This is a genomic window from Paracoccaceae bacterium, assembly GCA_019454225.1.
In the GTDB taxonomy this organism is placed as follows: Bacteria; Pseudomonadota; Alphaproteobacteria; order Rhodobacterales; family Rhodobacteraceae.
In genome coordinates this window covers 564,060-605,000 of the sequence record CP075370.1, presented here as the reverse complement: position 1 = coordinate 605,000, position 40,941 = coordinate 564,060, and the positions used below count along the sequence as shown (strand labels likewise).

The 40,941-nt window shown below is 67.4% G+C and carries 38 protein-coding genes and 1 tRNA gene (1 of these 39 cut by a window edge); 24 read left to right on the top strand and 15 right to left on the bottom strand.

The annotated features are described in order from the left end of the window. Positions 1 to 167: 167 nt before the first annotated feature. From KF887_02915 to KF887_02905, 3 genes are all read left to right on the top strand, one after another. Positions 168 to 647 (top strand): fasciclin domain-containing protein, encoded by a 480-nt coding sequence (locus KF887_02915; GenBank protein ID QYK42104.1) that lies wholly within the window; start codon positions 168 to 170, stop codon positions 645 to 647. Between the two features lie 165 nt (positions 648 to 812). After that, the gene (locus tag KF887_02910; GenBank protein QYK42103.1) at positions 813 to 1,562 is read left to right on the top strand and encodes an SDR family oxidoreductase; all 750 of its coding nucleotides are present in this window, start codon (positions 813 to 815) and stop codon (positions 1,560 to 1,562) included. A 77-nt stretch (positions 1,563 to 1,639) separates the two neighbouring features. Beyond that, entirely contained in the window at positions 1,640 to 2,491 is an 852-nt protein-coding gene (locus tag KF887_02905; GenBank protein QYK42102.1) for a ParB N-terminal domain-containing protein, read from the top strand. A 231-nt stretch (positions 2,492 to 2,722) separates the two neighbouring features. On the opposite strand, the gene clpB is transcribed toward KF887_02905, so the two are convergent. Then, positions 2,723 to 5,335 carry an ATP-dependent chaperone ClpB gene (gene clpB, locus KF887_02900; protein QYK42101.1) on the bottom strand — a complete coding sequence of 871 codons (2,613 nt, stop codon included), beginning with the start codon at positions 5,333 to 5,335 and terminating at the stop codon, positions 2,723 to 2,725. Between the two features lie 147 nt (positions 5,336 to 5,482). Next, positions 5,483 to 6,250: a hypothetical protein gene (locus KF887_02895; protein QYK43409.1), complete on the bottom strand. Its 768-nt coding sequence runs from the start codon at positions 6,248 to 6,250 to the stop codon at positions 5,483 to 5,485. A gap of 107 nt (positions 6,251 to 6,357) precedes the next feature. Here KF887_02895 and pyrF point away from each other — a divergent pair, with 107 nt between their 5' ends. Further along, positions 6,358 to 7,047, top strand: coding sequence for an orotidine-5'-phosphate decarboxylase (gene pyrF, locus KF887_02890; protein ID QYK42100.1), 690 nt, complete (start codon positions 6,358 to 6,360; stop codon positions 7,045 to 7,047). A 31-nt stretch (positions 7,048 to 7,078) separates the two neighbouring features. On the opposite strand, the gene KF887_02885 is transcribed toward pyrF, so the two are convergent. From KF887_02885 to KF887_02875, 3 genes are all read right to left on the bottom strand, one after another. Beyond that, entirely contained in the window at positions 7,079 to 7,354 is a 276-nt protein-coding gene (locus KF887_02885) for a hypothetical protein (protein QYK42099.1), read from the bottom strand. Next, complete coding sequence (locus KF887_02880; GenBank protein QYK42098.1) at positions 7,354 to 8,235, bottom strand: SPFH/Band 7/PHB domain protein; 882 nt, start codon at positions 8,233 to 8,235, stop codon at positions 7,354 to 7,356. The genes KF887_02885 and KF887_02880 overlap by 1 nt, the downstream gene beginning before the upstream one ends. 64 nt (positions 8,236 to 8,299) lie before the next feature. Beyond that, positions 8,300 to 8,965 carry a TetR/AcrR family transcriptional regulator gene (locus KF887_02875; GenBank protein ID QYK42097.1) on the bottom strand — a complete coding sequence of 222 codons (666 nt, stop codon included), beginning with the start codon at positions 8,963 to 8,965 and terminating at the stop codon, positions 8,300 to 8,302. Positions 8,966 to 9,092: 127 nt separating this feature from the next. Between KF887_02875 and KF887_02870 the strand changes: the two genes are divergently transcribed. The 12 genes from KF887_02870 (at position 9,093) to KF887_02815 (ending at position 23,301) form a co-directional block, all read left to right on the top strand. Beyond that, complete coding sequence (locus tag KF887_02870; GenBank protein QYK42096.1) at positions 9,093 to 10,436, top strand: aminotransferase class III-fold pyridoxal phosphate-dependent enzyme; 1,344 nt, start codon at positions 9,093 to 9,095, stop codon at positions 10,434 to 10,436. Next, complete coding sequence (locus tag KF887_02865) at positions 10,433 to 12,049, top strand: NAD(P)/FAD-dependent oxidoreductase (protein QYK42095.1); 1,617 nt, start codon at positions 10,433 to 10,435, stop codon at positions 12,047 to 12,049. Before KF887_02870 ends, KF887_02865 begins: the two co-directional genes overlap by 4 nt. Continuing rightward, positions 12,030 to 13,589: an NAD(P)/FAD-dependent oxidoreductase gene (locus KF887_02860; protein ID QYK42094.1), complete on the top strand. Its 1,560-nt coding sequence runs from the start codon at positions 12,030 to 12,032 to the stop codon at positions 13,587 to 13,589. Before KF887_02865 ends, KF887_02860 begins: the two co-directional genes overlap by 20 nt. Beyond that, positions 13,586 to 14,773, top strand: a complete 1,188-nt coding sequence (locus KF887_02855; GenBank protein QYK42093.1) for an aminomethyltransferase family protein — start codon at positions 13,586 to 13,588, stop codon at positions 14,771 to 14,773. Before KF887_02860 ends, KF887_02855 begins: the two co-directional genes overlap by 4 nt. After that, positions 14,773 to 15,912 carry an aromatic ring-hydroxylating dioxygenase subunit alpha gene (locus KF887_02850; GenBank protein ID QYK42092.1) on the top strand — a complete coding sequence of 380 codons (1,140 nt, stop codon included), beginning with the start codon at positions 14,773 to 14,775 and terminating at the stop codon, positions 15,910 to 15,912. The genes KF887_02855 and KF887_02850 overlap by 1 nt, the downstream gene beginning before the upstream one ends. After that, positions 15,909 to 17,126 (top strand): aromatic ring-hydroxylating dioxygenase subunit alpha, encoded by a 1,218-nt coding sequence (locus KF887_02845; GenBank protein QYK42091.1) that lies wholly within the window; start codon positions 15,909 to 15,911, stop codon positions 17,124 to 17,126. The genes KF887_02850 and KF887_02845 overlap by 4 nt, the downstream gene beginning before the upstream one ends. A gap of 49 nt (positions 17,127 to 17,175) precedes the next feature. Beyond that, positions 17,176 to 18,279 (top strand): polyamine ABC transporter substrate-binding protein, encoded by a 1,104-nt coding sequence (locus KF887_02840; GenBank protein QYK42090.1) that lies wholly within the window; start codon positions 17,176 to 17,178, stop codon positions 18,277 to 18,279. Positions 18,280 to 18,281: 2 nt separating this feature from the next. Beyond that, positions 18,282 to 19,379 (top strand): ABC transporter ATP-binding protein, encoded by a 1,098-nt coding sequence (locus tag KF887_02835; protein ID QYK42089.1) that lies wholly within the window; start codon positions 18,282 to 18,284, stop codon positions 19,377 to 19,379. Positions 19,380 to 19,443: 64 nt separating this feature from the next. After that, the gene (locus tag KF887_02830; protein QYK43408.1) at positions 19,444 to 20,316 is read left to right on the top strand and encodes an ABC transporter permease; all 873 of its coding nucleotides are present in this window, start codon (positions 19,444 to 19,446) and stop codon (positions 20,314 to 20,316) included. Beyond that, a complete protein-coding gene (locus KF887_02825; protein ID QYK42088.1) occupies positions 20,313 to 21,152 on the top strand; it encodes an ABC transporter permease subunit in 840 nt (279 codons plus the stop codon). Before KF887_02830 ends, KF887_02825 begins: the two co-directional genes overlap by 4 nt. Beyond that, a complete protein-coding gene (locus tag KF887_02820) occupies positions 21,145 to 21,999 on the top strand; it encodes a hypothetical protein (protein ID QYK42087.1) in 855 nt (284 codons plus the stop codon). Before KF887_02825 ends, KF887_02820 begins: the two co-directional genes overlap by 8 nt. Positions 22,000 to 22,047: 48 nt before the next feature. After that, complete coding sequence (locus tag KF887_02815; GenBank protein ID QYK42086.1) at positions 22,048 to 23,301, top strand: DNA polymerase IV; 1,254 nt, start codon at positions 22,048 to 22,050, stop codon at positions 23,299 to 23,301. 10 nt (positions 23,302 to 23,311) lie between these two features. Here the strand turns inward: KF887_02815 and dnaJ are convergent, their stop codons facing one another. Both dnaJ and dnaK read right to left on the bottom strand, forming a co-directional pair. Continuing rightward, positions 23,312 to 24,466: a molecular chaperone DnaJ gene (gene dnaJ, locus KF887_02810; GenBank protein ID QYK42085.1), complete on the bottom strand. Its 1,155-nt coding sequence runs from the start codon at positions 24,464 to 24,466 to the stop codon at positions 23,312 to 23,314. A 75-nt stretch (positions 24,467 to 24,541) separates the two neighbouring features. Then, entirely contained in the window at positions 24,542 to 26,443 is a 1,902-nt protein-coding gene (gene dnaK, locus KF887_02805) for a molecular chaperone DnaK (protein ID QYK42084.1), read from the bottom strand. A gap of 261 nt (positions 26,444 to 26,704) precedes the next feature. On the opposite strand from dnaK, the gene KF887_02800 reads away from it, so the two are divergent. Continuing rightward, positions 26,705 to 27,826 carry a hypothetical protein gene (locus tag KF887_02800; protein QYK42083.1) on the top strand — a complete coding sequence of 374 codons (1,122 nt, stop codon included), beginning with the start codon at positions 26,705 to 26,707 and terminating at the stop codon, positions 27,824 to 27,826. A 22-nt stretch (positions 27,827 to 27,848) separates the two neighbouring features. On the opposite strand, the gene KF887_02795 is transcribed toward KF887_02800, so the two are convergent. Next, positions 27,849 to 28,670, bottom strand: coding sequence for an ABC transporter permease (locus KF887_02795; GenBank protein QYK42082.1), 822 nt, complete (start codon positions 28,668 to 28,670; stop codon positions 27,849 to 27,851). A 141-nt stretch (positions 28,671 to 28,811) separates the two neighbouring features. Here KF887_02795 and cysQ point away from each other — a divergent pair, with 141 nt between their 5' ends. The 6 genes from cysQ (at position 28,812) to KF887_02765 (ending at position 36,051) form a co-directional block, all read left to right on the top strand. Continuing rightward, the gene (cysQ, locus tag KF887_02790; GenBank protein ID QYK42081.1) at positions 28,812 to 29,606 is read left to right on the top strand and encodes a 3'(2'),5'-bisphosphate nucleotidase CysQ; all 795 of its coding nucleotides are present in this window, start codon (positions 28,812 to 28,814) and stop codon (positions 29,604 to 29,606) included. 181 nt (positions 29,607 to 29,787) lie between these two features. Next, positions 29,788 to 30,687 carry a UTP--glucose-1-phosphate uridylyltransferase GalU gene (galU, locus tag KF887_02785; GenBank protein ID QYK42080.1) on the top strand — a complete coding sequence of 300 codons (900 nt, stop codon included), beginning with the start codon at positions 29,788 to 29,790 and terminating at the stop codon, positions 30,685 to 30,687. A 78-nt stretch (positions 30,688 to 30,765) separates the two neighbouring features. Further along, the gene (locus tag KF887_02780; protein QYK43407.1) at positions 30,766 to 31,782 is read left to right on the top strand and encodes a glycosyltransferase family 2 protein; all 1,017 of its coding nucleotides are present in this window, start codon (positions 30,766 to 30,768) and stop codon (positions 31,780 to 31,782) included. 168 nt (positions 31,783 to 31,950) lie between these two features. Then, the gene (locus KF887_02775) at positions 31,951 to 32,961 is read left to right on the top strand and encodes a glycosyltransferase family 2 protein (protein ID QYK42079.1); all 1,011 of its coding nucleotides are present in this window, start codon (positions 31,951 to 31,953) and stop codon (positions 32,959 to 32,961) included. Further along, positions 32,958 to 34,655, top strand: a complete 1,698-nt coding sequence (locus tag KF887_02770; protein ID QYK42078.1) for a glycosyl transferase — start codon at positions 32,958 to 32,960, stop codon at positions 34,653 to 34,655. The genes KF887_02775 and KF887_02770 overlap by 4 nt, the downstream gene beginning before the upstream one ends. Before the next feature lie 4 nt (positions 34,656 to 34,659). Next, positions 34,660 to 36,051, top strand: a complete 1,392-nt coding sequence (locus KF887_02765; GenBank protein ID QYK42077.1) for a nodulation protein NodH — start codon at positions 34,660 to 34,662, stop codon at positions 36,049 to 36,051. A gap of 125 nt (positions 36,052 to 36,176) precedes the next feature. On the opposite strand, the gene KF887_02760 is transcribed toward KF887_02765, so the two are convergent. The 7 genes from KF887_02760 to KF887_02730 all read right to left on the bottom strand — a co-directional run bounded on the left by KF887_02760 (position 36,177) and on the right by KF887_02730 (position 40,198). Further along, a complete protein-coding gene (locus tag KF887_02760; protein QYK42076.1) occupies positions 36,177 to 36,641 on the bottom strand; it encodes a PTS sugar transporter subunit IIA in 465 nt (154 codons plus the stop codon). A 31-nt stretch (positions 36,642 to 36,672) separates the two neighbouring features. Beyond that, positions 36,673 to 37,248: a ribosome-associated translation inhibitor RaiA gene (gene raiA, locus KF887_02755; GenBank protein QYK42075.1), complete on the bottom strand. Its 576-nt coding sequence runs from the start codon at positions 37,246 to 37,248 to the stop codon at positions 36,673 to 36,675. Between the two features lie 256 nt (positions 37,249 to 37,504). Then, positions 37,505 to 38,263, bottom strand: coding sequence for an LPS export ABC transporter ATP-binding protein (lptB, locus tag KF887_02750; GenBank protein ID QYK42074.1), 759 nt, complete (start codon positions 38,261 to 38,263; stop codon positions 37,505 to 37,507). Next, entirely contained in the window at positions 38,263 to 38,772 is a 510-nt protein-coding gene (gene lptA, locus KF887_02745) for a lipopolysaccharide transport periplasmic protein LptA (protein QYK42073.1), read from the bottom strand. Before lptA ends, lptB begins: the two co-directional genes overlap by 1 nt. Before the next feature lie 20 nt (positions 38,773 to 38,792). After that, on the bottom strand, positions 38,793 to 39,392 hold the full coding sequence (gene lptC / locus KF887_02740) for an LPS export ABC transporter periplasmic protein LptC (protein ID QYK42072.1): 600 nt from the start codon (positions 39,390 to 39,392) through the stop codon (positions 38,793 to 38,795). Positions 39,393 to 39,443: 51 nt separating this feature from the next. After that, positions 39,444 to 40,061, bottom strand: a complete 618-nt coding sequence (locus KF887_02735) for a ribonuclease D (GenBank protein ID QYK42071.1) — start codon at positions 40,059 to 40,061, stop codon at positions 39,444 to 39,446. Positions 40,062 to 40,113: 52 nt separating this feature from the next. Further along, a tRNA-Leu gene (locus tag KF887_02730) sits at positions 40,114 to 40,198 on the bottom strand. 151 nt (positions 40,199 to 40,349) lie between these two features. Between KF887_02730 and KF887_02725 the strand changes: the two genes are divergently transcribed. Further along, positions 40,350 to 40,941 carry the 5' portion of a complex I NDUFA9 subunit family protein gene (locus KF887_02725; GenBank protein QYK42070.1) on the top strand. Its footprint extends 389 nt past the window's final position, so 592 of the gene's 981 nt are visible here — the first part of the coding sequence; the start codon lies at positions 40,350 to 40,352; its stop codon lies off the right edge, out of view.

Here is a 40,941-nt window from a genome sequence, read left to right as displayed (position 1 = left end):
GCGGCGTCACAGCTAGTTGCATTGAAAGGCCGGACGGGGGCGGCTTAGGCGGCGGCCCGTTCCCGGCAAGGCCGCCCATCGCAGATTTGAGGGTCATCCATCCGGCCTCCCCCTGCGTTCTCCCCCTGCCAAAACAGAACTTGGCAGATCAAACGGGAGTGACACCAATGATCCGCAGAACCTTCCTCGCCCTTGCCGCCTCGACCGCGCTGATCTCCTCGCCGGCGCTCGCCGCCGACAAGGACATCGTCGACACCGCCGTCGGCGCCGGCAGCTTCACCACCCTCGTGGCCGCCGTGCAGGCCGCCGGCCTTGTGGACACGCTGAAGGGCCCGGGCCCCTTCACCGTCTTCGCGCCCACCGACGCGGCCTTTGCCGCGCTGCCCGCAGGCACCGTCGAAGACCTGCTGAAGCCCGAGAACAAGGACAAGCTGGTCGCCGTGCTGACCTATCACGTCATCCCGGCCAAGGTGATGTCGACCGACCTGTCGGAGGGGCTGAAGGCCGCGACGGTGCAGGGCCAGGAGGTGACGATCACCCTCGACGGCGGCCCCAAGGTCGACGGCGCCGCGATCTCGGCCGCCGACATCGAGGCGACGAACGGCGTGATCCACGTGATCGACAGCGTGATCCTGCCGCAGATGTGATCCCCGCGGCTTCGGCCGCTACGGACGGCGGGCGGGGCGCAGGCCCCGCCCGTTTCATTCTATCGGGCAGGATCGCGCCGCCACCGCCCGGCACAATGGCTTTGCGCACCGCCGCCCGGCACGTCAGACTGGCGTCCGACCGCCATCCACAGGGGATCCCGGCACATGACCGAACGGACTGCACTCGTCACCGGCGCCGCGCGCGGCATCGGGCTTGCCACCGCGCGGGGATTCCTGCGTGACGGCTGGACGGTCGCGATGGTCGACATCGACGCCGAAGAACTGGCCATCGCCGCCGCCGACGCGGGCGGCGTCCCGGTGCCGGCCGACATCGCCGATCCCGACTCGGTCGCCCGGGCGGTCCAGACCATCCTCGCGGCCACGGGCCGGATCGACGCAGTGGTGAACAACGCGGGCATTGCCGATTTCGGCCCGATTGCCGACCACGATTTCACCCGCTGGCGCCGGGTGATGGCGGTGAACCTCGACGGCACCTTCCTTGTCTCGCAGGCCTGCCTGCCCGCGCTCAAGGCCACGCGCGGCGCCATCGTCAACATCGGCTCGATCTCGGGCCTGCGCGCCTCGACCCTGCGCACCGCCTATGGCACCTCCAAGGCCGCCGTGATCCACCTGACCAGGCAGCAGGCGGCCGAGCTTGGCGAATTCGGCATCCGCGCCAACTGCGTCTGCCCGGGGCCGGTCCGCACCAAGCTGGCGATGGCCGTCCATTCCCCCGCCATCGTGGCCGCCTATCACGACGCGATCCCCCTCAACCGCTACGGCACCGAGGACGAGATCGCCCAGGTCATCCGCTTCCTCTGCTCCGATGCCGCCAGCTATGTCACCGGCCAGGTCATCGCCGCCGACGGCGGTTTCGAATCAACCGGCATCGGCCTGCCCGCGCTCAGGGGTTGACCGACCACGCGCCGCAACGGCCGTTTGCGCAACACCCGCCTCCGATCCCGCATAATCGCCCGGGAAAGGAGACCACCATGAAATTCTTCGAAATCCCCGTCGACCAGATCGCTGCCGACATCCTGCCGCGCGACCGTTCCATTCCCGATGCCGAGGCCCAGGCCGATCTGGTCCGCTCGATCGAGACGATCGGCCTGCGCCACCCGGTCGAGGTATTCGGGATCGAGCCCGACGAACACCACACCCTGCCCTGGGGCCTCGTGTCGGGATACCGCCGCCTGATGGCCTTCCGCGCGCTCGGTCGCGAGACCATCCCCGCCGTAACCTGCAACCCCGAGGACCTGCCCGCCGCAATGGCTGCCATGCTGGCCGAGAACGAGGTGCGCGCGCCGGTCACACCCTGGGAAAAGGGCCGCTTCCTCGAACATCTCGTGCATTTCGGGCACTACCCCGATGCGTCCGCCGCGATTGCCGTGCTCTACCCTTCGGCCACGCGACAGCAACGTGCCCGCCTCCGCGGGTTCCACGCGGTCGTCGATGCGCTCTATTATGACTTCCGCACGCCCGAACGGCTCAGCGTGTCACAGATGGACCGCCTCGCAACCGCGCTGCGCATCGACGGGCGGGAAGCCATCGCCACCACGCTGGCCGCCGTCAACGGCCCGTCCGCCTCGCTCGCGATGCAATGGGAAGCGTTGCGCCCGGTCCTGAACGCCATCCTGACCGAAGGCTCCGAACCCTCGTCCTCCAGCCTCCCCGGCCAGCGCCGCCCGCGCCACTCCCTGACCCTTCGCCAGGGCATGACCCTGACACGCGAACGCACCGCCAACGGCTGGATCATCCGCATGACCGGCCCGATGGCCAAGTCGCCGGGGCTGGTGGACGACGTGTTCCGCCTGGTCGAGAAGTGGCTTCAGCCAGAGGGCTGAGGGGCGTGCCATCGCATCGAGGGGGGCGCGCCGGTCGATGGACAGCCCGCAGTTCGTCCGCTGGCCCTGTGACGGCAGCCGCGCACAGCGCCCCCCAGTTCCTAACAAACCCTTAACACGGCCCACCTAACCCATTGAAATACCTCATCCTTAAAAGCGTCCCATCGTGGGACGCCCCTGCGGATGCGGACGGGCGGGGGTTTCCCCCCGCCCGGCAGGCCCGGGCAGCGTTCAGTGAACCACGGCCTGCGCCGGACGTTCCCGGCGGCTGGCCGAGACCCGGTCGCCGATGATCAGGCCCTCGGGTCCCGCGGTCACATGCAGCACCGCCCCGTCCGTCACGTCCCCGGCCAGGATCATCTCGGCCAGCGGGTCCTGGAGGTGGCGCTGGATCACCCGCTTCAGCGGCCGCGCCCCGAACACCGGGTCATACCCCTCGTCGGCCAGCCAGGCCTTCGCCCCCGCGTCAAGATCCAGCACGATCTGCCGCCCCGCCAGCCGCTTCTCCAGCCGCCGCAACTGGATCTCCACGATCCCCGCCATGTCGGCGCGGCCCAGCCGGTCAAAGATCACGGTCTCGTCCAGACGGTTCAGGAACTCGGGCCGGAAATGCCCGCGCACCGCCTCCATCACCGCCGCCCGCGCCGGGGCCGGGTCCGCCCCGTCGGCCAGCTGGCTCAGCGCATAGGCCCCGAGATTGCTGGTCAGCACGATCAGCGTCTGCTTGAAGTCGACCGTCCGCCCGTGCCCGTCGGTCAGCACCCCGTCGTCCAGCACCTGCAGCAGGATGTTGAACACGTCGGGATGCGCCTTCTCGACCTCGTCGAACAGCACCACCTGATAGGGGCGGCGGCGCACCGCCTCGGTCAGCACACCGCCTTCCTCATAGCCGACATAGCCCGGAGGTGCCCCGATCAGCCGCGCGACCGCGTGCTTCTCCATGAACTCGGACATGTCGATACGGACCATGGCCTGATCGTCGTCGAACAGGTACTCGGCCACCGCCTTGGTCAACTCGGTCTTGCCCACGCCGGTGGGGCCGAGGAACAGGAACGACCCCAGCGGGCGGTTCTCGTCGTTCAGGCCCGCCCGGGCGCGGCGCACGGCATTGGCCACGGCCGTCACCGCCTGGTGCTGGCCGATCACCCGCTTGCCAAGCTCCTCTTCCATCCGCAGCAGCTTGTCGCGCTCGCCCTCCAGCATCTTGGTGGTCGGGATGCCGGTCCAGCGCTCCACGACCTCGGCGATCTGCTCGGGGCGCACCGCCTCGGACACCAGTGCATCGCCCTCGCGCGCCTCGGCCTCGGCAAGCGCCTTCTCCAGTCCCGGGATGATGCCATAGGAAAGCTCGCCCGCCCGGCCCAGGTTGCCCTCGCGCTTGACCTGGTCAAGCTCGGCGCGCGCGCGGTCCAGCTGTTCCTTGATCTCGCGCGATTTCTCGAGCGCGTCGCGCTCGGCCTGCCACTTGGCGGTCATCTCGGCCGATCGTTGCGACAGGTCGCCCAGTTCCCGCTGCAGCCTTTCCAGCCGGTCCTTCGATGCGGCGTCGTCTTCCTTCTTCAGCGCCTCGGCCTCGATCTGCAACTGCAAGATCTGGCGGTCCAGCTGGTCCAGTTCCTCGGGCTTCGAGTCCACTTCCATCCGCAGCCGGCTTGCCGCCTCGTCCACAAGGTCGATGGCCTTGTCGGGCAGGAAACGGTCGGTGATGTAGCGGTGGCTGAGCGTCGCGGCGGCAACCAGGGCCGAGTCACTGATCCGCACGCCGTGGTGCAGTTCATACTTTTCCTTGATCCCCCGCAGGATCGAGACGGTGTCCTCGACCGTCGGTTCGCTCACGAAGACCGGCTGGAAGCGGCGCGCAAGGGCGGCATCCTTTTCCACATACTTGCGGTATTCATCCAGCGTGGTGGCGCCGACGCAGTGCAGCTCGCCCCGCGCCAGGGCCGGCTTGATCAGGTTCGCGGCGTCCATCGCGCCTTCCGACTTTCCCGCACCGACCAGGGTATGCATCTCGTCGATGAACAGGATCACCTCGCCTGCGGCCGACTCGATTTCCTTCAGGATGGCCTTCAGCCGCTCCTCGAATTCGCCGCGATACTTCGCACCCGCGATCAGCGCCCCCATGTCGAGCGCCATCAGCCGCTTGTTGCGCAGCGATTCCGGAACGTCGCCATCGACGATACGCAGCGCCAGCCCTTCGGCGATCGCGGTTTTCCCGACGCCGGGTTCGCCGATCAGCACCGGGTTGTTCTTGGTGCGGCGGCTGAGCACCTGCATCGCGCGGCGGATTTCCTCGTCGCGGCCGATGATCGGGTCGATCTTGCCCGCACGCGCGGCCTCGGTCAGGTCGCGCGCATATTTCTTCAGCGCGTCATAGCCCTCTTCGGCACTGGCACTGTCGGCGGTGCGGCCCTTGCGGATGTCGTTGATGGCGGCGTTCAGCTTCTGCGCGGTCACCGCGCCGGCATCGAGCGCCTCTTTCGCCTTGGAGGCCACCATGGCCAGCGCCATCAGGATGCGCTCCACGGGGACAAAGGAATCTCCGGCCTTCTTCGCAACCTTCTCGGCCTCGTCCAGCACGCGCACAAGGCCCGGGTCCATGAAGGGCTGGGCGTCACCGCTGACCTTCGGCAAACGGGCCATGGCGGCGTTGACGGCCTCGGCCACGCGGGCAGGCTCACCACCGGCGCGGCGGATCAGGTTGGCGGCAAGCCCCTGATCGTCGTCCATCAGGGCTTTCAGAAGGTGCTCGGGTGCAAGCCGCTGGTGGCTCTCGCGCATCGCGATGGTTTGGGCAGCCTGAAGAAAGCCACGCGACCGTTCCGTGAACTTTTCAAGGTTCATCGGTTTCTCCTCTTTCACAAGCGCCGCGGCGATGCGCCCGTCATGGCACGCCCTGCCCGGCCTTGACCCGGATGTGGGGCGGCGGCGGCGTTGATGCAAGAATGCAACGCAGGGTGCGGCGAAAGATTCCGGAGAGACCGGACCGCGCTATTCCTTGGGCTGCAGAAGCCTTGGCGGCCGCACCGCCTCGGCCGCCTTGAACAGGCCGAAGGTCTGGTTCACATAGTTCACGACGCCCGAAAGCTTTTCCACATATTCAAGCAGGGCGGGGGTTCGCTCGGCCTCGACCATCTGGATCGCGCGATCAGGTCCCTCGGCCTCGAACTGTGCATAGAACAGCGGCTCGCCGCGCTTCAGCACGATGTCCTTGTTCGGTTCGTGCCATTCGAAGGCCCACATCAGCGGCCGCGGCCAGACGTGCACGGGAAAGCGCCCGCCAAAGATCGTGCCCGGCAGGGGATCGCGGCGGTAGTGCGCGAAGGTGCCAAGCTGCGTCATGTAGATCGGCTCGTCGGCGATGAAGCAGTAGGGCAGCGAAAGCTGGACCGTGGGTCGGTCGGGATAGCGCCACTCGGTCTCGCTGACGAGGGTCAGGATCTGGCCGAGCTTCGATCCGCGCACCGGGCTTGCCACGCCTGCCCGGTTGATCAGGACCGGCTTGCCCTTTTCATCGCGGTTGAAGCCGATATGCAGGTCGTAGGGGCACTTGACGACGAAATAGCGGCTTTCCATCTGGATCACCGCCGGGCAGCGCGCGGCGGATTTCGCGTGGGACCGGTTCGTCTGGCGGAAGGAAAGACGTTCGGGCGCATCGAACAGGATGCTGCCCTTCGGGTCGGTCAGGAACCAGCCGACGGTCGCGGGGCCTGATCGCGGCCCTTCGTCGGGGCGGTCCAGCGTGATGGTGATCTGCATTGTTCCTCCGGCCTGCTGGCGCGCAGCGTCGCGCCCGCCCTGCGGGCTGTCAACCTTGACAAGCGCCGCTGCCCTGCCCATCAGCGCGTAAATTGCAGGAGCGCGCCATGCCCGACGACCGCCTCATCGTGGCCCTTGACGTGCCGAACGTCCTGGCCGGGCTTGCCCTTGCAGACCGGCTTGGCGATGCGGTGACCTTCTACAAGGTCGGGCTGGGAATGCTGACGGGCGGCGGGCTGGCCCTGGCCAACGAGTTGAAGCACGAACGCGGCAAGCGCGTGTTCCTTGACCTGAAGCTGTTCGACATCGGCGCCACGATCGAGGCGGCGGTGCGCGGCATCGCGGCGCACGGGCCGGACTTCCTGACCGTGCAGGGCGACCCTCAGGTGGTGCGGGCGGCGGCACAGGCCAAGGGCGACATGCGCATCCTGGCGGTGACGGTGCTGACCTCGCTGGACCGGGCCGATCTGGACGCAAACATGATCCGTGCGGGAGACATGGCCGAGATCGTGCTGGAACGTGCCGCGCGGGCATTCGAGGCCGGGGCAGATGGCGTGATCGCCAGCCCGCACGAGGCTGCGGCGATCCGCGCCCTGCCCCAGGCCGCAGGCCGGCTGATCGTTACCCCGGGCGTGCGCCCCGCCGGCAGCGACGCGGGAGACCAGAAGCGCATCGCAACACCGGGCGCGGCGATCCGGGCGGGGGCCGATCATGTCGTGGTGGGCCGTCCGGTCTGGGCGGCAGATGACCCGGCGGCGGTGGCGCGGGCGATCACGGCCGAGCTCGCAGGTCTCTGACGGGCCCTGCGGGCCGGGCTGCGGCCGGACATCACGGATTGTCGTTGATGTCCCGCGTCCAGATCTTCACCTGCCCGTCGCGTCGGCCCATCGCCTGACGCAGGCCCAGCCAGGCCAGGACGGACAGCAAGGCGAACACGGCCAGCAGCACGGCAAAGCTGCCGCCCAGCAGACCGATGCCGATCAGGATTCCCGTTGCGACCGCCCCGATGGCGAAGCCGAGGAAGATGTATCCGGGGATCAGGATCTCGATCGCGCCGATCACCAGGCCGCCCGCGACCCAGACCCACCAGACCTGCCAGAGCATCACGGTTTTCCCTTCAGCATTCCGAACGCGTTTGCAAAGGCATCGAGCGCCGCCGCCGGTACGATCACCATCTGCTTGCCCGCGCCCTGCCCCACGGCCGTCAGCGCCTCGACCTGCTTGAGCGCGACCTGATACTGCGCGGCCTCAAGCCCGTTCTCCTTGATCGCCACGGCGATCACGCCGGTCGCATAGGCCTCGGCATCGGCAAGGACGCGGCGTGCCTTGGCCTCCTGCTCGGCGGCGTAGAGGTCGGCGTCAGCCGCCAGTTCGACCGACCGCTTCTTGCCCTCGGCCTCCATCACCTGCGCGCGGCGGGCGCGTTCCGCATTCAGCTGCTGCAGCATCGCGGCGCGCGTCGCCTCATCCAGATTGACATCAAGGATCTCGGCGCGGGTCACCTCGACCCCCCAGTCATCGACCATCATGCGCACCTGCTCGCGCACCCGCTCGATCAGCTGGGCCCGGTTCGACTGGACCTGGTCAAGCTCCAGCTTGCCGATCTCGGACCGCACGATCCCGGCGACGGTGGTAGCGATCGCGGCATCGACATCGCGGATCCGGTAGACCGTCTTTTCCGGCTCGGTGATGCGGTAGAACACGCTGGTCTCCACCTTTACCAGCACGTTGTCGGCGGTGATCGCGTCCTGGCTGGCGTTGGGAAGCTGGCGCTCGAGGATGGTGATCTTGTGTGCGACGCTGTCGAGGAACGGGATCACGAAATTGATCCCCGGCCCCAGCACGGCGCGCAACCGCCCGAAGCGTTCGACAACGTGCTTCTCGCTTTGCGGCACGATCCTGACACCCAGAAAGATCGCGACGATCAGGAAGGCCGCAATCGCAAGATACACTGCGTTGCCGCCCAGAAAATCATCCACCTGCATCAAATTCCCCCTGCGCAAATCGCGCATCCAGCCTGCCCGTTTCCAGCCACCCGCGCAAGCGCGCTCAGCGCGTGCCGATCAGGCCGGATGCATCGAAGTGGCGGGGAAAGAACGCCCCTGCCGCGCACATCAGGGTCGCGGTGGCCTCGGCCATGTCATAGGGCGTGCTCATGGTCATCATGTCCAGCCACATGCCTTCCGAGGTGATGCGCAGGATGCGCGCCGTGCGCGCGGGATCGGCGCGATATCCATGCTCGCTGTTCATGCGGCCGCACAGGCCTTCGAGCACCGCATTGTATTCCGCATCGTTCGATCCGCATTGCTCCTGATAGAAGGGGCGCGCCTGCGCCTCACCCCAGAACGAACACCAGGCGGACAGGCGAGAGGGCGTGCAGAGGCGCGGGTTGAAATCGGCCATCAGCACGGCGTACAGGCGTTCCGGCGCCGTTGGTCCGGCTGCGGCCAGGGCATCGGACCAGTTCTGGCGATACTCCTCTGACAGGTAGAGGAGGGTTTCGAGCAAGAGCTTGTCCTTGCTCTGGAAATGGAAGTTCACGAGGCCATGCGAAAGGCCCGCCGACCGTGCCACCTCTGTCAGCGTGGTGCGGGCGTATCCCAGCCTCGCCATGGTCTCGATCGTCGCCTCGATCAGCTGAACGCGCCGCGCGTCGCGCGGCAGCTTCCGGGGGGGCGGAGGATCGGTCTTTGGCGGGTCGTGGGGTGCTTGCATGATGACCTCGAACCTGACTTCGACTGCATAGCGCAATCGTTGCGAAGGGAAAGGGGTTCGTTCTGATTGACAGGACAGTCAGAATAATGCAATCCAGAGCGGGACGCAGCCACCCAAGAGCCAGTCCATGATCCCGCTTCCCCGTCGTGACCTGAGCCGGTCGAACGCCCAGTTCCGCAGTGCGCTGAAGCGCCTGCCGCTGGGCGTGGCCTCGACCTTCCGCTACTGGGGCGATGACCGAACGGTCTATGTGCACCACGGCAAGGGCGGGCGAACCTGGGACATCGACGGGAACTGCTATGTCGACTACCGGCTGGGTTATGGACCCGCGATCCTGGGCTATGCGGACGACCGCGTGGATGCGGCCGCGCGGCGCGGGATGGAGGTGGGCGGGGTCTTCGCGCTGTCCACCGAGCGCGAGCTGATCGTCGCTGACCGCATCGCCAGGATGGTTCCGGCCGCCGAACTGGTGCGCTTCTCCAACTCGGGCACCGAAGCGGTGATGGCGGCCCTGCGGCTGGCGCGCGCCTACACGGGGCGGGAAAGCTATCTGCTGGTCGAGGGTGGCTATCATGGCCTGTTCGATGCGGCGATGTGGCAGGCCGATGTCGAGGGCTGGCAGGAGGGATCGAACGCCGATCCCGACGTCGTGCCCTACGGCAAGGGCATTCCGCCCACCGTAAGGAAGCTGGCCCATCTGGTGCCGATGAACGATCTCCAGCGACTGGAAGACACATTCCGCCGGCACGGCGACGCGCTTGCGGCGATGCTGATCGAACCGATCCAGGGCAACTGCTGCGGGATCACGGCGCGCGACGAGTATGTTCACCTGGCCCGCAAGCTCTGCGACGAATACGGCGTCCTTCTGATCATCGACGAGGTGAAGACCGGGTTCCGCGTGGGCCGGGGCGGCGTGCAGGGCCTCATGGGGGTGCGCCCCGACATCACCACATTCGCCAAGGCCGTCGCCAACGGATACCCGATCGCGGTGATCGCCGGGCGCGAGGATGTGATGCGCACCTTCCGCTATGGCGGCGCGTCGCACGGCGGCACCTACACGGCGCATTCCGTTTCGCTGGCCGCTGCCGAGGAATGCCTGCGCATCCTTGACGAGACCCCGGCACTGGACACCCTTGCCGCCTATGGCGAGCGTCTGAAGGCCGGGATCTCGAACATCCTGAACGCGCGGGGGATCGTGCATTCCTACACCGGCCACGCGTCGATGTTCGGCCTGTTCTTTGCCGAGACCCCGCCGGACAACTACCGCGCGTGGAAGATGTCGGACTATTCGTTCTATGACCGGATGGCCTATTTCCTGCACGATCTGGGCATCATCGTGGAACCCGACTCGCGTGAGCCGTGGTTCATGTGCGAGGCGCACGGGCTGGACGAAACCTGCCTGACCGACACGCTGCGGGCGGTCGAAGCGGCGGTTGACCTGACGCTGGAGTATCCCGAGGCAGCCGAGTGACCTTTGACGCGGTCATCGTTGGGGCGGGACACAACGGGCTTGTGGCGGCCTGCTATCTGGCACGCGCGGGGCTGAAGGTCTGCGTGGTGGAAAAGAACGACTGGATCGGCGGCGCGGCCGTCAGCCGCGAGCTTTTCCCCGGCTTCACCTACTCCAACTGCTCCTACGTCAACAGCCTGTTCCGCCCCGAGATCATGCGCGATCTGGACCTGCCACGCCATGGCCTGCAGGTTCTTCCCTATGAGGGCGGGGCGATGTTCACCCGTGGCGGCGGCTATCTGGGGATGTTCCGCGACCACGACGCCAACCGGCGCGAGATGGCGCGGCATTCGCGGCGCGATGCCGAAGCCTATGACCGCTATGCCCGCGACATCCTGCGGTACTGCCGATTCATCCGGCCGCTTCTGATGCGCCGCCCGCCCGATCCGGCACGCTTCCGCCCCCGCGACATCGCCGAGTTCGTCTGGCTGGGCCGCCACATGTCAGGCATGTCCGAGGCCGCGATCTACGACATGATCCGGTTCTGGAGCATGTCGATCTCCGACTTCCTGGACGAGTACTTCGAGAACCCGGTAGTCAAGGCCTATCAGGCCGTAGGCTCGATCATCGGCACCGCATTGGGGCCGATGTCGCCGGGCACCGCCTATGTGCTGCTGCATCATGCCATGGGGGATGTCGACGGCAATGTCGGCGCCTGGGGCTATGCCCGGGGCGGCATGGGGGCGATCACGCAGGCGCTTGCCGCCTCGCTTCGGGCGGCAGGCGGCGAGATCCGCGCGGGCACGGGCGTCGACAGGGTGCGGGTGTCGGGCGGGCGGGCGACGGGTGTGGTGCTTGCCAATGGCGACGAGATCGCCGCGCGGCGGGTGATCTCGAACATGGACGTGCGGCGCACCTTCCTGCACCACGTCGACGCAGCCGAACTGCCCGCACCGTTCCTGAAGCGCGTGCGGGGTTTCAAGACGCGCGGATCCTCGGGCAAGCTGAACATCGCGCTCGATTCCGCGCCGCAGTTCCCGGCGCTGCCCGAAGGTGCGCCGAACCTCAAGGGCGACCTGCATTTCACCGACAGCATCGAGGGGATGGAACGGGCCTATGACGACTGGAAGGCGGGCCGGTTCTCGCGCGATCCGTTCCAGGACGTGATGATCCCGACGATGATCGACCCCACGATGACCCCGCCGGGCAAGCATTTCATGTCGTGCTTCGTGCAATACGCCCCGCCGAAGATCGAGGGGCACGACTGGACGGATGCCGACCGTGACGCATTCGGAAAGACCTGCATCGACCAGATCGAGGCGTATTCGCCCGGGTTCCGCAACCGAATCCTGCACGTCGAGGTGCGCACGCCCCGCGAACTGGAAGCCGAGGTCGGGCTGACCGAGGGCAACATCTTCCAGGGCGAACTGACGTTCGACCAGCTGTTCTTCAACCGCCCCGTGCCGGGCTATGCCGACTACCGCACGCCCGTCCGCGACCTGTGGCTCTGCGGTTCGTCCACCCATCCGGGCGGCGGTGTGATGGGTGCGCCGGGGCGGAATGCGGCCGCGGAGATCCTGCGCGACATGAAGGTTCCGGCAAAGGACATGCGGGATGCCTATGCCGTCCTTTGATGCCATCGTCGTCGGTGCGGGCCCCAACGGGCTGGCCTGCGCATATCGCCTGTCGCGGGCAGGGCGGCGCGTTCTGGTGCTTGAGGCATCGTCGGCACCTGGCGGCGGCGCTGCTGCGGCGGCGGTTGCCGACGGGTGGCCCGCGATGCCCCTGGCGCATCTGTCGTACAATCTCGATCCCCGCATCACGGGCACGATGGACCTTGGGGCGCAGGGGCTTCGCTGGGCTGATCCCTGCATCGCCACCACGGCCCTGTCCGCAACGGGCGCGCATCTGCGGCTGGAGGGCGCCGCCGCCGCGACGCTGGTGGGCGAGGTTGCGGCCGAGGATCGCGCAGCCTGGGCGGCATTGCGCGGCCGCATGATGGAGTTCGCGAAGGTGCTTGCGCCGCTACGCGAGATCGCCCCGCCCCGGATCGCGCGCGGCGTCGGAAATCCGATCGCGAAACTTGCGATGGTCGGACTGCGCGCGCGAATGATGGGGGCGGATGCGTTCCGCGAACTCGGGCGCATCTTCCTGACGAATGTCCACGATCTGCTGAACGACGAACTGTCCGACCCGCTGCTGAAGGGTGCGCTGGCCTTCGACGCCACGCTGGGAACCTGGCTGGGGCCAAGGTCGCCGAATTCGGTGCTGCCATGGCTGGATCGTCTGGCGGGCGGGGTCGCCGGCATGCAGGGCGCCATCGGGATGCCCGCCGGGGGCATGGGAGCGATTACCGCCGCGATGGCGAGGGCCGCGACGGCGGCAGGTGTGACCATCCGCTGCGATGCCCCCGTTGGGCGGGTGCTGGTCGAGGGTGATGCCGCAGCGGGTGCGGTGCTGACCACGGGCGAGGAGATTCGTGCCGGCCTGATCGTATCGGCAATCGCACCGAGGACCACGCTGCTTTCGCTGGTCGGGCCGCAACATCTGGATGCGGGTCTCTGCACCCGGCTGGGTCACATCAGGTCACGGGGCGGCGCGGCCAAGCTGCATCTGGCATTGACCGGCCTGCCGGACTTCCGGGGTGCCGATCTGCGCAGCCGCCTGATCATCGCGCCGAGCGAGCACCATGTCGAACGCGCGTTCAACCCCGGGAAATACGGAGAGATCCCCGAAACCCCGGTGATGGAGGTCGTGATCCCCGGCGCCATAGACCCCGGCCTTGCCCCCGAAGATCGACATGTCCTGTCGGCGGTGGTGCAGTTCGCGCCCCATGCCCCGGCCGACCGCGACGCGGCGCGGGCAGAGATGCTGGCCGCCTGCCTGCGCGTGCTCGAGGACCATGCGCCCGGCATCGGCGCCATGGTCGCCCATGCCCGGCTGCTCATGCCCTGGGACATCGAGGCGCAACTGGGCCTGCCGGGCGGCAACTGGCACGGCGGCGAACTGTCCGCCGAACAGATGCTGTTCCTGCGCCCTCTGCCCGGCATCGCGCAATACGCCGCGCCCATCGCCGGGCTGTGGATGGCGCATGCGGGCTGCCATCCGGGGGGTGGCATTTCCGGAACCGCGGGCTGGAACGCGGCCGAGGCGATCGAAAGGGCCGGACGATGACCGACCTGCGCCACTTCGAGACTCCGCTGCTGCAGACGCCGTTCCATCCGCGAACGGCGGCGGCGAACCGGATGCACGCCTGGGGGCCGTGGGCGGGTTATGCCAGCGTACTGACCTACGAAGATCTGGCGATGGAACATTCCGCGATCCGCAATGCCGCCACTGTCTATGACCTGTGCCCGATGGTGAAGTACCGCATCGAAGGGCCCGGTTCGGTCGCCTTCCTGAACCGCCTGACCGTCCGGAACGTCGGCAAGCTGTCGGTCGGCGGGGTTCACTATACCGTCTGGTGCGACGATGCCGGGCACCTGATCGACGATGGCACGCTGTTCCGTCTGGCGCCGGACCGCTGGCGCCTGTGCTGCCAGGAACGCCACCTGCCGTGGCTGCTGGACAGCGCGCAGGGCTTCGACGTGACGGTGGCCGAGGAAACCGAGGATGTCGCCGCGCTGTCCCTGCAGGGGCCGACATCGGCTGCGGTGCTGCTGGCCGCCGGTTTCGACGTGTCGGGGCTGCGCCCGTTCCGCATGGCCACGTTCCCCTTCGCGGGGGCAGACCTGATGATCTCGCGCACCGGCTTTACCGGCGATCTGGGCTATGAACTGTGGGCCGCCCCGTACCTGGCCCTGCCGCTGTGGGATCATCTGTTCGATGCGGGCGCACCCCATGGCCTGCGCCCGATCGGGTCCGACGCGCTGAACATCGCGCGGCTGGAGGCCGGTTTCATCATCACCAACCTCGATTTCACGCCCGCGCATCAGTGCGTCCGCGAGGACCGCCTTCGCACGCCTGACGAGATGGGCCTTGGCTGGCTGATCGACTGGGACAAGGGACATTTCACCGGACGCCGCGCGCTGGCCCGGGCCCGCGACGCCAAGCTGTCGAAATGGGCCTTCGTCGGGCTGGAGATCGAGGGCAACATCGGCGCGGAGGGCGCGATCCTCTATCGTGCGAAACGGCACGAGGTGGGGGTGATCACCGGTGGATGCTGGTCTCCCACGCTGAAGAAGAGCATTGCCCTGGCCCAGGTCGAGCGGCGGCACATGGGCTGCACCGATCTGTGGGCCGAGATCTATGCCCTGCGCGAACTGCACTATGCCAAGATGATGATGCGCGCACGGGTGGTCGACCGGCCGTTCTTTGCGCCCGACCGCCGCCGCGCCACCCCTCCCGGGAGGTTCTGATGGAGCCCGTCCGCCATCCGCTCTCGCCGCGCCTCGACCATTGCCCCGAGGGCCTGCCACGCGCGGCCTACATGGATCAGGGCTGGTTCGATCGCGAGATGGCGACGCTGTTTGCCCGCCAGTGGGTGATGGTCGGCAGACTTGCCGACCTCGCGCCCGGTACGATGCGCCGGGTTCGCGTCGGCGCGGCCGAGGCCATCCTGTGCCGCACCGCGGACGGCACGGTCTCGGCCTTCCACAACACCTGCCGCCATCGCGGTTCCGAGTTGTGCCGCGCCGAGGTCGAGCCGCTGGGCAACCTGATCCGCTGCCCCTATCACGCCTGGGCCTTTGCGGCGCGGGACGGACGGCTGGTGTCCACGGCCCATGCCCGGCCCACCCGCGACTTCCAGCGTGATGACCACGGGCTGTTTCCGCTGCGGCACCAGGTCTGGGCGGGGTTCGTGTTCCTGTCGGCCGCTGCGACGCCGCCGGACATGAAATCCGACGTGCCATTGGCGACGCTGGACAACTGGCCGATGGACGGCCTTGTCACCGGCCACCGCCACGAGGCCGACCTGGCCTGCAACTGGAAGACGTTCTGGGAAAACTATTCCGAGTGCCTGCACTGTCCCGGCATCCACCCCGAGCTTTGCGCGCGGGTCCCGGTCTACGGTCAGGGTATCATGGGGCCGACAGAGGCGCCCGACTGGACGCCTGACGCGCCCGCGCCCCCCAGCCTGAACCCCGGCGCCGACAGCTGGACGCTGTCGGGGGCGCCCTGCGGCCCGGCCTTTCCCGGGCTGACCGAAGCCGAACGGCGCGCGGGGCATACCTTCGTGACGCTGTGGCCCACCGCCTATGTCGTGGCCCATGTCGACTATGTGCGGTCAGTCCGGTTGCTGCCGCTGTCGCCGGACCGCACGAGGCTGGTGGCCGAGTGGTATTTCGCACCCGAAACGCTGGCCCAGCCCGGTTTCGATGCCGCAGAGGTCGCGGCCTTTGCCAAGATCGTGCTGGCGCAAGACGGCGCCGCTGCCGAGTTGAACCAGCGGGGGATGGCGCATCCCGCCTTTTCCCGCGCCCGCCTGATGCCCGAAGAGTATGAGATACATCATTTTCATCAGTGGGTTAAATCCGAGATGGAGGTGTCGCCATGACCGATTTCCCGATCCCGTCGCTGAACGTGCCATCCGATTGGGACAGGCAGGGACTGCCCGCCTGGACCTATCATTCGCCGGGCCTCTTCGCGCTGGAACGCGAACGGCTTTTCCTGACGCATTGGCAGGTGGCGGGCCATGAATGCGACATCCCGGCACCCGGCGACTGGCTGGCCTTCGATCTTCTCGGCGAACGCGCGGTGGTCATGCGCGGGCAGGACGGCGTGGTGCGTGCCTTCCACAATCTCTGCCGGCATCGCGGCGCGCGAGTGGTGGACGGCGAACGGGGCCACTGCAAGGGGGCGATGGTCTGCCCCTTCCACGGCTGGGTCTACAACCTTGACGGCAGCCTGCGGGGTGCCGCGCGGCCCTCGACCTTCGGCGGAATGGACCGCGATCAGTTCGGGTTGAAGCCGGTCGAGATGGAGATCTTCCACGGCTTCATCTTCCTGCGCTTTGCCCCGGGTCCGCAGCCGGCGATCGCGACCCTGCTTGCCCCCTTCGAGACCGACTTCGCCGCCTACCGGCTGCGCGACGTGCTGCCGGTGCAGACGCCGGGATGGTCGACCGAACTGCCGGTGAACTGGAAATCCGTGCGCGACGTCGACAACGAGGGCTACCATGTCGCCCTTGCGCATCCTGCGTTGCAGGAACTCTACGGTCGCACCTACCGCGATCATTTCATGAATGCGGGGCTGTCGGTCTCGGTCGGATGGTTTGGCGATTCGCCGGGCCGCAGCTGGTCGGTGCGGCAGTATCTGCGTCACGCCCCCGACCGTCCCGACCTGCCCAGCCACCTGCGCCGCGCCTGGACCTACTATGGCCTGTTTCCCAACACGGTCTTCGCCTTCACGCCAGAGTCGGTGCAGTTCTACCAGGACCTGCCGCTTGGCCCGCGCAGCACCCGCGTGACCGGCAGACTGTACCGCAACCCGGGCGAAACCCGCGAGGCGCGCGCCGCCCGGTACCTGGCGTTCCGCATCGACCGGGCAACCTCGGCCGAGGATCAGCAACTGTCGGTCTGGTCGGACGAATCGATGGCATCCGCGGCATTCGAGGGGTTTCACCTTTCCGATCTCGAATACGGCCTGCGGCGGCATCACGACGCGCTGCGCGCGCTCATGCCCGTCATGGGGCTGCCCGAAGCGCCCCCCGAGGGCGATATCGCAGCGATCAACGACGAATTGGATTGCCAGTCAACATCCCGGGGGTAACCTTTGGGGGCAACAAGCCGCGAGAAACGCGCAGGACAGGGAGACCGACATGAAGCTCAACCGCCGCACCACCCTTCTCGGCCTGGGAACGACGCTTGCCGCGCCCTTCGTCCGCCCTTCATGGGCGCAGGCCGCGCGCGTCAACATCTACAACTGGGCCGACTACATCGGCGAGACGACCCTTGCGGACTTCGAGGCCGAAACCGGGATCGGCGTGGTCTATGATCTCTACGCCTCGTCGGAAGAGATGCAGGCCAAGATGCTGGCGGGTTCGTCGGGCTATGATGTCGTGCTGATGGCCGGGCTCAGCCTGCCGCGTTTCATTACCGCAGGCGTCTATCAGCAGCCCGACCGGTCGCGCTTGACGAACTGGGGCAATCTGGACCCCGCCATCCTGAAGATCGTCGAGGGGTTCGACCCCGGCAACCTCTACGGCGTGCCCTACATGTGGGGTTCGGTCGGGATCACCTGGAACCTCGACATGGTGAAGGAACGGCTGGGAGAGGTGGACCTCGAGGATCTCGGCACGCTGCTGAACCCCGAGAATGCCGCCAAGCTTGCCGATTGCGGCATCTCGCTTCTCGACAGCCCGACCGACATCGGGTTCATGGTGCTCAGCTACCTTGGCCTGCAGGCCGACGCGGCGGGTCCGGCGGAATACGCGAGGATGGCCGAGGCGCTCAAGGCGATCCGGCCGCACGTGGCCACCTTCGACAATTCCAACTTCCTGAACACGCTGCCCACGGGCGAACTGTGCGTGGCGAACAGCTGGTCCGGTGACTATGGCGTCGCCAAGGCGCGCGCGGAAGAGGCCGGGCTGACCGTGGATCTTGCCTACCATGTTCCCAGGACGGGTGCGCCTGCCTGGTTCGACAACTGGTGCATTCCTGCGGACGCCGGGAATGTGGACAGCGCGCATGTGTTCCTCGACTACATGCTGCGCCCCGAGGTGGTTGCGGCCTGCACCGACTATACCGGCTACGCCAATGCCAACCTGGCCGCGACACCGCTCGTCGACCCGTCGATCGCGGGCGACCCGGCGGTCTATCCGGATGCCGAGACGCTGGCCCGGCTCTATACGCCCCGTCCGCAGACCGAGGAGCAGGATCGCGAGATCAACCGGATCTGGATCGAGATCAAGACGGGCCGCTGATCATGGCGGCAACGCCCGACCCTTTCGTGCGGATCGAGGGGGTATCGAAGAACTTCGGCAGCTTCGCCGCGGTCCGCGACGTGACCCTGACCGTCGGCAAGAGCGAGATCTTCGCCCTGCTGGGCGGTTCGGGCTGCGGCAAGACCACGCTTCTGCGGATGCTCGCGGGCTTCGAGGAACCATCGGCAGGGCGCATCTGGCTGGACGGGCAGGACATGACCGGGGTTCCCCCCTGGGAACGGCCCGTCCACATGATGTTCCAAAGCTATGCGCTTTTCCCCCACATGACGGTGGAGAAGAACATCGCCTACGGACTGAAGCACGATCGGATGACGGCGGCCGAACGCACCGACCGCGTGCGCGCGATGCTGGATCTGGTGCAGCTTTCCCCGTTTGCGTCACGCAAGCCGCACCAGATTTCCGGCGGACAGCGGCAGAGGGTAGCACTGGCCCGCGCCCTGGCGCGCCAGCCAAAGCTTCTGCTGCTGGACGAACCGCTTGCCGCGCTCGACAAGAAACTGCGCGAGGCGACACAGTTCGAGCTGATGAGCATTCAGGCGCGCACCGGGGTGACATTCATCGTCGTGACCCACGATCAGGAAGAGGCGATGACCCTTGCCGACCGGATCGCGGTGATGGACCGGGGCATGGTGCAACAGGTGGGGGCGCCGGCAACGGTCTACGAACACCCGGCCTCGCGGTTCGTGGCGAATTTCCTGGGCTCGATCTCGCAGTTCGATGCCCGAGTGAGCAGCGTCTCGGGCGACATGGCGACACTGGAGGTGCCGGCCTTCGGCACGGCGATAACGGCGAAGACAATCGAGGGGCTTGCGCCGGGCGACAGCGTGACACTGGCCGTCCGCCCCGAAAAGCTGATGATCCATCGCGACGCTCCGACAGCGTCGAACGTGATCGAGGGACGGGTGAAGGATCTGGCCTATTTCGGCAAGGACAGCCTGTATCGCGTGGTCCTGCCCTCGGGCGATCTGCTGAAAGTGCATGCGGTGAACGCCCGGCGCGGCTCCGAGGGGCGGGCAGACTGGGATGACCGGGTCTTCATCGCCTTCGATCCGGCCGCCGCCATCCTGCTGCGCGACTGACATGGACCGGGGCGCAACCACCCGCCTGTCACGCTGGTTCCATCGCCGGGGCTGGGCCGACCTGATGATCGGCCTGCCCTACGTCTGGCTGCTGCTGCTGTTCCTGCTGCCCTTCGCCATCGTTCTGGCCATGAGCTTTGCCAGCCGGGCACCCACCGCTCCACCCTTTGCATTCGGCGGCGAATACCCGTTGATGTCGCTGCGCGGCTACGAACGGCTGGTGTCCGACCCGCTCTATGTCCGCGCCTTCCTGATCTCGGTATCGAACGCCGCCTTCGCGACCGCCCTGTGCCTGCTTGTCGGCTATCCGATGGCCCTTGCCCTGACCCGCGTTTCGCGCGGCTGGCGGAATGTGCTGCTGATGCTGGTGATCCTGCCGTTCTGGACGTCGTTCCTGCTGCGCGTCTACGCATGGATGGGCCTTATGGGAAAATCCAGCTGGTTCAACAAGATGCTGACCGACGGCTGGAACTGGCTGGTGCCTGCCGACTGGGCGGTCACGTCGGTGCCGCTGATGTACTCGAACTTTGCCGTCGTCCTCGTGATGGTCTACACCTACCTGCCGTTCATGATCCTGCCACTCTACGCCAGCCTTGAGCGGCTGGACCCGGCCCTGGACGAGGCCGCGATGGACCTGGGCAGCCGCCCGTTTCGCGTGTTCCTGGACGTGACGCTGCCGCAATCGGTGCCCGGCATCGTGGCAGGGTGCCTGCTGGTCTTCATCCCGGCGGCGGGGGAACTGGTGATCCCCACGCTGGTCGGCGACGCGCGCGCGCCGATGATCGGGCGCGTGATCTCGGACGAGTTCAGCGCGGTGAACGACTGGCCCATGGCCTCGACGGTGGCCGTGGCGCTGCTGGTCCTGATGGTGGGCCCGACGATGATCTATGCCCGGATGCAGGCCCGCGCCGACGGAACCGAGGGGGAACGGCGATGAACCGGCGCCCGATTTTCCTGATCACCGTGCTGTGCTTCGGCTTTGCCTTCTTCTACATCCCGATCCTGTCGATGATGGTCTATTCCTTCAACGGATCGCGGCTGGTCACCGTCTGGGGCGGGTTCTCGACGCGGTGGTATGTCTCGCTCTTGTCCAACAAGCAGGTGATCGCGGCCCTGGTCCTTTCACTGCAGATCGCCGTGGTTTCGGCCACCTGCGCGACGATCCTGGGCACGATGGCGGGGTTTGCGCTGGCGCGGTTCCGGCGGTTCCGCGGCCGGACCCTGTTTGCCGGGCTCGTCACCGCGCCCCTCGTGATGCCCGAGGTGATCACCGGCATCTCGTCGCTGATGCTGTTCATCCTGATGGCCGAATGGATCGGCTGGCCGGGTTCGCGCGGGTTCACCACCGTGACGCTGGCGCATATCACCTTCTCCATGGTCTTTGTCGCCACGGTCGTGCAGGCCCGGCTCAGCCAGGCCGACCGCGCGATCGAGGAGGCGGCGATGGATCTGGGCAGCCGACCCTGGCAGGTCCTGTGGGATGTCACCCTTCCGACGGCCTTTCCGGCAATCCTGTCGGGCTGGCTGTTGGCCTTCACCATCTCGCTGGACGACGTGGTGATCACCACCTTCACCACCGGCCCGGGATCGACCACCCTGCCCCTGCTGATCTGGTCCAAGGTCAAGCTGGGCGTCACCCCCGACATCAACGCATTGGCGACGATCACGGTGGTCGTCGTCGGAACCGGCGTGGCGCTTGCCGGCTGGATCATGCACCGCGCCGAGAAACGCCGCATCCTTGACCAGAGCATGGCCTATCGCAGCAATGAATGACCCCCTCCACCTGATCCGCACGCCGCTGGGCCAACCCGGTTCCGGGCGTGTGCGCTATGGCGCCGCCATGGCGCTGTTCCGCGACGGCACGCTGTCCGAGGCTCAGCTTGACGTCTACCGGGACGCCGCGGCCCATGACGGACGCGACCCGCTGCCGATGCTGGCCGAACGCGGCCTGCCGCCGCCGCCCGGTTCGCGGGCAGACCCGGCCGACCGGCTGGCCCGGCTGGCCGTCGCCGCCGAGGACTATCTGGCCGCATTCGATCTGCCCGGCGCGTCGGAAGTGCGCCGCGGCCTCGCCAGCCGACGGGGTCCGCCCGTTGTGGGCCAGCCGAACGCGCATCCCGTGGTCGACCGCTGGATGCCCGCCGCGCTCGATGCCATGTCACCCGACCATGCCGCGCTGCGGGGCGCCATCGCCGCAGCCGCGCCGCTGCTCGACTGGCAGGTCTATGACGGCTACCCCCTGTCCGAGATCGGCGAGGATTTCGCCATGGGCCACGCCTTCGCCACGCTGATGGGCGGCGATGCGCCCTATCCGGCGGAAGGGTTCGATTTCGGCCTGTTCCTGATCGCGCCCCAGGTCCTGTACCGCGACCATGTCCACAAGGCGCCCGAGCTCTATGCCCCGCTGACAGGCCCGCATGGATGGCGCTTCGGCACCGGCCTTCCGCTCGACCTGCGACCCGCGCATGACCCTGTCTGGAACGACCCGGACCGCCCCCACCTGATCAAGGTTGGCGCGGTGCCGTTCCTGGCTTTCTACGGCTGGACGCGCGACGTGAACGAACCCGCCTTCGTCCTGCCCGCCGATGACTGGTCCGAGCTTGAGGCGCTGCGCCTGTAGCGGCCGGCAAAATGGACAAACTGCGAACATCCGTGCATAGTGCCGGCCATGCCCGCCCTGTGCCGCGATTGCCTGACCGCCTTTGCCGCCGGTCCCCGTTGCCCGGCCTGCCGGTCCCGGCGTGTCGTGTCGCATGGCGAACTCGACACGCTGTCCATCGCCCATGTCGACTGCGATGCCTTCTATGCCTCGGTTGAAAAGCGCGACGATCCCGCCCTCCGCGACCGGCCGGTGATCGTGGGCGGCGGCACCCGCGGTGTGGTCTCGACCTGCTGCTACATCGCCCGGATCAAGGGCGTGCGGTCGGCAATGCCGATGTTCGAGGCGCTGAAGCTTTGCCCCGAGGCAACCGTGGTCAAGCCACGCATGGCCGCCTATGCCGAGGCCAGCCGCGCGATCCGCGACCTGATGGAACGCCTGACACCCGGAATCGAGCCCCTGTCGCTGGATGAGGCCTTCCTCGATCTGACCGGGACCGCCCGGCTGCACGGGGCGCCCGCCGCCACGACCCTGGCACGGCTGGCGCGCGATGTCGAAGCGCAGGTGGGGGTCACGCTGTCCATCGGCCTGTCGCACAACAAGTTCCTGGCCAAGATGGCATCGGATCTCGACAAGCCGCGCGGCTTTGCGGTGATCGGCCGGGCCGAGACGCTGGATTTTCTGGCACCGCGCCCGGTCCGCGCCATCTGGGGGGTCGGTGTGGCGGGCCAGGCGGCGCTGGAGGGCGCCGGCATCCGCACCATTGCCGATCTGCGCCGGTGGGACCGCGCCGATCTGGCCGCGCGCTTCGGGTCGATGGGTGAGCGGCTGTGGCATCTGGCGCGGGGCGAGGATCACCGGCGGGTGACGCGCGACGAACCGATGCGGTCGATCTCGTCGGAAACAACCTTCAACGAAGACACCGCCGACACCGACCTGCTGACCGGCCATCTGTGGCGGCTGGCCGAACGCGTGGCGGACCGGGCCAAGGCCAAGGGCCTGGCCGGGCGCACCGTGACGCTCAAGATGAAGCGCGCGGATTTCCGGCTGGTGACGCGCCGCACCACCTTGTCCGACCCGACGCAGACCGCCGACCGGATGTGGCGGACAGCCCAGGCCCTGTTCGACGCGGCGGCACCCGCGGGTCCGCTGCGCCTGATCGGGGTGGGCCTGTCGGATCTCTGCCCCGAAGGGCAGGCGGCGGCGGCCGGCGACCTTCTGGATACCGGCGCGCGCGCCCGCGAGGGTGCCGAGCGTGCAACCGACGCGATCCGCGCGCGGTTCGGCAAGGATGCGATCGTGAAGGGTCGGGCTCTGCGGTAGCGCGCGGCGGTCAGCCGCGCCCGCTCATCCCGTCCCAGAAGCCCTTGACCTTGGAAAAGAACGACGTCCCCTCGGGGTTGTTCTCCTCGCTCAGCTTCTCGAACTCGCGCAGCAGGTCCTTCTGCCGCTGCGTCAGGTTCACCGGCGTCTCGACGGCCAGTTCGATCACCATGTCGCCGGTGCCGCCGCCGCGCAGCGCGGGCATGCCCTTGGCACGCAACCGCATCTGTTTGCCCGACTGTGCCCCCGGCGGCACCTTCACACGCGCCTTTCCGCCGTCGATCGTGGGCACCTCGACCTCGCCTCCAAGGGCGGCCGCCGTCATCGACACAGGCACGCGGCAGAACAGATGCGCGCCATCCCGCTGGAAGATCGCGTGATCCTTCACCTCGATGAAGATGTACAGATCGCCCGTCGGCCCGCCACGCAGGCCAGCCTCGCCCTCGCCCGCCAGCCGGATGCGCGTGCCGGTCTCGACACCTGCCGGAATGTTGACCGACAGCGCGCGTTCCTTCTCGACCCTGCCCTGGCCACCGCAGGACCGGCACGGGTTCTTCACGATCTGGCCCGCCCCGTTGCAGGTGGGGCAGGTGCGTTCAACGGTGAAAAAGCCCTGCTGGGCGCGCACCTTGCCCATGCCCGAACAGGTCGGGCAGGTGACGGGCTCGGCACCGCCTTCGGCGCCAGACCCACGGCAGGTTTCGCAGATGACGGCCGTGGGCACGTTGATCGTCTTCTGGACGCCCTGGAACGCCTCTTCCAGCGACACCCTCAGATTGTAGCGCAGGTCCGACCCGCGCTGCGCCCGGCTGCGGCCGCCGCCGCCACGGCCGCCCATGAAATCGCCGAACAGATCCTCGAACACGTCCGAGAACGCGCTGGCAAAGTCGCCCTGCTGGAACCCGCCGCCGCGCGGGCCGCCGCCGCCGCCCATGCCCCCCTCGAAGGCGGCATGGCCAAAGCGGTCATAGGCCGCCTTCTTCTGGTCGTCGCGCAGCACGTCATAGGCCTCGTTCACTTCCTTGAACGCGGCCTCGGCGCCGGGGTTGTCCTGGTTGCGGTCCGGATGCAGTTCCTTGGCCTTGGCGCGATAGGCTTTCTTCAGCTCTTCCGCCGAAGCCCCGCGCGCCACGCCAAGAATGTCATAGTAATCGCGTTTCGCCATGGGTCCCATCCCCTGTGTGGAACCGGAAGGGGGCGGCCCGTTTCCGGACCGCCCCCCCGAGATTCCCGAGCGGTCTTACTTCCGCTTGTCCTCGCCCATGTCCTCGTAGTCGGCATCCACGATGTCGTCATCGACCGAACGCGGCCCGCCCTCTCCGTCGCCATCCGGCTGGCTGGCCTTGTAGATCGCCTCGCCCAGCTTCATGGCGGCCTCGGTCAGGTTCTGCATGGCCGAGCGGATCTTGCCCGCGTCCTCGCCCTTCAGCGCGTCCTCAAGCGGGCTCATCGCCAGTTCGATGGCCTCGACCGTGGTCGGGTCAACCTTGTCGCCGTGCTCCTTGATCGACTTCCGGGTGTCGTGCAGCAGGCTTTCGCCACGGTTCTTGGTCTCGATCAGTTCGCGGCGCTTCTTGTCCGACTCGGCATTGGCCTCGGCGTCCTTGATCATCTTCTCGATGTCCTGGTCCGACAGGCCGCCCGACGCCTGGATGGTGATCGCCTGCGACTTGCCGGTTCCCTTGTCCTTCGCGTTGACGCTGACGATGCCGTTGGCGTCGATGTCGAAGGTCACCTCGATCTGCGGCATGCCGCGCGGCGCCGGGGGGATCTGTTCCAGGTTGAACTGGCCCAGCATCTTGTTGTCGGCCGCCATCTCGCGCTCGCCCTGGAATACCCGGATCGTCACGGCGTTCTGGTTGTCCTCGGCGGTCGAGAAGATCTGGCTCTTCTTCGTCGGGATCGTGGTGTTGCGGTCGATCAGGCGGGTGAACACGCCACCCAGCGTCTCGATCCCCAGCGACAGGGGGGTGACGTCCAGCAGGACCACATCCTTCACGTCGCCCTGCAGCACGCCGGCCTGAATGGCCGCGCCCAGCGCCACGACCTCGTCGGGGTTCACGCCCTTGTGGGGTTCCTTGCCGAAGAACTTGGTCACTTCCTCGATGACGCGCGGCATGCGCGTCATGCCACCGACCAGCACCACCTCGTCGATGTCACCGACCGAAAGCCCCGCATCCTTCAGCGCATCCTTGCAGGGCTTGATCGACTTCTTGATCAGGTCCTCGACCAGGCTTTCCAGCTTGGCGCGCGACAGCTTGACCACCAGGTGCAGGGGCTGCCCGGTGTTGCGGTCCATGCTGATGAACGGCTGGTTGATCTCGGTCTGCTGGCTGGACGACAGTTCGATCTTGGCCTTCTCCGCCGCCTCTTTCAGGCGCTGAAGGGCCATCTTGTCCAGCGTCAGGTCGACGCCGTGCTCTTTCTTGAACTCGTCCGCCAGGTAGTTGACGATCCGCATGTCGAAGTCTTCGCCACCCAGGAACGTATCCCCGTTGGTCGATTTCACCTCGAACAGGCCATCGTCGATTTCCAGGATGGTGATGTCGAAGGTCCCGCCGCCAAGGTCATAGACGGCGATCGTGCGCGCCTCTTTCTTGTCAAGCCCGTAGGCCAGCGCGGCGGCGGTGGGCTCGTTGATGATGCGCAGAACCTCAAGCCCCGCGATCTTGCCCGCGTCCTTGGTGGCCTGGCGCTGCGCGTCGTTGAAATAGGCCGGAACGGTGATCACCGCCTGGCTGACGGTCTCGCCCAGATAGGCCTCTGCGGTTTCCTTCATCTTCTGCAGGATGAAGGCGGAAATCTGCGACGGCGAATACTTCTCGCCCCGCACCTCGACCCAGGCATCGCCGTTGCCGCCGTTCACGACGGAATAGGGCAGGTTCTTCTTGTCCTTGGCGATGTGCGCGTCGTCCACGCGGCGGCCGATCAGGCGCTTGACGGCGAAGATGGTGTTGGCGGGGTTCGTCACCGCCTGACGCTTGGCGGGCTGTCCCACCAGGCGCTCGCTTTCCGTGAAACCCACGATCGACGGCGTCGTGCGGGCGCCTTCCGAGTTCTCGATGACACGCGGCTGCGATCCGTCCATGATGGCGACGCAGGAGTTCGTGGTCCCGAGGTCAATCCCGATGACTTTGGCCATGCTGTGCTACCTCTGCTTGCGGCGATACAATGGAGCCCGGGCCCGATTGCGGCCCCCGCGCCCCGATCCCTTGGTTGGTCTGGCTGAGCCTCGGGGCCAGCGCCCTTTCGGCTTCGGGGCGTATATAGGGGGGGGTCAGAGGGGCCGCAAGCGTCACGTCACCGTGATTTTTCGTGTTCGGCAGGGGATCGCACGCGGTTGAACAGGGATCGGCCGGGGCCCAAGTCGGTATCCGATGCAACAGGAAAGGATCACCGGCCGATGCTTCACGTGGACATACCGACGGCTGCCCAGCTCATGAAACTGATAACCGCGCGGGGTGAGGGCAGCGTGACCTTCTACCTGCCCACCACCCCCGAGACGCAGCACATCGGACAGGCCCGCATCGAGCTCGGGAACCTGTTGAAAGAGGCCGAGGCGCAGCTTGAGGCGGCCGATACCGCCAAGCGCACGATCTGGCCGATCTCGGAACAGGTGGCCGACCTGATCGACGACGATGATTTCTGGACGCATCAGGCGCGGTCGCTTGCCCTGTTCGTCACCCCGGAAGGCCTGCGCGCCTTCCGCCTGCCGAACCGGCTTGCGTCCATGGTCCAGGTTTCGGACCGCTTCCATGTCAAGCCGCTGCTGCGGGCCGTCTCGGTCGGGCAGCACGCCTTCGTGCTGGCGCTTGCCGAAAACGACGTGCGTCTGATCGAGGTCTCCGCCGACCTGCCCGCACGCGAAACCCGGGTGCCCGACCTGCCGCGCGATGCGGCCTCGGCCACCGGAACGGCCAATGTGAACAGCCGGTCCTACGCCCGCCGCATCGGTGGCGATGAAGGCCAGAACACCCGCCTGCGCGCCTATTGCCGAAAGGTCGACGCGGCGCTGCGGCCGGTGCTTTCGGGGCGGTCCGAACCGCTGATCCTGGCCGCCGCCGATCCGCTGCTGTCGATCTACCGCTCGGTCAACAGCCTCGACGGGCTGGCGGCCCAGACGATCCAGGCAAGCCCGGTGCGGATGACCCCCGCCGAACTGGCCGAGGCGGCGCGCCCCATCCTGGACGCGCTGCACCGGGATGATCTGGCGGTCGTGCATGCCACATGGCAGCAGCGCGCGGGCGATGGCCGGGCAACCACGCAGGTCGATCTTGCGGCGCGCGCCGCCACCTTCGGCGCGGTCGATACCCTGCTGGTGGATATCGACGAGGTGATGCCCGGCACGGTGGACGAGACGACGGGCGCCGTCACCCTGGCCGCCGACGAAAGCGCCGCGACCTACGGCGTGGTGGACGAAATCGCCGGACGGGTGATGGCCTCGGGCGGCCGCGTGCTGGCGGTCCGGCGCGAGGACATCCCCGAACAGGCTTCGCTTGCCGCGATCCTGCGCTACGCGGTCTGACCGGCTGACAGGGCGGCGGGCGCTACTTGCCCGCGCCCCAGCTGGCCGAGGCGTGCTTGCGCGTGTAGAACTCGGCCATCAGTCCCAGCATGAAGAACGCCAGCGTGGCATAGAGCGGATAGGACAGCGACGTGTAGTGCGGGCTGTAGTTCAGGAAAAGATAGCCCCGGCACTGGTCGATGATGTGGAACAGCGGGTTCCAGTCGAAATAGCCCAGCAGGTATCCGGGCATCATGTTGGCCACGAACATCTTGCCCGAAAAGATCATGTTCGCCCGCTGATAGGTCTGGGTGATCATCGTCACCGCCTCGGGCCACCAGGGCTTGGCCGCCTGCACGATGATGCCAAGCCCCACGCCCGACGCCCAGGCCAGCAGGAACATGCCGATCGCGCCGACCGGATCGTAGACCGTGATCGGCGAGAACGCTGCGTGGTAGACCGCCAGCACCACCGCCGCCGACAGGAACTGAAGGTAAAGCGCCGACAGCGCCGCCGCGGCGATGGCGACCAGCGTGTTCATCGGCGAATGCTTCATCATCGGCGACGTCGGCCCCTCGGCCCCCGACACCGCCCCGAGCGCCTTCACATGCGTCATGAACATGAAGATGCCCGACATCACATACAGGACGAAATCGCCCCGAACCGCCGACCCGCGCATCCCCAGCAGTTCGAACATCAGGTAGAACACGGCGACCAGCAGCACGGTCTGGAAGATGTTCAGCAGCAGCCCGATCAGCGCGTTGCCATGCGACTTCCGCACGTGCCGGACCGCGGCATGAAACACCAGTTCCGCCATCCCGAATGCGGACTGAATGGGCGAAAGGCGGGCGGGGCGTTCAAACATGGGCTCGGGCGACCTCGGCGCGGCACGGATTGCCGCAATCTGACGCGGGAATGCTTGCCGTTCCCTTGACGCCAAGGATAAGCAGTCGGCGACCTTTTGGCAATCGCGGGCCCCGGCCCGCCCCCGGCAACCGGAGACCCCATGGATCACGCAGCCCTCGTCGCGCTGATGCGCCGCCTTGCCCTGTCGGCGGGTGACCGCATCATGCAGGTCTATGCCTCGCCCGATTTCGACGTTCGCGCGAAATCAGACGCCTCGCCCGTGACCGAGGCCGACGAGGCCGCCGATGCCGTGATTTCCGAGGGCCTGCGCGCCGCCTGCCCCGACCTGCCGCTGATCACCGAGGAACAGGCCGCCAGCCACGCGCTGTCGGCCCGCACCTTCCTGATCGTCGATCCGCTCGACGGCACGAAGGAATTCGTCCAGCGCCGCGGCGACTTCACCGTCAACATCGCCTATGTGCATGAGGGCGTCCCGGTCCTGGGCGTGGTCTATGCCCCGGCGAAGGAACGGCTGTTCTACACCCTGCCCGACGGCGGCGCCGTCGAGGAGGCGGGCCCCTTCGATCCCGACCGCCCGGGCGCGCAGACGCCGCTCCGCGTCGGCACCCCCGACAACGGGGCCCTCATGGTCGTCGCCTCGAAATCGCACCGTGACGCCGCCACCGACGACTACATCGCCCGCTACGCCGTGCGCGACATGACCAGCGCGGGCTCCAGCCTCAAGTTCTGCCTCGTCGCCACCGGCGAGGCCGATCTCTACCCCCGCCTCGGCCGCACGATGGAATGGGACACGGCAGCGGGCGATGCAGTTCTGCGCGCCGCGGGCGGCGCGGTCGTCCGCATGGACGACCTGACACCCCTGACCTATGGCAAGCCGGGCTGGGACAACCCCTTCTTCATCGCATTTGCCCCGGGCGTGAACCTGCGCACGTGACAGGACACGGCTGCACAGCGGTTGACGCCACGGCGACAACGGTGCGAGAAAAACCAACATGCCCGAACAAAATCAGAAGAATCGGACACAGCACGGCCCCAATCGGCGTGGAGATTCCGGGTCAGGTCCGCTAGAGTGGGCAGGTCCGCTCCCGAGGGAGCGCAGCATCAGGTCGGAGTAGATGAAGAAAATCCGCAAGGTCCTCAAGGCCGTGTTTCCGGTGGCAGGTCTGGGCACACGGTTCCTGCCGGCAACCAAGTCGATCCCGAAAGAGATCATGACGCTGGTTGACAGGCCGCTGATCCAGTACGCCATCGACGAGGCGCGCGCCGCCGGAATCCGAGAGTTCATCTTCGTCACCGCGCGCGGCAAGTCCGCGCTCGAGGATTACTTCGATCACTCGCCCGAGCTTGAGAACACGCTGCGCCGCTCGGGCAAGGATGCCCTGCTCGAAGTGCTGAAGGACACCTACATGGATTCGGGTGCCATCGCCTATGTCCGGCAGAACCGGGCGATGGGACTTGGCCACGCCGTATGGTGCGCGCGTCGCATGATCGGCAACGAACCCTTCGCGGTGCTGCTGCCCGACGACGTGATCGCCGCCGAAAAGCCCTGCCTTCAGCAGATGGTCGAGGCCTATGAACAGACCGGCGGCAACATGGTTGCCGCGATGGAGGTTCCGGCCAGCAAGATCTCGTCCTACGGGGTGCTCGACGTCGCCGATGACATGGGGTCGATCGTCTCGGTCAAGGGCATGGTCGAAAAACCCAAGGCCGCCGACGCGCCGTCGAACCTTGCGGTCATCGGGCGCTACATCCTGACGCCGAAGGTCATGAAGAACCTCAATCGCATGCGCCAGGGCGCGGGCGGCGAGATCCAGCTGACCGATGCCATCGCGGAAGAAACGAAGAAGCCCGGGCAGGTGTTCGGCTTCCGCTTCCGTGGCCAGCGCTTCGACTGCGGGTCAAAGGCGGGGTTCCTGCAGGCGACCGTGGCCTATGGCCTCGCGCGCGCCGACCTGCATGACGAGTTCTCGACCTACCTGCACGAGATGCTGGCCCAAAGCCGCGCGGCGCAGTGACGTATATCCGTGGGGCGGCCGGCGGGCGATAGCGAAGGCGAACGCCCGTCCGGCACCCTTGCCGAACGCTCGTCCCGGATTCTTGCCACGGCGCTGACGGCCTATCGCCTGCGGTGGAAACGCAGGCGATACCTCTATCGCGCGTTCCGCAAGCGCCGGCAGTTGCAGCCTGTTTCCGACCGCACCGCCGAGATCCGCCCGGATGACATCCTTTGCCTGTCGACCGTGCGCAACGAACGTGTTCGCCTGCCGCATTTCCTGGCGCACCACCGGCGGCTTGGGGTGGCGCATTTCCTGTTCGTCGACAACGCCAGCGACGACGGCACGGCGGCCTATCTGGCCGGTCAGCCGGATGTCTCGCTCTGGTCCACGCCGCACAGCTATCGCCTGTCGCGGTTCGGGGTCGACTGGCTGACCTGGCTGATGATGCGGCATTGCCACGGGCACTGGTGCCTGACCCTCGATGCCGACGAGATCCTGATCTATCCCTACTGGGAAACCCGCGATCTGCGCGCGCTGACCGCGTGGCTGGCGTCCTGCGGGCACCAGGCGCTGCCGGCGATGATGCTGGATCTCTATCCCAGGGGGCGCCTGTCGGGGCCGCCCTACCGGCCGGGCGACGATCCGTTCGAGCATCTCTGCTGGTTCGATGCCGGAAACCTGTCGATCCGGGTTCAGGCGCCGCTCGACAACCTGTGGATCCAGGGCGGGGCGCGGGCGCGGGCGTTCTTCGCCGCCGATCCGCGTCGGGCGCCGACCCTGAACAAGACCCCGCTCGTTCGGTGGAACCGCCGATATGCCTATGTCAACTCGACCCACCAGATCCTGCCCCGGCGCCTGAACCGCACCTATGCCCCCGATGGCGGCGAGGCGCCGTCCGGCGTGATCCTGCACACCAAGTTCCTCGACCTGATCGTGCGCCGGTCTGCCGAGGAACGGATACGGGGCGAGCATTTCGTGAACAGTGCGGTCTATGATGACTATTACGCCCGCCTGACCGAAGATCCTGACCTCTGGTGCCCTGCCTCGACCCGGCTGACCGGATGGCGCGGGCTCGAGGCGATGGGGCTGATGTCGCGGGGCGGCTGGATATGACGGGCGTGCGACAGTCGGGGGCAGAAAGACCGGCCTGCCGTTTACGCTGCGGGCCGACCGGTCTAGGGTCGCGGCAACGACCGGACCTCGGGGGCGGAGATAAGGGTTTTGTCAGGGCCGGTGCGGTAACCACCGGAACAGGCAGGTCCGGACGGGCAAGGGCGCGGCATGGGAGTATTTGAATCCTACCGGCTTCGACTGCGGCGCAAGCGTCTGCTGGCGCGGGCGTGGTGGAAGGGGCGCGAACTGACACCGGTCGCCGACCGCACCCGCGCGATCCGGCGCGAGGCCATTCTTGCTTTCGTCACGCTGCGCAACGAACGGGTGCGCCTGCCGTTCTTCCTGCGCTACTACCGCGGGATCGGGATCGACCACTTCCTGATCGTCGATAACGGCAGCGACGACGGCTCGCGCGAATATCTGGCCGAACAGCCCGACGTGTCGCTGTGGACGACGGAAAGCAGCTACAAGGCGTCACGCTTCGGCATGGACTGGATCACCCGGCTGCAGCGGCGCCATGCGCACGGGCACTGGTGCCTGACCGTCGATGTGGACGAATTCTTCGTCTATCCGTTCTGCGAGACGCGGCCGATCCGGGCGCTGACCGACTGGCTGGATGCCTCGTCCATCCGCTCGTTCTCGGCCATGCTGCTCGACATGTATCCCAAGGGTCCGATGAACGCCCAGCCCTACCGCGAGGGGCAGGACCCGTTCGAGATCGCGCAATGGTTCGATGCCGGGAACTATGCCATCAGCCTGAACGGCCGCTACGGCAACCTCTGGATCCAGGGCGGACCGCGGGCGCGGGTGTTCTTCCCCGACACGCCGAAACTGGCCCCCGCGCTGAACAAGGTGCCGCTGGTCCGCTGGCACCGCGGCTATGCCTATGTCAGCTCCACCCACATGGTCCTGCCGCGCGGCCTGAACCAGGTGCATGACACGCTGGGCGGCGAAAAGGCCAGCGGCATCCTGCTGCATGCCAAGTTCCTCGACACCTTCGGCGCCAAGGCGGAAGAAGAGATGCGGCGCGGCGAACACTATCTGGGCAGCGCCGAGTACCGCGCCTATCGCGCCGCGATGGACAGCGAGCCCGATCTCTGGTGCAAGTGGAGCGAGAAGTACATCAACTGGCGCCAGCTCGAGATCCTGGGCCTGATGTCCAAGGGGAACTGGGCATGACCGTGGGGTTCCTGATGCTCTGCCACACCGCGCTCGACCGCGCGGCGCAGGTGGCACGGCATCTGTCCGAACGCGGCTGTCCGGTTGTGATCCATGTCGACAGCCGGGTGGGCGCGCGCGCGTTCGCGCGGTTCCGCGCCGATCTGGCCGATGTGGCCGACGTGCGGTTCAGCGGGCGGCACGCCTGCGAATGGGGAACCTGGGGCATCGTCGCCGCCACGATCGAGGCTTCGGCGCTGATGCTGCGCGACTTTCCGCAGGTCCGCCACGTCTATCTCGCCTCGGGGTCCTGCCTGCCGCTGCGCCCGATCGACGAGCTGCGCACCTATCTCGACGAACGCCCCACCACCGATTTCATCGAAAGCGTCACCACCGCCGATGTCGGCTGGACGGTGGGCGGGCTCGACATCGAACGGTTCACGCTGCGGTTCCCGTTCTCGTGGCGCAAGCGCCGCAAGCTGTTCGACTGGTATGTCGGACTGCAGCGGCGCCTCGGCGTGCGCCGCCGCATTCCCGACGGCCTCGTGCCGCATCTGGGCAGCCAGTGGTGGTGCCTGACGCGGCGCACCCTGTCCGCCATCCTGGAAGACCCGCGCCGGCGCGAATACGACCGCTATTTCCGCAAGGTCTGGATCCCCGACGAAAGCTATTTCCAGACCCTCGTGCGGCTCTTCGCCACCACGGTCGAAAGCCGGTCGCTTACCCTGTCCAAGTTCGATTTCCAGGGAAAGCCGCACATCTTCTACGATGATCACCTGCAACTGCTGCGCCGGTCCGACTGCTTCATCGCGCGCAAGATCTGGCCGCATGCCGACCGCCTGTACCAGCTTTTCCTGACCGAGGAGGGCAAGGGCCAGCCTGCCGCCGAACCGAACCCGGGCAAGATCGACCGCCTGTTCTCCAAGGCGGTCGAACGCCGCGTGAAGGGGCGCGCCGGGCTCTACATGCAAAGCCGCTATCCGGTCGAGAACCGCGAGAACGGGCGCACCGCCGCACCCTATGCCGTGTTCGAGGGCTTTGCCGAGGTGTTCGAGGATTTTGACGTCTGGCTCAGCCGCGTGGCCGGAACCCGCGTCCACGGGCATCTGTTCGCACCGGCGCGCGTCGAATACGCGGGCGGCGAAACCATCTACAACGGCGCGCTGACCGACAGCGCCGCGCTGCGCGACTACAACCCGAAAAGCTTCCTGACGAACCTGATCTGGAACACGCGCGGCGAACGCCAATGCTTCCAGTTCGGACCGGCGGACAACCAGGCGCTCAGCTGGTTCATGGCCGGCGACGCGAACGCCACGATCAGCGTGATTTCCGGGGCCTGGGCCGTGCCGCTGTTCAAGTCGAACGAGAATTTCAGCGCCATCCGGGCCGAGGCCGCGCGCCTGCAGAAGATCGAATCACAGCATCTCGAGGTTCTGCGCAGCGTCTGGACCAAGGCGCGCGTCCGCATCTGGACGCTTGCGGAATTCGTCGAGAACCCGATGGAGCCGCTGCAGACCATCGTGGACGAGATCAGCCCCCGTGGCGTCCGCCGCCTGACCGAGGCGCCCCGGCTGACCGACCTCAAGGGGTTCGGGCAGTTCCTGCAAGCCCTGCGCAACCAGGGGATGCAGCCTGTTCTGATGGGCGATTTTCCGGTGGGCGAGGATCCGCGCCCCAACACGGGCCGCCGCAGCCGCCCCTATCTGGTGAAGTGACCGCATGGCCCGTTTCGACAGTTTCGTGATGTTCGCCGCCATGCGCACGGGGTCGAACTTTCTCGAGGCGAACCTGAACGCCCTGCCGGGCGTCACCTGCCACGGCGAGGCGTTCAACCCCCATTTCATCGGCAAGCTCAATCAGGCCGAGCTGTTCGACATCACCCTTGCCGCCCGCGATGCCGATCCGGGCCGCCTGCTGCGCGCGATGCGCGACCGCACGCCCGGCCTGTCGGGGTTCCGCTATTTCCACGATCACGATCCGCGCGTCTTCGACCCGGTGATGCAGGACGCGCGCTGCGCCAAGATCGTGCTGACGCGCAATCCGCTGGAAAGCTATGTCAGCCTCAAGATCGCGCAGGCCACCGGCCAGTGGAAGCTGACCAATGCCAAGCGGCTCAAGACCGCGCAGGCCCGGTTCGACGGCGCCGAGTTCGAGGCCTTCATTGCCGAACTTCAGGCATTTCACCTGCGCATCCTGCACGGGCTCCAGACCACCGGACAGACGGCCTTCTACATCGACTACGAGGATCTTCAGGATCTCGACGTTCTGAACGGGCTCGCCGCGCATCTGGGCATCGCCGCGCGGCTCGATGCGCCCGACCCGACGTTGAAGAAGCAGAACCCCGAACCGATCGAGGACAAGGTCGAGAACCCCGAACAGATGGTCGCCGCGCTGTCGGGCATCGACCGGTTCGACCTGTCGCGCACCCCGAGTTTCGAGCCGCGCCGCGCCCCGGCCATCCCTTCGTATCACGCGGCCGGCCCCATGCTCTACATGCCGGTGCCGGGCGGCCCGGTCGCGCAGGTCAAGGGCTGGCTGGCGGGCTTCGGGGCGGTCCGGGGCGACTTCACGCACAAGACGCTGCGCCAGTGGATGCGGAACACGCCCGCACACCGCAGCTTTACCGTGCTGCGCCATCCCCTGCTGCGCGCGCATGCGGTGTTCCGCACCCGAATCCTGACCGGCGCGGCGCCCGAACTGCGCGGCGCGCTGAACCGCACCTTCGCGCTTGACCTGCCGCCCCCGCACAAGGCGGGCGCCATGTCGCCCGACGACCATCGCGCGGCCTTTCTGGCCTTCCTGCGCTTTGCCCGGATGATCCTGTCGGGGCAGACATCGCTGCGCGTCGATGGCCAGATCGCCACGCAGACCGCGCTGATCCAGGGCTTCGCGCAGCACCAGGCACCCGACGCGATCCTGCGCGAGGACCGGCTGGCACAGGGCCTGGCCTTTCTCTGCGCCGAAACCGGCGTGGCCTGCCCCGACCTGCCCCCGTCCGACGATCCGCAGGTGATTCCGCTGTCGGCCCTGCGCACCGCCGAAATCGACGCCGCCGCGCGCGAGGCCTATCAGCGCGACTATATCGGGTTCGGATTCGGCGACGCGCCCTGACCCGCCGGCCGGCCAGACGGGCGCGCAAGTGTTGACAAGTGGTTAAGGCCAACCACTCAAGCCATTGTAATCATTGGCATGAAAAAGCGTCCCACGATGGGACGCTCCGGATCAGGCCGCCCGTATCAGGCCGCCTGCGAGGTCCGATCCTCGGTCAGGATCGCGTACAGTTTCGCCGGGTCGGTGTTGGCCCGCAGCTTGGTCACCACCGCCGGGTCCCGCATGGTGCGGCTGACCAGCGCCAGCGCCTTCAGGTGGTCGACCCCCGAATCCTTGGGCGCCAGCAGCGCGAACACCAGATCGACCGGCTGCCGGTCCACGCTGTCATAATCGAGCGGCTTCTCCAGCCGGACGAAGACGCCGACGATCCGCTCGATCTCGTCCAGCCGCGCATGCGGCAGGGCGATGCCGTGGCCGACGCCGGTGGGCCCCAGGCTTTCCCGTTCCTGGAGCCCGTCGACCACGACCGAGGCATGAAAGCCCCAGGCCTGCGCGGTCAGATCGCCGATGTCCTGGAACAGGCGCTTCTTCGACGTCAGATGCCCCACCACGCGCACCGCGGCCGGGATCAGTAGTTTCGAGATCTGCATCTGTGCGGCCTGTCCTGCGGGTGGCGTGCGATCAGCGGCTGTTGCGCGGGTCGATCCACCCGATGTTGCCGTCGTCCCGCCGGTATACGACATTGACGCCGCCATGTCCTTCATTGCGGAAGACGAGCATCTTCTGGCCCGCCAGTTCCAGTTGCATGACCGCCTCGCCCACCGTGATCGACGGCACCTTGGTCTCCATCTCCGCGATCACCACGGGCTGGGCCAGATCGGAACCGTCGTCGTCGGGTTCGTCGGTCGGAGCGAGGATATAGTCCGGCGACATGTCGAACTCAACCGGTGACGTCCGGTCACGGTGATGGTCGCGCAGGCGGCGCTTGTGGCGGCGCAGCTGCTTGTCCATCTTCTCGCGGCAGCTCTCGAATGCGGCATAGATCTCGCCCGCGTGCCCCTTGGCCTGCGCCGTCAGGCCGGTCGACAGGTGCACGGTCGCCTCGCAGATCAGCTCGTGGGCCGACCGGGAAAACACGACAACCGCCTCGGTCGGGCGCTGCGCATATTTCTCGATCACCTCGCCCAGTTCGGCCTTCACGTGCGTCTGCAACGCCTCGCCGATGTCGATCTGCTTGCCGCTGATCTGGTACCGCATGGTTCCTCCTTCGTGCTGGGCATTTCGCCTTGTCCCGCGCAGCGCGCGGGGGGCTGTCGGATGACCGTAAGGGATCGGCCGGTGCGCGCCTGCGCCCATCGGCACGGGGGCCGGAGGCCCGTTGCCAAAGGCGCCGAAGGGGGCGGGGTACGCACGCATCACGGGTATTTGGCGACAGGGCGGTCGCCATTGTCAACGGATTCCTGATGCAACGATGACAGGCCGGTGACACGCCGCCGACAGCCCCGCGGATGCGTCAGGAGATGCGGAAATTCTGCCCCAGGTAGACCCGGCGCACGTTCTCGTCGCGGACCACCTCGTCGGTGGTGCCGCTCATCAGCACGCGGCCATCGTGCAGGATATAGGCGCGATCGACGATATCCAGCGTCTCGCGCACGTTGTGGTCGGTGATCAGGACACCGATCCCGCGGCCCTTCAGATCCTGCACCAGATGCCGGATCTCGCCCACGGCAATCGGATCGACGCCGGCGAAGGGTTCGTCCAGCAGCAGGTACTTCGGGTTCGCGGCAAGGCAGCGGGCGATCTCGACCCGCCGCCGCTCACCCCCCGACAGCGCCAGGGCGGGCGCCTGCCTGATGTGGGTGATCGAGAAGTCTGTCAGCAGTTCTTCCAGCCGCTCGCGGCGGGTGTGGCGGTCATCCTCGACGATCTCCAGCACGGCAAGGATGTTGTCCTCGACCGACAGGCCCCGGAAGATCGACACCTCCTGCGGCAGATACCCGATGCCCAGGCGGGCACGCCGGTACATCGGCAGCGCCGTCACGTCGCGGCCGTCGATCACCACCTGCCCGGCCTCGGGCGTGATCAGGCCGGCGATGGCGTAGAAGCATGTCGTCTTGCCCGATCCGTTGGGGCCGAGCAGGGCCACGACCTCGCCCCGGTCAAGCCGCATCGACACGTCGCGTATCACCAGCCGCTTGCGATAGCTCTTGCGCAGCGACCGGATGACCAGCCCGGCACCGCCCGGCGTCACGGAAAGATCGGGCCCGGCCATCAGTTCTTGGGCGCCGCGCCCGCGCCGGGCGTGAACACCGTCGTCACACGCCCCTCCATGACACCCGTGCCCGCGCGCAGGTCGATCACCAGCCGCTGGCCGGAGATCGCGTTCTGGCCCTGGGTCAGCAGGACATTGCCCGTCATCACGACCGATCCGCTGCCGATGGTATAGACGGCCTCGGCCGCCTCGGCCGCCTCGGTCGGGCTGACCAGCGTGACACCGCCGGTCGCATGCATGGTCTCGATGCCCCCGCCGCCCTCGGCGTAGCGCACGCGCACTTCGGCGGCGGTCAGCCGCAGGTCGCCCTGTATCGCGATGACGTTGCCCGAGAACACGGCACCGCCCGCCGCCTGATCAACCGACAGGCTGTCGGCGCTGACCTCGACCGGCAGGCCCGCGTCCTGCCGCAGGCCCGGAAACTGAACGCCCGCACCCTGCGCCGACACAACCGCGGCACAGATGGAAACGCCTGCCGCCAAACCGGCCAGACGAAGGAAATGGCGCATACCTGTCAATCTCGTCACGATCATTCCGCGGGGTCGTATAGCAGTTTAACGCCGCCCGTGAAATGCAGAACATAGGCGGCCTGCCCGGCCTGCCGCGACATCTGCATCCGGCCGGCCGTCAGGCGCCCCATCGGGCCGGTTGCGGCAATGTCGCCCGCGCTTTCCAGCCGCGTGCGGTCAAGCGCGGCGGTCAGCGCCTCGGTCTCGATCCGGTAGCCGTCCGAGGTCTGCACGACCACCCCGCCCTCGACCGTCAGAACCCGGCCCCTTGTGTCCAGCCGCCCGGCGGCGGCCGTAAGGTCGGCCGTGCCTCCACCGGGAAAGTCGTAGTGCGCAACCAGCGCTTCGGCGCGCGGGTCATCGGCGTCGCCGCGCCCCGGCTTCGCCTCGGCGGCCGAGACGGTCAGCGCTGCGCCATCCTCGGTCATGCCTGACCAGGTGGGCCGCGTCAGGCGCGGTTCGCGCAGGCGGTCCTCGACATCGACCTCGGCAAAGGGAAGCGCATCCTCGGGATCGATCGTGCGCGCCACCAGGAACAGGGTGGACAGCAGCGCCAGCGCCGTCAGCGGCAGGATCACCTTCAGCCAGGCGACAAGCGTGGAATGCAGGTTGTCGGTCATCCGGCGAACTCCCAGCCGCAACATGGGCCCTGCGGCCGCCCGCGCCAAGGCTCAGTGGTGGAAGATGTCGCGTTCGCCGTCGTCCCAGCCCAGCAGGTCAAGCGCCGCGCGGGTCGGCAGGAAGGCAAAGCACCGCTCGGCCAGGTCCAGCCGGCCCTCGCGCTGCAGCCGCGCGACAAGCTCGGCCTTCAGGCGGTGCAGGTACAGAACGTCGGATGCGGCATATTCCCGCTGTGCCTCGGTCAGGTCCTCGGCGCCCCAGTCGGATGTCTGCTGGGCCTTGGAAACATCCACCCCGACAAGCTCGGCCAGAAGGTACTTGAGCCCGTGGCGGTCGGTGAAGGTGCGCACCAGCTTGGCCGCGATCTTGGTACACCAGACCGGCGCGGTCACGACGCCGAACGCCGCCTGCAGCGCGGCGATGTCGAACCGGCCAAAGTGGAACAGCTTCAGCGTATCGGGATCGGCCAGCAGCCGCTCCAGATTGGGCGCCCGCGTCTGGCCACGGGCGATCTGCACCAGATGGGCATGCCCGTCGCCCGCCGAAAGCTGCACGACGCAGAGCCGGTCGCGCCGGGGGTCGAGGCCCATCGTCTCGGTGTCGATGGCCACGACCGAGCCAAGGGTCAGGCCGTCGGGCAGGTCGCCCCTGTGCAGAAAGATGGTCATGCTGGTCCCCGGAATGTCAAAAGCCGCGCCCGGGGGCGCGGCCTTCGGCGATTGGTGCCCAGAAGAGGACTCGAACCTCCACGCCTTGCGGCACTGGTACCTGAAACCAGCGCGTCTACCAATTCCGCCATCTGGGCCGATGGTCGTGGCGGGCGTCTTACCGGGGGGTTCGGGGGCTGTCAACGGGCCGGAACCGGGCCGGAAGAAAATTCGTCGCGGCGCTTGATGCTTGTTCCCGGGGGGCTGCGGGGGTATCCATCCGGCAGGTGTCAGACCGGGGGACGATCCATGGGCAAGCTGGTCACGATCTACGGCGGATCGGGTTTCGTGGGCCGCTACATCGCACGGCGCATGGCGCAGGCGGGGTGGCGCGTCAGGGTTGCGGTGCGTCGCCCGAACGAGGCCATCTTCGTCCGCCCCTATGGCACGCCCGGCCAGGTGGAGCCGGTCTTCTGCAACATCCGCGACGATGCCAGCGTGCGCGCGGTGGCGCGGGGCGCTGACGCGGTGGTGAACTGTGTGGGCATCCTGAATGCGCTCGGCAAGCAGGGCTTCGATGCCGTCCAGGCGGAAGGCGCGGGGCGGATTGCGCGGATCGCCGCGGAAGAGGGCGTGGCGCATCTGGTGCATGTGTCCGCCATCGCCGGGCATCCCGACAGCGCCTACACCCGCAGCAAGGCAGCGGGCGAGGCGGCGGTTCTGGCGGCCTATCCCGCCGCCGTGATCCTTCGTCCGTCGGTGATCTTCGGCACCGAGGACCAGTTCTTCAACCGCTTCGCCGCGATGTCCCGCCTCGGTCCGATCCTGCCCGTGGTGGGCGCGGGAACGCGGTTCCAGCCGGTGCATGTGGATGACGTGGCAAAGGCTGCCGTGATGGGCG

What these genes read in the sequence shown, in the direction of transcription:
- KF887_02895 (QYK43409.1), bottom strand. Translation starts at nt 6,250, where the DNA reads ATGCAGATCACCATCACGCTGGACCGCCCCGACGAAGGGCCGCGATCA.
- KF887_02770 (QYK42078.1), top strand. Translation starts at nt 32,958, where the DNA reads ATGACCGTGGGGTTCCTGATGCTCTGCCACACCGCGCTCGACCGCGCG.
- KF887_02855 (QYK42093.1), top strand. Translation starts at nt 13,586, where the DNA reads ATGACCGACCTGCGCCACTTCGAGACTCCGCTGCTGCAGACGCCGTTC.
- KF887_02830 (QYK43408.1), top strand. Translation starts at nt 19,444, where the DNA reads ATGATCGGCCTGCCCTACGTCTGGCTGCTGCTGCTGTTCCTGCTGCCC.
- KF887_02800 (QYK42083.1), top strand. Translation starts at nt 26,705, where the DNA reads ATGCTTCACGTGGACATACCGACGGCTGCCCAGCTCATGAAACTGATA.
- KF887_02905 (QYK42102.1), top strand. Translation starts at nt 1,640, where the DNA reads ATGAAATTCTTCGAAATCCCCGTCGACCAGATCGCTGCCGACATCCTG.
- KF887_02825 (QYK42088.1), top strand. Translation starts at nt 20,313, where the DNA reads ATGAACCGGCGCCCGATTTTCCTGATCACCGTGCTGTGCTTCGGCTTT.
- KF887_02815 (QYK42086.1), top strand. Translation starts at nt 22,048, where the DNA reads ATGCCCGCCCTGTGCCGCGATTGCCTGACCGCCTTTGCCGCCGGTCCC.
- KF887_02870 (QYK42096.1), top strand. Translation starts at nt 9,093, where the DNA reads ATGATCCCGCTTCCCCGTCGTGACCTGAGCCGGTCGAACGCCCAGTTC.
- lptC (QYK42072.1), bottom strand. Translation starts at nt 39,392, where the DNA reads ATGACCGACAACCTGCATTCCACGCTTGTCGCCTGGCTGAAGGTGATC.
- KF887_02840 (QYK42090.1), top strand. Translation starts at nt 17,176, where the DNA reads ATGAAGCTCAACCGCCGCACCACCCTTCTCGGCCTGGGAACGACGCTT.
- KF887_02775 (QYK42079.1), top strand. Translation starts at nt 31,951, where the DNA reads ATGGGAGTATTTGAATCCTACCGGCTTCGACTGCGGCGCAAGCGTCTG.
- lptA (QYK42073.1), bottom strand. Translation starts at nt 38,772, where the DNA reads ATGCGCCATTTCCTTCGTCTGGCCGGTTTGGCGGCAGGCGTTTCCATC.
- KF887_02820 (QYK42087.1), top strand. Translation starts at nt 21,145, where the DNA reads ATGAATGACCCCCTCCACCTGATCCGCACGCCGCTGGGCCAACCCGGT.
- clpB (QYK42101.1), bottom strand. Translation starts at nt 5,335, where the DNA reads ATGAACCTTGAAAAGTTCACGGAACGGTCGCGTGGCTTTCTTCAGGCT.
- KF887_02835 (QYK42089.1), top strand. Translation starts at nt 18,282, where the DNA reads ATGGCGGCAACGCCCGACCCTTTCGTGCGGATCGAGGGGGTATCGAAG.
- KF887_02915 (QYK42104.1), top strand. Translation starts at nt 168, where the DNA reads ATGATCCGCAGAACCTTCCTCGCCCTTGCCGCCTCGACCGCGCTGATC.
- pyrF (QYK42100.1), top strand. Translation starts at nt 6,358, where the DNA reads ATGCCCGACGACCGCCTCATCGTGGCCCTTGACGTGCCGAACGTCCTG.
- dnaJ (QYK42085.1), bottom strand. Translation starts at nt 24,466, where the DNA reads ATGGCGAAACGCGATTACTATGACATTCTTGGCGTGGCGCGCGGGGCT.
- KF887_02860 (QYK42094.1), top strand. Translation starts at nt 12,030, where the DNA reads ATGCCTATGCCGTCCTTTGATGCCATCGTCGTCGGTGCGGGCCCCAAC.
- KF887_02850 (QYK42092.1), top strand. Translation starts at nt 14,773, where the DNA reads ATGGAGCCCGTCCGCCATCCGCTCTCGCCGCGCCTCGACCATTGCCCC.
- KF887_02910 (QYK42103.1), top strand. Translation starts at nt 813, where the DNA reads ATGACCGAACGGACTGCACTCGTCACCGGCGCCGCGCGCGGCATCGGG.
- KF887_02880 (QYK42098.1), bottom strand. Translation starts at nt 8,235, where the DNA reads ATGCAGGTGGATGATTTTCTGGGCGGCAACGCAGTGTATCTTGCGATT.
- KF887_02760 (QYK42076.1), bottom strand. Translation starts at nt 36,641, where the DNA reads ATGCAGATCTCGAAACTACTGATCCCGGCCGCGGTGCGCGTGGTGGGG.
- raiA (QYK42075.1), bottom strand. Translation starts at nt 37,248, where the DNA reads ATGCGGTACCAGATCAGCGGCAAGCAGATCGACATCGGCGAGGCGTTG.
- lptB (QYK42074.1), bottom strand. Translation starts at nt 38,263, where the DNA reads ATGGCCGGGCCCGATCTTTCCGTGACGCCGGGCGGTGCCGGGCTGGTC.
- KF887_02795 (QYK42082.1), bottom strand. Translation starts at nt 28,670, where the DNA reads ATGTTTGAACGCCCCGCCCGCCTTTCGCCCATTCAGTCCGCATTCGGG.
- dnaK (QYK42084.1), bottom strand. Translation starts at nt 26,443, where the DNA reads ATGGCCAAAGTCATCGGGATTGACCTCGGGACCACGAACTCCTGCGTC.
- KF887_02885 (QYK42099.1), bottom strand. Translation starts at nt 7,354, where the DNA reads ATGCTCTGGCAGGTCTGGTGGGTCTGGGTCGCGGGCGGCCTGGTGATC.
- KF887_02875 (QYK42097.1), bottom strand. Translation starts at nt 8,965, where the DNA reads ATGCAAGCACCCCACGACCCGCCAAAGACCGATCCTCCGCCCCCCCGG.
- KF887_02765 (QYK42077.1), top strand. Translation starts at nt 34,660, where the DNA reads ATGGCCCGTTTCGACAGTTTCGTGATGTTCGCCGCCATGCGCACGGGG.
- KF887_02735 (QYK42071.1), bottom strand. Translation starts at nt 40,061, where the DNA reads ATGACCATCTTTCTGCACAGGGGCGACCTGCCCGACGGCCTGACCCTT.
- cysQ (QYK42081.1), top strand. Translation starts at nt 28,812, where the DNA reads ATGGATCACGCAGCCCTCGTCGCGCTGATGCGCCGCCTTGCCCTGTCG.
- KF887_02845 (QYK42091.1), top strand. Translation starts at nt 15,909, where the DNA reads ATGACCGATTTCCCGATCCCGTCGCTGAACGTGCCATCCGATTGGGAC.
- galU (QYK42080.1), top strand. Translation starts at nt 29,788, where the DNA reads ATGAAGAAAATCCGCAAGGTCCTCAAGGCCGTGTTTCCGGTGGCAGGT.